Origin of the sequence: Streptomyces lichenis (assembly GCF_023218175.1) — a bacterium.
GTDB lineage: Bacteria > Actinomycetota > Actinomycetes > Streptomycetales > Streptomycetaceae > Streptomyces > Streptomyces lichenis.
Genome location: NZ_JALPTH010000007.1, coordinates 1 through 57,671 on the forward strand (window position 1 = coordinate 1; position 57,671 = coordinate 57,671).

Annotated in this window: 43 protein-coding genes and 1 tRNA gene; 26 read left to right on the forward strand and 18 right to left on the reverse strand. The window is 75.2% G+C overall.

Going from position 1 to position 57,671, the window contains the following annotated elements; all coding sequences use genetic code 11:
• Positions 1–22: 22 nt before the first annotated feature.
• Both M1O15_RS09165 and M1O15_RS09170 read right to left on the reverse strand, forming a co-directional pair.
• Positions 23–769: an anti-sigma factor gene (locus M1O15_RS09165; RefSeq protein ID WP_248632795.1), complete on the reverse strand. Its 747-nt coding sequence runs from the start codon at positions 767–769 to the stop codon at positions 23–25.
• Entirely contained in the window at positions 766–1,350 is a 585-nt protein-coding gene (locus M1O15_RS09170) for a sigma-70 family RNA polymerase sigma factor (RefSeq protein ID WP_248632796.1), read from the reverse strand. Before M1O15_RS09170 ends, M1O15_RS09165 begins: the two co-directional genes overlap by 4 nt.
• Positions 1,351–1,851: 501 nt before the next feature.
• On the opposite strand from M1O15_RS09170, the gene M1O15_RS09175 reads away from it, so the two are divergent.
• The 20 genes from M1O15_RS09175 (at position 1,852) to M1O15_RS09270 (ending at position 30,079) form a co-directional block, all read left to right on the forward strand.
• Entirely contained in the window at positions 1,852–2,502 is a 651-nt protein-coding gene (locus M1O15_RS09175) for a fasciclin domain-containing protein (protein ID WP_248632797.1), read from the forward strand.
• Between the two features lie 78 nt (positions 2,503–2,580).
• Complete coding sequence (locus M1O15_RS09180; RefSeq protein WP_248632798.1) at positions 2,581–3,126, forward strand: ATP-binding protein; 546 nt, start codon at positions 2,581–2,583, stop codon at positions 3,124–3,126.
• A 50-nt stretch (positions 3,127–3,176) separates the two neighbouring features.
• On the forward strand, positions 3,177–4,436 hold the full coding sequence (locus tag M1O15_RS09185; protein ID WP_248632799.1) for an NAD(P)/FAD-dependent oxidoreductase: 1,260 nt from the start codon (positions 3,177–3,179) through the stop codon (positions 4,434–4,436).
• Positions 4,433–5,176 (forward strand): DUF1365 domain-containing protein, encoded by a 744-nt coding sequence (locus tag M1O15_RS09190; protein WP_248632800.1) that lies wholly within the window; start codon positions 4,433–4,435, stop codon positions 5,174–5,176. Before M1O15_RS09185 ends, M1O15_RS09190 begins: the two co-directional genes overlap by 4 nt.
• A complete protein-coding gene (locus M1O15_RS09195; RefSeq protein WP_248632801.1) occupies positions 5,173–6,654 on the forward strand; it encodes a class I SAM-dependent methyltransferase in 1,482 nt (493 codons plus the stop codon). The genes M1O15_RS09190 and M1O15_RS09195 overlap by 4 nt, the downstream gene beginning before the upstream one ends.
• Positions 6,651–7,937, forward strand: coding sequence for a class I SAM-dependent methyltransferase (locus M1O15_RS09200; protein WP_248632802.1), 1,287 nt, complete (start codon positions 6,651–6,653; stop codon positions 7,935–7,937). The genes M1O15_RS09195 and M1O15_RS09200 overlap by 4 nt, the downstream gene beginning before the upstream one ends.
• Positions 7,934–8,755 carry a DUF1295 domain-containing protein gene (locus M1O15_RS09205; protein ID WP_248632803.1) on the forward strand — a complete coding sequence of 274 codons (822 nt, stop codon included), beginning with the start codon at positions 7,934–7,936 and terminating at the stop codon, positions 8,753–8,755. The genes M1O15_RS09200 and M1O15_RS09205 overlap by 4 nt, the downstream gene beginning before the upstream one ends.
• Positions 8,752–9,519 carry an alpha/beta hydrolase gene (locus M1O15_RS09210; RefSeq protein WP_248632804.1) on the forward strand — a complete coding sequence of 256 codons (768 nt, stop codon included), beginning with the start codon at positions 8,752–8,754 and terminating at the stop codon, positions 9,517–9,519. The genes M1O15_RS09205 and M1O15_RS09210 overlap by 4 nt, the downstream gene beginning before the upstream one ends.
• 672 nt (positions 9,520–10,191) lie before the next feature.
• Positions 10,192–12,216: an ATP-binding protein gene (locus M1O15_RS09215; protein ID WP_248632805.1), complete on the forward strand. Its 2,025-nt coding sequence runs from the start codon at positions 10,192–10,194 to the stop codon at positions 12,214–12,216.
• Positions 12,217–12,345: 129 nt separating this feature from the next.
• Positions 12,346–12,717 (forward strand): DoxX family protein, encoded by a 372-nt coding sequence (locus tag M1O15_RS09220; RefSeq protein ID WP_248632806.1) that lies wholly within the window; start codon positions 12,346–12,348, stop codon positions 12,715–12,717.
• A 65-nt stretch (positions 12,718–12,782) separates the two neighbouring features.
• Positions 12,783–12,857, forward strand: a tRNA-Pro gene (locus tag M1O15_RS09225).
• 3 nt (positions 12,858–12,860) lie between these two features.
• Positions 12,861–15,230 carry a hypothetical protein gene (locus tag M1O15_RS09230; protein WP_248632807.1) on the forward strand — a complete coding sequence of 790 codons (2,370 nt, stop codon included), beginning with the start codon at positions 12,861–12,863 and terminating at the stop codon, positions 15,228–15,230.
• An 813-nt stretch (positions 15,231–16,043) separates the two neighbouring features.
• Entirely contained in the window at positions 16,044–23,279 is a 7,236-nt protein-coding gene (locus M1O15_RS09235) for a non-ribosomal peptide synthetase (protein ID WP_248632808.1), read from the forward strand.
• Positions 23,276–23,482, forward strand: a complete 207-nt coding sequence (locus M1O15_RS09240) for an MbtH family protein (protein ID WP_248632809.1) — start codon at positions 23,276–23,278, stop codon at positions 23,480–23,482. Before M1O15_RS09235 ends, M1O15_RS09240 begins: the two co-directional genes overlap by 4 nt.
• Before the next feature lie 156 nt (positions 23,483–23,638).
• Positions 23,639–24,067, forward strand: coding sequence for a cobalamin B12-binding domain-containing protein (locus M1O15_RS09245; RefSeq protein WP_248632810.1), 429 nt, complete (start codon positions 23,639–23,641; stop codon positions 24,065–24,067).
• Complete coding sequence (locus M1O15_RS09250) at positions 24,064–26,367, forward strand: amino acid--tRNA ligase-related protein (RefSeq protein ID WP_248632811.1); 2,304 nt, start codon at positions 24,064–24,066, stop codon at positions 26,365–26,367. The genes M1O15_RS09245 and M1O15_RS09250 overlap by 4 nt, the downstream gene beginning before the upstream one ends.
• Positions 26,364–27,707, forward strand: coding sequence for a glutamate synthase-related protein (locus M1O15_RS09255; protein WP_248632812.1), 1,344 nt, complete (start codon positions 26,364–26,366; stop codon positions 27,705–27,707). Before M1O15_RS09250 ends, M1O15_RS09255 begins: the two co-directional genes overlap by 4 nt.
• On the forward strand, positions 27,704–28,030 hold the full coding sequence (locus tag M1O15_RS09260; RefSeq protein WP_248632813.1) for a hypothetical protein: 327 nt from the start codon (positions 27,704–27,706) through the stop codon (positions 28,028–28,030). The genes M1O15_RS09255 and M1O15_RS09260 overlap by 4 nt, the downstream gene beginning before the upstream one ends.
• A gap of 43 nt (positions 28,031–28,073) precedes the next feature.
• Complete coding sequence (locus M1O15_RS09265) at positions 28,074–29,348, forward strand: MFS transporter (protein ID WP_248632814.1); 1,275 nt, start codon at positions 28,074–28,076, stop codon at positions 29,346–29,348.
• Between the two features lie 11 nt (positions 29,349–29,359).
• Positions 29,360–30,079, forward strand: coding sequence for a 4'-phosphopantetheinyl transferase family protein (locus M1O15_RS09270; protein ID WP_248632815.1), 720 nt, complete (start codon positions 29,360–29,362; stop codon positions 30,077–30,079).
• A gap of 153 nt (positions 30,080–30,232) precedes the next feature.
• Here M1O15_RS09270 and M1O15_RS09275 read toward each other — a convergent pair whose 3' ends face one another.
• On the reverse strand, positions 30,233–30,811 hold the full coding sequence (locus M1O15_RS09275) for a tellurite resistance TerB family protein (protein WP_248632816.1): 579 nt from the start codon (positions 30,809–30,811) through the stop codon (positions 30,233–30,235).
• On the opposite strand from M1O15_RS09275, the gene M1O15_RS09280 reads away from it, so the two are divergent.
• A complete protein-coding gene (locus tag M1O15_RS09280; RefSeq protein ID WP_248632817.1) occupies positions 30,792–31,211 on the forward strand; it encodes a hypothetical protein in 420 nt (139 codons plus the stop codon). The genes M1O15_RS09275 and M1O15_RS09280 overlap by 20 nt on opposite strands.
• A 31-nt stretch (positions 31,212–31,242) precedes the next feature.
• On the opposite strand, the gene M1O15_RS09285 is transcribed toward M1O15_RS09280, so the two are convergent.
• Entirely contained in the window at positions 31,243–33,975 is a 2,733-nt protein-coding gene (locus M1O15_RS09285; RefSeq protein WP_248632818.1) for a LuxR C-terminal-related transcriptional regulator, read from the reverse strand.
• A 688-nt stretch (positions 33,976–34,663) separates the two neighbouring features.
• Between M1O15_RS09285 and M1O15_RS09290 the strand changes: the two genes are divergently transcribed.
• Positions 34,664–35,479, forward strand: coding sequence for a DeoR/GlpR family DNA-binding transcription regulator (locus M1O15_RS09290; protein ID WP_248632819.1), 816 nt, complete (start codon positions 34,664–34,666; stop codon positions 35,477–35,479).
• 220 nt (positions 35,480–35,699) lie between these two features.
• Here M1O15_RS09290 and M1O15_RS31820 read toward each other — a convergent pair whose 3' ends face one another.
• Both M1O15_RS31820 and M1O15_RS31825 read right to left on the reverse strand, forming a co-directional pair.
• Complete coding sequence (locus tag M1O15_RS31820) at positions 35,700–35,933, reverse strand: hypothetical protein (RefSeq protein WP_372499412.1); 234 nt, start codon at positions 35,931–35,933, stop codon at positions 35,700–35,702.
• Positions 35,934–36,035: 102 nt separating this feature from the next.
• On the reverse strand, positions 36,036–36,287 hold the full coding sequence (locus M1O15_RS31825; protein WP_372499413.1) for a DUF1304 family protein: 252 nt from the start codon (positions 36,285–36,287) through the stop codon (positions 36,036–36,038).
• Between M1O15_RS31825 and M1O15_RS09305 the strand changes: the two genes are divergently transcribed.
• A complete protein-coding gene (locus tag M1O15_RS09305; RefSeq protein WP_248632820.1) occupies positions 36,265–37,449 on the forward strand; it encodes a polyamine ABC transporter substrate-binding protein in 1,185 nt (394 codons plus the stop codon). The two genes, M1O15_RS31825 and M1O15_RS09305, sit on opposite strands and share 23 nt — an antisense overlap.
• Before the next feature lie 18 nt (positions 37,450–37,467).
• Here the strand turns inward: M1O15_RS09305 and M1O15_RS09310 are convergent, their stop codons facing one another.
• Genes M1O15_RS09310 through M1O15_RS09320 form a run of 3 tightly spaced genes read right to left on the reverse strand, consistent with a single transcriptional unit; the run spans position 37,468 to position 42,036 of the window.
• Positions 37,468–38,970 carry an APC family permease gene (locus M1O15_RS09310; RefSeq protein ID WP_248632821.1) on the reverse strand — a complete coding sequence of 501 codons (1,503 nt, stop codon included), beginning with the start codon at positions 38,968–38,970 and terminating at the stop codon, positions 37,468–37,470.
• On the reverse strand, positions 38,967–40,541 hold the full coding sequence (locus M1O15_RS09315) for a GMC family oxidoreductase (RefSeq protein WP_248632822.1): 1,575 nt from the start codon (positions 40,539–40,541) through the stop codon (positions 38,967–38,969). Before M1O15_RS09315 ends, M1O15_RS09310 begins: the two co-directional genes overlap by 4 nt.
• Positions 40,542–40,569: 28 nt before the next feature.
• On the reverse strand, positions 40,570–42,036 hold the full coding sequence (locus M1O15_RS09320; protein WP_248632823.1) for an aldehyde dehydrogenase family protein: 1,467 nt from the start codon (positions 42,034–42,036) through the stop codon (positions 40,570–40,572).
• Between the two features lie 264 nt (positions 42,037–42,300).
• Here M1O15_RS09320 and zwf point away from each other — a divergent pair, with 264 nt between their 5' ends.
• On the forward strand, positions 42,301–43,764 hold the full coding sequence (zwf, locus tag M1O15_RS09325) for a glucose-6-phosphate dehydrogenase (protein WP_248632824.1): 1,464 nt from the start codon (positions 42,301–42,303) through the stop codon (positions 43,762–43,764).
• On the forward strand, positions 43,761–45,728 hold the full coding sequence (locus M1O15_RS09330) for a glycoside hydrolase family 15 protein (protein ID WP_248632825.1): 1,968 nt from the start codon (positions 43,761–43,763) through the stop codon (positions 45,726–45,728). The genes zwf and M1O15_RS09330 overlap by 4 nt, the downstream gene beginning before the upstream one ends.
• Positions 45,729–45,750: 22 nt before the next feature.
• Here the strand turns inward: M1O15_RS09330 and M1O15_RS09335 are convergent, their stop codons facing one another.
• Entirely contained in the window at positions 45,751–46,470 is a 720-nt protein-coding gene (locus M1O15_RS09335; protein ID WP_248632826.1) for a siderophore-interacting protein, read from the reverse strand.
• Between the two features lie 197 nt (positions 46,471–46,667).
• Between M1O15_RS09335 and M1O15_RS09340 the strand changes: the two genes are divergently transcribed.
• Positions 46,668–47,114: a response regulator gene (locus M1O15_RS09340; protein ID WP_248632827.1), complete on the forward strand. Its 447-nt coding sequence runs from the start codon at positions 46,668–46,670 to the stop codon at positions 47,112–47,114.
• 97 nt (positions 47,115–47,211) lie between these two features.
• Here M1O15_RS09340 and M1O15_RS09345 read toward each other — a convergent pair whose 3' ends face one another.
• The 8 genes from M1O15_RS09345 to M1O15_RS09380 form a co-directional block, all read right to left on the reverse strand.
• Positions 47,212–49,557 carry an AbfB domain-containing protein gene (locus tag M1O15_RS09345; RefSeq protein WP_248632828.1) on the reverse strand — a complete coding sequence of 782 codons (2,346 nt, stop codon included), beginning with the start codon at positions 49,555–49,557 and terminating at the stop codon, positions 47,212–47,214.
• 113 nt (positions 49,558–49,670) lie between these two features.
• Entirely contained in the window at positions 49,671–50,735 is a 1,065-nt protein-coding gene (locus M1O15_RS09350) for an ABC transporter permease (RefSeq protein WP_248632829.1), read from the reverse strand.
• Positions 50,732–51,694, reverse strand: a complete 963-nt coding sequence (locus M1O15_RS09355; protein ID WP_248632830.1) for an ABC transporter permease — start codon at positions 51,692–51,694, stop codon at positions 50,732–50,734. The genes M1O15_RS09350 and M1O15_RS09355 overlap by 4 nt, the downstream gene beginning before the upstream one ends.
• Positions 51,691–53,310 carry a sugar ABC transporter ATP-binding protein gene (locus M1O15_RS09360; protein WP_248632831.1) on the reverse strand — a complete coding sequence of 540 codons (1,620 nt, stop codon included), beginning with the start codon at positions 53,308–53,310 and terminating at the stop codon, positions 51,691–51,693. Before M1O15_RS09360 ends, M1O15_RS09355 begins: the two co-directional genes overlap by 4 nt.
• Positions 53,311–53,366: 56 nt before the next feature.
• On the reverse strand, positions 53,367–54,473 hold the full coding sequence (locus tag M1O15_RS09365; RefSeq protein ID WP_248632832.1) for an ABC transporter substrate-binding protein: 1,107 nt from the start codon (positions 54,471–54,473) through the stop codon (positions 53,367–53,369).
• A 191-nt stretch (positions 54,474–54,664) separates the two neighbouring features.
• Entirely contained in the window at positions 54,665–55,828 is a 1,164-nt protein-coding gene (locus M1O15_RS09370; protein WP_248632833.1) for an aldose epimerase family protein, read from the reverse strand.
• Between the two features lie 132 nt (positions 55,829–55,960).
• Entirely contained in the window at positions 55,961–57,025 is a 1,065-nt protein-coding gene (locus M1O15_RS09375; RefSeq protein ID WP_248632834.1) for a LacI family DNA-binding transcriptional regulator, read from the reverse strand.
• Positions 57,026–57,214: 189 nt separating this feature from the next.
• On the reverse strand, positions 57,215–57,652 hold the full coding sequence (locus M1O15_RS09380; protein ID WP_248632835.1) for a hypothetical protein: 438 nt from the start codon (positions 57,650–57,652) through the stop codon (positions 57,215–57,217).
• Positions 57,653–57,671 lie beyond the last annotated feature (19 nt).

Consider the following 57,671-nt stretch of genomic DNA (forward strand, 5'->3'; position numbering starts at 1 on the left):
CCGACCTCGCCGCCCCGGCCGCTCAGGCCGGGAAGGACATCACCATCAGCGGCCCGCTGGTCGGCTCGGGGGAGCCGCCCGCCGGTTCGACGGTGACACCGACGCCGCTCGCGCCGTCCACCCCGCCCTGCATCACCGACGCCCCGTCGCGCGCGACCAGACCGGCCGGGCGCATCGTGCCGTGGTCGTCGAACCAGAGCTGGTAGGTCTTGCCGGCCGGCGGCTTCGGCAGCCCGGAGGCCACGAACACCGCGCTGTTGCGCTCCCGGGAGACCACCACGGTCGCCCGCGTGCCGTCCGGGGTGGCGCCGGACACCGTACGGGCGTCCGGCGCGGACAGCACGGCGGTCATCCGGTCCGCCTGCTCCCGGGCCTGGCGGGCCTCCTGGCGGGCGTCGTCGGCCCGCTGGTACTGCCAGGCCGCCACCCCGCCGAAGCCCACCGCCGCCGCGACGCAGGCGGCCAGCACCAGCCGGCCGATCCCCCTGGTGCGGCGGTGGGTGGCGACCGGCGCGGCCCCGTCCGGCGGGACCAGCGGCGGCAGCTGGCGCACGCTGTCGATCCCCGCCAGCACCGCCGCCTTCATCCCGGGCGGCGGCGCCGCCGAGGCGGCCACGCCCAGCCGGGCGGCCGTGGCGGTCAGCTCGCGCACCTCCTGGGCGCACGCCGGGCAGCTGCCCAGATGGCGTTCGAACGCCTCCCGCTCGTCCTCGGGGAGGGCGTCGAGCGCGTAGGCACCCGTGGGGGCGTGCAGGTGTTCCTCGCTCATGCGCTCACTCCCATGCAGTCGCGCAGACGGATCAGCCCGTCCCGCAGACGGGTCTTGACCGTGCCCAGGGGGGCCGACAGCGACGCGGCCACCTCCCGGTAGGTGTAGCCCTGGTAGTACGCCAGTGTCACCGCCTGGCGCTGGAGATCGGTCAGCGACCCCAGGCAGCGGCGCACCTGCTCGCTCTCCAGCCGCACCGCCACCTCCTCACTCACCTCGTCGTAGGCGGGCATCCGCTCCCGCTGGGCGCTGCGCTGCTCGCGGTCGGTGGCGGCCTGCTCGGAGCGGACCCGGTCCACCGCCCGGCGGTGCGCCATGGTCATCACCCAGCTCATGACGGAGCCCCGGTCGGCCTGGTAGCGGGCGGCACCGCGCCACACCTCCACCATCACCTCCTGGGCCACCTCCTCGGACTGCGCCGGGTCCCGCAGCACCCGGAGCACCAGCCCGAACACGGGCCCGGCCAGGGCGTCGTACAGGGTGGAGAAGGCCTCCTTGTCCCCGCCCGCGACCTGGCCCAGGACCTCGGCCAGGTCCGGCTCACGCTGCTGCGCTCCGCCGATGTGCGCGATCTCCCTCACGGTTCACCCACTCCACCAGCGCGGCACGGTGCGTGCGCAGCGGCCATCCGGTCGCCCATGCGGCCCAACCCTCTTCCAGCGTTCGTGCAGGGCGGGGGCCGGGTGGGCGCCGCCTGCGGTCCGGTGCTTCTCGGTACTGCCTGTCGGTACTGCCTGCGTACGGGTACTACGCCAGTCTTTCGTAGCCGCCGGGCTCGCGGATGGGTTCGGCGCCCGCCCGTCTGTGTGACCCGCCTGTCCCCGTTCGGGGGGCATCGGGGGAGCGGATGCCGCCGCGTCCCACCGTTATCGCTCCGTTACCCAACCGGCCAATCCGCCGCGCCGTGCGCCCCGAATGAGCCGTGAGAGGGCAGCCGAGGCTCCCGCCGGCGGACGGAACGCGACCGACGCCGGACCGGACCGGCCCGCCGCCCCCCTTGTCGGGCGCCCCACGGCGCGACGACGCTTTCGCAGCTTTTCCCCGACGCACCACACCCCCGAATCCCCTGAAGGAGAACGACGATGTTCACCACCCGCACCCGCCGTGCCCTGTCCGCCGCCGCCGTGGCCGCGGCCTTCCCGCTGGTCCTCACCGGCTGCGGGATGGACGACAAGGGCGACTCCGGCGCGGGCTCCGACGCCTCTGCCAGCGCCTCCGCCCCGATGGAGGAGTCCTCCAGCGCCGCGATGCCGGCTGACGGGCCGTTCGGCCCGGCCTGTTCCTCCGTACCCAAGGACGGCGCGGGCAGCTTCGACGGCATGGCGAAGGACCCGGTGGCCACCGCCGCCTCCAACAACCCCGCGCTCTCCACCCTGGTGACCGCGGTGAAGAAGGCCGGCCTGGTCGACACCCTCAACAACGCCCAGAACATCACGGTGTTCGCGCCGACCAACGACGCCTTCGCCAAGATCCCGAAGGCCGACCTGGACAAGGTCCTCAACGACAAGGCGATGCTCACCAAGGTCCTCACCTACCACGTGGTGGGCCAGAAGCTGACCCCGCAGCAGCTGGAGAACGGCAGCTTCGACACCCTGGAGAAGAGCAAGCTGACCACCTCCGGCTCGGGCGAGGACTACACCGTCAACGACAACTCCAAGGTCGTCTGCGGCAACGTCCCGACCGCCAACGCCACCGTGTACATCGTCGACACCGTGCTGATGCCGAAGAGCTGACCCCGGCACCGGTCGGCCCGGCGGGGACGGGCGAACCGGCGGGGTCGGGCCACGGCGGCGCGGGAAAGGAGCACCGTCGTGTGCCGACAGGGCTCGGTCGCGGGCCGGAACGGACGGGGGCGCGGTAAGGGTTCGGCCGCGCCCCCGGCCTCCGGCCCGCCCGGGCCCTGCCCCGCGCCGCCTCCACCACCCCGTACCTCCTCGCGTCCCCGGGTCGCCGTCCCGGACCCGCTGCCCGCCGCGGTCGCCGCGATCCTCACCGAACTCCTCGCCAACGCCGTCCGCCACGGCATCCCGCCGCTGCGTGCCACCCTCACCGTCCGCACCCCGGCGGGCGGGCGCCCGGTGCTCCGGGTGGAGGTGGCCGACCGCGGCCCCGGGCCGGATCCCGCCCGGGTGCGGGCCCGTTGGCGCCATCCGTCCTACGACGTCGCCACCGGCGGACGAGGACTGGTCGTCGTGGACGCCCTCGCCGCCGACTGGGGCGTCGTCCCCGGCCCCGCCGGCCACACCGTCTGGGCCGAACTCCCCCTGCCGGACACCGGCCCGGAACCGGCGGATCACGCGTCACGACCCGCGGATCCCGACCAATCCGGGGACGCACCGGCTCCGAACCACCGGTGACAGGCCGCCGGAGCACCCTCCGGCGGTTCGGCCACTGCGGGCGGAGGACTGTGCACCAGCGGAAGATAGCCGTCGTGGGCGGCGGGGTGGCGGGGCTGACCGCCGCCTATGTGCTCGGGCGGGCGCACGACGTCGTGCTCTACGAGGCGGACCCCCGGCTCGGCGGCCACGCCCACACCCACGACCTGCCCGGACCGGGCGGGCGGACGGTCCGGGTGGACTCCGGGTTCATCGTGCACAACGAGCGCACCTACCCCCGGCTGCTGCGGCTCTTCCGCGAACTGGGCGTCACCACCCAGGACTCCGAGATGAGCATGTCGGTGCGGTGCGACGGCTGCGGACTGGAGTACGCGGGCGCCCGCGGCCCGGCCGCGCTGTTCACCGGGCGGGCCGCGCTGCGCCCCCGCTATCTGCGGATGCTCGCCGAGGTGCCGCTCTTCCACCGCTCCGCCCGCCGGCTGCTCGCGGCCGGCGCGCCCACCGGCCACACCCTGGGCCGCTTCCTGCGCGAGGGCCGCTTCTCCGCCTACTTCACCACCCACTTCCTCACCCCCCTCGTCTCGGCGGTCTGGTCCTGCGACGCCCGCACCGCCATGGACTACCCGGCCGCCTACCTCTTCCGCTTCCTGGACCACCACGGGCTGCTGTCCGTCACCGGCTCCCCGCAGTGGAAGACGGTGACCGGCGGCTCCGCCGAGTACGTGCAGCGGGCCGCCAAGCACATCGGCACCGTCCGCACCGGGGCGCCGGTCACCGCGGTCCGGCGGCACGCCGACGGGGCCGAGGTCAGCACCGCGGACGGCGACACCGCCGACTACGCGGCCGTCGTCCTGGCCACCCACCCCGACCAGGCGCTGCGGATGCTGGCCGACCCCACCGCGGACGAGCGGCAGGTGCTCGGCGCGTTCCGCTACTCGCGCAACCCCACCGTGCTGCACACCGACACCTCGCTGCTGCCGCGCTCCCCGGCCGCCCGCGCCTCCTGGAACTACCACCTCCCCGCCTGCGCCGCGCCCCCCGAGGCGGTGCGGGTCAGCTACGACATGAACCGGCTCCAGCGGCTGCCGGCCGGCGCCGATTACGTGGTCACCCTCAACGCCGGGGACCGCGTCGACCCGGCCGCCGTCCGGGCCCGGATGGTGTACGAGCACCCCGTCTACACCCCCGCCTCGGTCGCCGCCCAGCGCCGGCTGCCCGGCCTCGGCACCGCCGTCACCGCCTACGCCGGCGCCTACCACGGCTGGGGCTTCCACGAGGACGGCTGCCGCTCCGGGGTGGAGGCCGCCGCCGCGCTGGGGGTCACCTGGTGACCGCCGCACCGACACCGGCGGCGCTGTACGCGTGCGTGGTCGGCCACGCCCGTACCGCGCCGCTGGTCCACTCCTTCCGCCAGCGCACCTACCTCTGGCTGATCGACCCCGACCACCCGCCGCGCCTCCCGCGCGCCCTGCGCCCGCTGGCCCGCTTCGACCCGCGCGACCACTTCGCCGGCACCGCGCCCACCATCCGCGCCGGACTGGCGGACTACCTGGCGGCGCAGGACATATCCCTGGACCCCGGCGCCCGGGTGCTGATGCTGGCCCACGCCCGGGTCCTCGGACACGTGTTCAACCCCCTCACCCTCTACTGGGTCCGGGCCGCCGACGGCACCCCGCTGTGCACGGTCGCCGAGGTGCACAACACCTACGGCGAACGCCACTGCTACCTGCTGCGGCCCGACGCCGACGGACGGGCCGACGTGGACAAGGACTTCTACGTCTCCCCGTTCTTCCCGGTGGACGGCGGATACCGGATGCGGGTCCCCGAACCGGGCGGGCGGCTCGACCTCACCGTCCAGCTGCGGCGCGGCACCGAGCGGCCGTTCACCGCCACCGTGCGCGGCACCCGCCGCCGGGCCACCCCGCGCGCGCTGCTGGCGGCGGCGCTGCGCCACCCCTGGTCCACCGCCCGGGTGTCGGCCGGCATCCGGCACCACGGCATCCGGCTGTACCTGAAGGGGCTGCCCGTCCAGCCCCGGCCCCCGCACCCGACGCAAGAAGGCATGACGTGACCCTCTCCGCACCGCGGTCCACCGACCAGCCCGCCGCCCCCGGCGCCCCGAGCCCGGACGGCGGCCCCGGCGCTCCCGACCTCCCGTTCGGCGGACCGCACTCCGCCGCGTACGCCCGCCACCCCGCCTCCCGGGCCACCACCGACCCGGACCGCTGGCCGGACGTGGCCCGGCTGCCGGCGCCCGCCCCTCTCCGCGCCGCCATCGCCCGGACGCTGCTGAAGCGGGCCTTCGCCCGGCTGCCGTTGCGGATACGGCTCGGTGACGCACCCGCGGCCGGCACCGGCCCCGCACTGACCGTGCACGACCCGGACGCCTTCTTCCGGCGGATCGGCACCGGCGGGCTCATCGGCTTCGGCGAGTCGTACATGGCGGGCGAGTGGGACAGCGACGACCTGCCCGGTGTGCTCACCGTGCTGGCCGCCCATGTGGACGAGCTGGTGCCCGGACCGCTGCGGACGCTGCGCGGTGCCTGGGTGCGCCGCCGCCCCGCCGCCGACCGCAACAGCGTCAGCGGCGCCCGGCAGAACATCCGGCGCCACTACGACCTGTCCAACGAGCTGTTCGCGGAGTTCCTCGATCCGACGATGACCTACTCCTCGGCGGTCTTCGGCGCGCTGCCGGCCCGCCCCGAGGAGCTGGCCGGGGCCCAGGCCCGCAAGATCGACCGGCTGCTGGACCTGGCCGCCGTCGGCGAGGGCACCCGGCTGCTGGAGATCGGCACCGGCTGGGGCGAACTGGCCCTGCGCGCCGCCGCCCGGGGGGCCGCGGTCACCACCATCACCCTCTCCGCCGAGCAGCGCGACCTCGCCGTCCGCCGGATCGCCGAGGCCGGGTACGCCGACCGGGTCACCGTGCGGCTCTGCGACTACCGCGAGGTGGCGGGCGCCTACGACGCCGTGGTCAGCGTGGAGATGATCGAGGCGGTGGGCGCCGAGTTCTGGCCGGCCTACTTCCGCACCCTGCGCGAGCGGCTCGCCCCCGGCGGCCGGGTCGCGCTCCAGGCCATCACCATGGAGCACCAGCGGATGCTCCACACCAGCCGCACCCACACCTGGATCAGCAAGTACGTCTTCCCCGGCGGGCTCATCCCCTCCCCGGAGGCCGTCACCCGCGAGGCCGCCCGCGCCGGGCTGAAGGTCACCGCCGACCACGGCTACGGCGAGCACTACGCGGAGACCCTGCGGCTGTGGCGGGAGCGCTTCGCCGCACGCGCCGACCGGGTCCGCGAACTGGGCTTCGACACCGTCTTCCAGCGGATGTGGGAGCTGTACCTCGCCTACTCCGAGGCCGGGTTCCGCGCCCGCTACCTCGACGTACGGCAGTTCCGCCTGGCCCCCGCCACCATCCCGGCCCAGCCGGACGCCGGAGGGGAGCGGCCCGCCGCGGTCCCGGCGCAGTCCGCTGCCGAGGAGGCGCGCTCCGGCGCCGCCCCCGGGCCCACCACCGATGACCACCACCAGGGAGTCTGCCGATGACCACCGCCGACCGGCTCACCGACCTGCTCGGCCACTGGTTCTCCGGGCCGCCGCCGGTGCGGCTGCGCGCCTGGGACGGCAGCGAGTCCGGCCCCGCCGGCGCCCCGCTGGTGGCGCTGCGTTCCCCCGCCGCACTGCGCCGGCTGCTGTGGCAGCCCGGCGAACTCGGCCTCGCCGAGGCGTACATCGCCGGTGAACTCGACATCGAGGGCGACCTGTCCGCCGCCCTCAGCCACGTCTGGAGGGCCATGCGCAGCCAGGGCACCGCCAAGCCCGGTCCCCGCGAACTGGCGAGGGCCGCCGCCACCGCCGCCCGGCTCGGCGCGCTCGGGCCCCGGCCGCCCGCCCCCGGCGCCGCCCGCGCCAAGCTCAGCGGACGGCTGCACAGCGCCGCCCGCGACCGCGCCGCGATCAGCCACCACTACGACCTGTCCAACGACTTCTACGCCCTGCTGCTCGACGAGTCCATGGCCTACTCCTGCGGCTACTGGACCCGCCCCGACGACCCCGGCTACACCCTGGCCGACGCGCAGCGGGACAAGCTGGAGCTGATCTGCCGCAAGCTCGGACTGACCGGCGGGGCCCGGCTGCTGGACGTCGGCTGCGGTTGGGGCTCGCTCGCCCTGTACGCCGCCCGCGAGCACAAGGCGCAGGTCACCGCCGTCACCCTGGCCCAGGAGCAACGCGACTTCGTCGCCGCCCGGGTCGCCGAGGAGGGCCTGACCGACCTGGTCGAGGTGCAGCTGCGGCACTGGCGGGACATCGAGGGCGGCGGCTTCGACGCCGTGAGCACCGTGGAGATGGGCGAGCACGTCGGCGACGCCGAGTACCCGGACTTCACTGCCAAGCTGCACGGGCTGCTGCGGCCGCGCGGCCGGCTGCTGGTCCAGCAGATGTCCCGGGGCGCCCACGCCCCCGGCGGCGGGGCGTTCATCGAGAACTACATCGCCCCCGACATGCACATGCGCCCGGTCGGGCGGACCGTCGCCCTCCTGGAGGACGCCGGTCTGGAGGTCCGCTCGGTGCAGGCGCTGCGCGAGCACTACACCCGTACCATCGACGCCTGGAGCGACACCCTGGAAGGACGCTGGGAGGAGTTCACCGCGCTGGTCGGCGAGCCCACCGCCCGGGTCTGGCGGCTCTACCTGGCCGGCAGCGCCCTGGCGTTCGCCGAGCACCGGATGGGCGTCGACCAGGTCCTCGCCGTCCGGCCCACCCTGGAGGGAGACTCGGGAATGCCCGGCACACCCGGATCCTGGTACGCGGGGGAGCTCCGGCCATGACGAACGGCTTCGCCTGGGGCGCCTTCGCGGTCAACCTCGGCGCCGCCGCCGGGACCGCGCTGGCGGTGATGCTGGTGACCTTCGCCCTCGCCGTCAGGCGCGGGCTGCACCGGATCGTGGACATCGCCTGGGGCGCCGCCTTCGCCGCCGTCGCCGTGGTCAGCGCCCTGCTGTCGGCCGGCGGGGCCGACGGCACCACCCGGCTGCTGGTGGCCCTGGCGACCGCGCTGTGGGGGGTGCGGCTGGCCGTGCACATCGCCCGGCGCGGACGCGGCCACGGCGAGGACCCCCGCTACGAGAAGATGCTGGCCCGCGCCCCCGGCAGCCGCGACGCCTACGCGCTGCGCAAGGTCTACCTGCTCCAGGGCGCCCTGGTGTGGCTGGTCTCGCTCCCCGTGCAGGCCGCCATGTACGTCACCTCTCCCGCCCCGGTCTGGCTCGCCGCCGGCCTCGCCGTCTGGGCCGCCGCGCTGGTCTTCGAGGCCGTCGGCGACCAGCAGCTGGCCCGCTTCAAGGCCGACCCCGCCAACAAGGGGAAGATCATGGACCGGGGCCTGTGGTCCTGGACCCGGCACCCCAACTACTTCGGCGACTTCCTGGTCTGGTGGGGGCTGTTCCTGACCGCCTGCGGCAGCTGGCAGTCCGCCGCCGCGACCCTCATCGCCCCGGTCGTGATGTCGCTGCTGCTCACCCAGGGCAGCGGAAAGCGGCTGCTGGAACGGCACATGGCCGAGCGCCCCGGCTTCCGGGAGTACGCCGCCCGCACCAGCGGCTTCTTCCCCCTGCCCCCCAAGCGGACCGAGGAGGCCGCCCGATGACCGCTCCCGAGACCCGTACCGCCCCCGACGGCGGCAGCGCCCTGGTGCTCCGGCACGCCCCCGGCGCCCCGCAGGCCGCGGTGCTGCTGCTGCACGGCGGCCGCGCCGACGGGCTGACCGCCCCGACCTGGCTGAACCTGCCAGGGCGCCGGATGCGGCCGTTCGCCTCCGCCGTCCGGCGGGCCGCCCGGCCGCACCCGCTGCTGGTCGCCGAGGTCCGCTACCGCCACCGGGGCTGGAACGGCCCGCGCGGGGACGCCGCCCGGGACGCCCGCCGCGCCCTGGACGAACTGCGCGACCTCACCGCTCCCGAGTTGCCGGTGGTCCTGGTCGGCCACTCCATGGGCGGCCGGGCCGCCCTGCGGGTGGCCGGCGACCCCCGGGTGGCCGGGGTGGTGGCGCTCGCCCCCTGGATCCCGGCCGGCGAACCGGTCGAGCAACTCGACGGCCGCACCCTGCTGGTGCTCCACGACGAGCGGGACCGGATCACCGAGGCCCGGCGCTCCTGGGCGTACCTGGCCCGGGCCAGGGCGGCCGGGGCGCACGGCGCCGGGATCGTGATGTCGGAGGGACGGCACGCCATGCTCCGCGACGCCGGCGCCTGGCACCGGCTCACCGGACTGGGCGCGGCCGCCGCCCTGGGCTTGGCCGCCCTGCCCGAGCCACTGCGCGCGGCGGCCGACGGCCCCGGCGACGGCCGCACCACGGCGGCCGAGGTGCTGGCCGCCCTCGACCACCCGCACCCCGGACGCACCGGCCCCTGAACCCGTGCCGGGACCGGGGCCCTCGGACGCGCCCCGGCGCCCTGCGCTCCGTTGCGAGGCCGGGGTTCGCGGGCGCGCCGGGGCCCGAACCGGCGTACCCACGCCCGGACTCGCATACCGGCGGGCCGAGCTGCCTCACGCGCGCCCGGGGTCCCGTACTCGTACCGCCGCCCGAGCCCGCGGCGAGCCGGCGCCCGAACTCCCGGACCCGCACCCGGCGTCGCGTACCGGCGCCCGCCGACCACCTCCCGACGCCTGGACTCCGTCGCGGGGCCAGGGCCCACGCCCCGGCGCCCGAACTGCCGTACCCGGCGCCCGGACCTGCGCCCGGGGTCCCGTACTCGTACCGCCGCCCGAGCCCGCAGCGAGCCGGTGCCCGAATTCCCTCATCCGCGCCCGGCGTTCCAGACCCGCGCCCGGGGTCCCGTACTCGTACCGTCGCCCGAGCCCGCAGCGAGCCGGTGCCCGAACTCCCGCACCCGCACCCGACGTTCCGAACCCGCGCCCCAACTCCCTTACCGCCGGCCGCCGACCACCCCCCAACGGCCCCCGGGCGCCCGCCGCCCGGCGCGGGCCGGGCGGCGCGGCGCCATCCGCGTCCCCGGCCCCGGACCACGGCGCAATGCGGACGATCGCCCGCCCCCGGGCGGCGAAAGGCAGCAGACTGATCCCGTGCTGAGGAACATTCCCACGGAACCCCCAGGATTCGTCGGACGGGCGGACGAACCCGCGCTGATCGCCCACGCACTCGCCGCCCGGCGGCTCGTCACCCTGACCGGGCCCGGCGGCGTCGGCAAGTCGAGACTGGCCCTGCGCACCGCCCACCGCACCCCGCCCTCCGGCAGCGACGGGGTGTGCTGGACCGACCTCTGGCCGCTCCGGGACGACCGGCTGCTCACCGCGGCCGTGGCCGACGCCGTGGACCTCGCCGACCACTCCGGAGGCTCCCCCGAGGAGACCCTCACCACCTGGCTGGCCGACCGGCGGCTGCTGCTGGTGCTCGACTCCTGCGAGCACCTGCTCCCCGCCGCCCAGGCCCTGGTCCGGCGGCTCCTCGCGGAGTGCCCCGGACTCACCGTGCTCACCACCAGCAGGCAACCGCTCGGCCTGGACGGCGAGTACGCCTACCAGGTTCGCCCGCTGCCGCCCGACTCCGACGGGTTGGCGCTCTTCGCCGACCGGGCCGCCGCGGCCGGCGCCCCGCTGCTGCTGCCCGGCGACCGGGCCGCCGCCCGCAGCCTGACCCGGCGGCTGGACGGGCTGCCGCTGGCCTTGGAACTGGCCGCCGCCCAGCTGCGCCACCTCCCGGTGGGCCAGGTGGAGCGGGAGTTGGTCCACCGGCTGGACCTGCCCTCCGGGGACCGCGCCACCCGCCCGGCCCGCCACCGGACGCTGCGCACCACGGTCGGCTGGAGCCATGAACTGGCCACCCCCGCCGAGCGGTTGCTCTGGGCCCGGATGTCGGTGCTGTGCGGGCCGGTGGACACCGAGACGGTCGCCGAGGTGTGCGGGGGAGGGGCGGCGCTGCCATCCGGCGCGGTGCCGGGGGTGCTCGCCGCACTCGCCGCAAAGTCCGTCGTCATCCGGGAGCCCGGACCCGACGGCGGGGTGCGCCACCGCATGCTGGACACCGTGCGCGAGTACGGGGCGATGTGGCTCGCCGAGCTCGGGGAGACCCACACCCTCGCCGAACGGCACGCCCGCCACTTCCTCGGCCGGGTCCGGCGCATCCGGCGCGAGTGGTTCGGCCCGGACCAGCTCGACGGCTACCGGACCGTCGAGCGCTCCTACGCCGACCTCTGCGCCGCCCTGGACCATCTGCTGGGCACCCGCCCGCACCAGGCACTGGAACTCGCCGCCGGGCTGGGCTTCCACTGGGCCTGCTGCGGCCATCTGCACGACGCCGGAGCGCACCTGAGCCGCGCCCTGCGGCACGCCCCGGACGACGCGCCCGCCCGCCCGGCCGCGCTGTGGGCGCTCGGTGTGGTCCGCGCGCTCCAGGGCGACCACGAGGCCGCCGAACTGCTGGCCGGCGACTGCGGGCAGGCCGCGGCGGCCGTCGGAGACGCCGACGACCGGCTGCGCACCGCCTATCTGAGGGGCCTGGTCCATCTGCTGTGCGGCCGCCCGTCTGCCGCCCGCGCCGAGGCCGAGCGCGCGCTGTGCCGGCCGGGCGGCGGCCTCGGCCCCCGGATGATGTGCCGGCTGGTGCGGATCTTCGCGCTGACCGGACTCGGCCTGCTGGACCAGGCCCGGGCCGAGGCCGGGCGGCTGCTGGTGGTCTGCGGACGGCACGGCGAGTTCTGGACCCGCTCCTACCTGGACTACCAACTCGCCCTGATCGCCCTCCTCCAGGGCCGGCCGGCGGACGCGGCCGGGCACGCCCGCGCGATGCTGGGCGCCAAGCAGCGGATCGGCGACAGCTTCGGGACAGCGCTCGGCCTCGACCTGCTGGCCGCCTCGCTCGCCGCGCACGGCGAGGGACTGCGGGCGGCGCGGGTGTACGGGGCGGGGCTGACGTACTGGCGCGCGGTGGGCCACCCCCAGCGCGGCACCCCCGAACTGGGCCCGGTCCGGGAGCGGTGCGAGCGCACCACCCGCGAGCTGGTCGGCGACGAGCTCTACGAGAAGACGGTCGCCGGCGCCGCCGACGGCGAGCCCGCCGTCCTGCTCGCGGAGGCCCTGGAGCCCGGCTGACCGCCCTCGGCGCGGGGCGGCCGTACAGGCGTCGCAGGCCAGCCCGGTGGCCCCACTACTTACTCCCAGGTAACCTCACGGAGCCCACCCTCCGCACCACCGCGTCCCGAGGAACCCGAGGAGCCCCCGATGAAACGATCCTCCCGTTCGCCCCTGCTGCTGGCCGCCTTGCTCGCCGGGGCCGGAGTGGCCCACTTCACCCGGCCGAAGAACTTCGACACCATCGTCCCGCGCGTGCTGCCCGGCAGCGCCCGCACCTGGACCCGGGCCAGCGGAGCCGCCGAATTCGCCCTCGCGGCCGCCGTCGCCGCGCCCCGCACCCGGCGGGCCGGTGCCCGGGCCACCGCGCTGTTCTTCGCCGGGATCTTCCCCGCCCACCTCCAGATGGCGTACGACTGGCGCGACCGCTCCACCGCCGCCCGGGCCGTCGCCTACGGCCGGATGCCGCTCCAGCTGCCGCTCATCCTCTGGGCCCGCAAGGTGGCCCGCGACGCGGGCTGAGCGGTCCGGCCCGTCGCGGAAATCCGTTGCCCCCGGCGGCGCGGGCCGCCTACCGTCCCGATCATCGGCGTGTAGCTCAGCCAAGTCAGAGCACCGGGCTCGGGACCCGGAGGGCGCGGGGGCGGATCCCGCCACGCCGGCTTATGGACGCACACGCTGACCAGCAGCCCCCGACCGCATCCACCGCCTACGCCCGCGCCGAGCTGGCCCGGGCCTTCACCACCGCGCTCGGCCACCGCGATCCGGACACCCGGGCCCGGGCGGAGACCCGGGTCGAGCGCTGGCGCTCGGTGCTGTCCGGCATGGCGGACGGGCGGCTGCGGATCGGCAGCCGCACCCCCGTTGCCGGACTGCCCGCCTGGGTGACCCCGGAGGTCGTCCGCGGAGGCTTCGCCACCGGTGAGCCCGCCGCCGGCGGCCCCCTGCTCCCGTACGAGCGGGAGGCGGCCCGCCGGGCCGGCATCCCCGACGACCGGCTCGACCGGCTCGCCCTCTTCGACCACCATCTCACCGAACCCGGCCTCACCGAGCTGTGGGAGCTGCTGGACACCGGCCGCTACCAGGTGGCGCTGCCCGAGGAGGCCGTGCTGCCCACCGTTGCCTGGCTGGTCCGGGCGGGCGAGGTCGCCGCGGCGCTGGCCCTGGTGGAGGAGGTGCGCCCGTACGCCGACCGGCTGCGGTTCCTGCCGCGCCCCAGCGAGACCCCGGTGCCCGACGCCCGCGCCGTGCACCGGATCACCGCCGACGACGCCGGCACCGCCCTGTCCGGGCGCGGCCCCAACGACCGGATCGAGGCCCAGCGGGAGTCGCTGACGGTCTGGCAGCCCTTCACCGACGAACTCCTGGCCCACTGGCTCCGGGTCCGGAAGCCCGACGGCACCGCCCGCACGGACGGCCCCACCATCGAGGACCCGGCCTGGCGCGAGCACGGGGCGGCCCTGCTGCGCCGCTACCGCGACCTGGCCGAGCAGCACACCCGCTGCACCAAGCACCGCCGCCCCCGGGAGAACCCCGCCCTGCTGCGGGCCGCGCTGGAGGAGGCCGTGGCGGGCCGCCCCCTGGACGCCCGGCGGGCCGGACTGCTGCGGCACGCCATCGCGTCCATGGTCCGCAAGCGCGGGGTGCCCGGCTCGGCCGGCCACACCGCCCTGCGCGCCGCCCAGGCCCGGCAGGCCGCCCTGCCCGCCCACCACCGGCTGGCCCGGCTGGTGGCCGCCCGGCTGTCCGTCCTGCCCCAGGGCAGCGGCATACCGGACACCGCCCCGCTGGTCGCCCCGGTGACCGAGGCCGAGGCCGCCTCCACCGGGCTGCCGGCCGGCGCGGAGATCCCGCCCGCGGTCCGCGCCACCGTCGATTCCGCGCTCAGCGCGCCGCTCGCCGTGCTGGTGGACCGCCGGGTGGTGCCCTCCGCGGAGGTGCTCGCCGAACTGGTCCCCCAACTCGTCGCCGCCACCACCGCGGAGGCCTACCGGGACGAGTCGCTGCGCACCCTGATGGCCGCCGCCTACCGGGCGTTCCGCAGCCGCCGCTCCCTGCTGCTGCTCAACCTGGAGCGGCAGGTGCGGATGGACGAACTGCCCTGGGTACGGGCGGTGGCCGGGCAGCGCGGGGACGGCGACGCCACCCGGGAGGCGGCCCGGGCCGCCCTGCGGGAGCTGGCCGAGCTGGCGGTCACCGCCTTCCCGGCGACGATCCTGCCCAATCCGCTGGTCCGCGAACTCTCCGTACTGGCCCGGCAGTCCGCTCTCGGCGCCCCACTCACCGAGGAGCTGGCGGCCGACATCTTCATGGGCGAGTTCAGCCCCAAGTTCCCGGCCGCGGCCGCCGTCGCGGGGGAACTGCTCCAGGGCACCCTCTACGAGCGGTACTACGGCATCGACTACGCCGCCGTCCGCGACCTGGCGGCCGTCGAGGCCGCCCCGGCTCCGAGCCCGGACCGGGACGCCCGCCGCTCCCGTCGTCCACGCACCGCACCCGCCTTCGCCCGGCTGTGCGCCGAGCGGTCCGGCTCCACCCCGTCCACCTCGGTCGCCGCCAACGGCACGGTCATCGAGCAGGCGCAGATCCTCACCACGCACAACCTCGCCACCCTGGTCGCCCGGGTGGGCATCGCCCCCGAGCCCGGCTTCGACGCCCTCGCCGAACGCTGCTTCGACGAAGTGTGCCGACTGGTCTCCCGGGCCCGCGGCATGGACCGCCCGCTAGCCACCCTCAAGGACGCCGCCTACGCCTGGCGGCAGCTGGTGTTCCACCTCTCCCTGTGCACCGACACCCGCCAAGCCGCCCTGATAGCCGCCCTCCCCGAGCGGGCGGCCCGCCACCCCGCCGAGGTCGCGGCCCGCCTCACACCGGCCCTGGCCGGCCTGCGCCTGGTCGCCGCCGGAGGCACCTTCGGCCCCGACGGCACCGCCGACGACGGCCGCGCCCGCCGCCTCCTCGGCTGGACCACCGCCCCCCACTGGCTGCGGGACGCCCCCAAGGGCACCGACGGCCCGCACCGCACCGGGTCCTGAGCCCGCCGCGGGGACGCGGGGGACCGGCGGCCGCGTCGGGTCTGAGCCCGGCCTGGGGGGCGGATGGACCGAGCCCGGGTGCCGCCGTCCGGAGGGCTGCCTGAGGTTGGGGAGCCCGTTGCCGGTGCCGCTCGTCCTCCTGCCCGCGCTGCGGGCCGTGACGTGGGGCGAGTACCCGTCCCTGAAGCGGCCCGGCGGCGCCTGGCCGGGCGCGCGGGCCGGAGTCGCCCTCCCGAGCTGGGCGAACGCAGGACCGGCGGTCGCCACGCGGGCTGTGTCCAGGGATGCGGTACAGGGACGGCGCCTCGGGCGGGAGGTACGCGGAGCCTTCGGCCGCCCTGCGGCGTGAGCCCGGTCCGGGACGCGGCCCGTGAATCGCCCTCCCGGGTGCGGCCGACGGCAGGGGAGCCCGTAGCCGGGGTCGCTCATCCTCCGCGTCGCGCGGAGGGCCGTGACATGGCGACTACCCGCCACCGAAGCGGCGCGGCGGGGCATTCGCGGCAGGTGTGCCTTCCCGGCGGGCGTTGAGCCCGCACCGCGGCGCATGCCCTCCTCCGAGGCGAGGCTGTCCAAGGTGTGCGGGACGAGAGGCTGAGCGGCCGGGGCCGGACCGGTGCAGGCCGGCGGACCCGGCCCGGAAGCCAGGCCGCCGGCGGCAGTTGGCGGCGGCAGTGGGGGGTGGGGGAGCTGCCGGAGGGACTGCCCGCCGGGGCGGGTGGGCGCTCCTAGCGTGGTGGGCGGATCAGGGGCGAGGAGCGAAGCGGCCCCCGGTCCCGCCCTCTGCCACCGCCTGCCCGCCCTGGAGGCCATGCGATGCCCTCGACCGCCCCCACCGCCTCCGCCGTGCTGGACGGCGGGCCGGCAGACCACCCGGCGCCCCGGGCCCTGGCCCGGATCGACGCCCGGACCGCCGAGAGCGCCGGGCGGACCGCACTGGTGCACGGTGAACGGCGGGTGACCTACGGCCAGCTCGCCCTCGCCGTGGCCCTGCGCGCCGACGAACTGGCCGCCCAGGGCGCCGGGCCCGGGCGGCTGGTCGCCCTCCACCGCCCCCGCTCCGTCGAGGCGGTCGTCGGCATGCTCGCCGCCCTGCGCACCGGCGCCGCCTGCCTCCCGCTCGACCCCGCCGCCCCGGCCGCCCGCAACGCCGCCATCCTCGCCGACTGCACCGGCCGGGAACTGGCGCCGACGGACGGCGAGACCGTGCTGCCCGGACCGGGCGTCCCCGAGGACACCGCGTACGTCCTCTACACCTCCGGCTCCACCGGCACCCCCAACGGCGTGGTCGTCGGGCAGCCGGCACTCGCCCAGTTCCTGGCGGGCGCCACCACCGCCTACCGCATCGGGCCCGAGGACCGGGTCCTGCAGTTCGCCCCGCTGCACTTCGACGCCAGCGTGGAGGAGGTGTTCTGCACCCTCGGCGCGGGCGCCACCCTCGTTCTGCGCGAGGACGAGATGCTGGACGTACCGGGCCTGCTGGCCGGCTGCGCGGAGCACGGGGTGACCGTGCTGGACCTGCCCACCGCCTACTGGCACGAGCTGGCGCACGCCCTGGCCGGCGGGCTCGCCGAACTGCCGCCGGCCGTGCGCACGGTCATCATCGGCGGCGAGGCCGCCCTGCCGGAACGGCTCGCCCAGTGGCGGCGGGCCGTGGATGGCGACCGCGTGCGGCTGCTCAACACCTACGGGCCCACCGAGGCCACCGTGGTCGCCACCGTGGCCGACCTCTCCCACCACTCCGGCGGCCCGGTGCCCATCGGGCGGCCGCTGCCCGGGGTGCGGGCCGCCGTGGTCGACGGCGAGCTGTGGCTGCTCGGCGGCGGCCTGGCCCACGGCTATCTGGGCCGCCCCGCACTGGACGAGCGCCGCTTCACCCGGCTGGACGGCGCCCGCGCCTACCGCACCGGGGACCTGGTGGAGGTCCTGCCGGACGGGCAACTCGCCTTCTGGGGCCGCGCCGACGACGAGGTCAAGATCAACGGCCATCGGGTGGACCCGGCCTCCGTGGAGGGCGTGCTCACCGGCTGCCCGGGGGTCCGCGAGGCCGCCGTCATCGCCCGGCGCGGCCCGGACGGAGCCAAGCACCTGGTGGCCTTCATCGTCCCGGAGGGGGCGGAGGGGGCGGACAGGGGCGGGGCGGTCAGGGCCGGGGGGGACGGGGCGGATCCCGAGGGGGCGGTTCCGGTTTCCGGCGGGTGGGCGGGTGAGCTGCGGCAGGCGGTACGGGACCGGCTTCCGGCCGCCGCCGTGCCCGCCGCGTTCCTGCTGGCCGGCGCCCTGCCCCGTACGTCCTCCGGCAAGATCGACCGCAAGCGGCTGCGCGCCGTGTCCGAGCGGCCCGGCGGGACCGAGGGGCGGGATGACGGGCACGGCGACGGGGCGGTCTTCGACGGGGCCGTGCTGCCGCCCGCCGAGCGCGTACCGCTCTCCTACGCCCAGCGGCGGCTGTGGTTCCTGGACGGCCTCGAAGGACCCTCGGCCACCTACAACCTGCCCGTGGTGCTCCGGCTGGACGGCGTGCCCGACCGGGAGGCCCTGGCCGCCGCGCTCAGCGATGTCATCGCCCGGCACGAGGTGCTGCGCACCGTCTACCCGCTGGCGGACGGCGAGCCGTACCAGCATGTGCTGGACCCTTTCCCCGTACCGCTGCCGGTGGTGGAGTGCGCCCCGGGGGAGACGGCGGAGCGGGTCGCCCGCTTCACCGGCTCCACCTTCGACCTGGCAGGGCAACCGCCCCTGCGCGCCCGGCTGTTCCTGCCCGGTGACGGCACCTCCGTGCTCGCCCTGCTCACCCACCACATCGCCACCGACGGCTGGTCGCTGGGCCCGCTGCTGCGCGATCTGCGCGAGGCCTACACCGCCCGGCTGGCCGGAGGCGCGGCGCCGGAGTGGGAGCCGCTGCCGGTGAGTTACGCCGACTACACCCTCTGGCAGCGGGAACTGCTGGAGGATTCGGAGGCCTCGGCGGAGTCCACGGAGCACTGGCGGACCGCGCTGGCCGGGATGCCGACCATGCTGGACCTGCCCGCCGACCGGCCCCGGCCCGCCGAGCCCACCGGACGCGGCGCCACCCTCCGCGCCGCCCTGGAACCGGCCGCCCACCGGCGGCTCATCGCCCTCGCGGCCGAGCACGGCGCCAGCACGCTGATGGTGCTCCAGCCCGCGCTGGCCCTGGCGCTGCGGGCCGTCGGCGCCGGGTCGGATCTGGCCCTCGGCACCCCGGTCGCCGGGCGCGCCGACGAGGCGCTGGACGAGCTGGTCGGCCTCTTCGTCAACACCCTGGTGCTGCGCACCGATGTCTCCGGTGACCGGCTCACCCCCGGCGGACTGGTCGCCCGGGCCCGGGACTCGGCCCTGGCCGCCTATGCCCACCAGGAGCTGCCCTTCGACCTGCTGGTGGACCGGCTGCGCCCGGCCCGCGACCTCTCCGCCAATCCGTTCTTCCAGGTCATGCTGGCCACCCAGGCCCAGGAGGGGGAGGAGGCGAGGGAGTTCGGCGGTGGGCTCAGCGCGGCCTTCGCCGATCCGGGCGTGGCGCAGGCCAAGTTCGATCTGGACGTCAGCTGTGTGGAGCACCCCGGTGGCGGTGGTCTGGAGGTCTGGTGGAACTACGCCGAGGACCTGTTCGACGCCCCGACCGCCCGGCTGCTGCTGGATGTCTTCCTGCGCTCACTGGAGTGGTTCGCGGGCGGCCGCCCGGGATGTGCCGAGGACCTGGTCACCGAAAAGGAGCGGCGCTCCTTCGAGGAGCGGCGGGCCCGGCTCGCCGCCGCCCGGGCCCGGGCCGCCGACCGGCCCCCCGCCCCGGCCGCGCCCGCCTCCGCCGTACGCACCCTGCGCGGGCTCTTCGCCGAGGTGATCGGACTGGCGGGCGGCCTGGACGCGGTCGGCCCGGAGGACGACTTCTTCACCGTCGGCGGCAACTCCATGACCGGGGTCCGGCTGGTCAACCGGGTCCGCGCCACCCTGGGCCTGCCCGCCCGGGTCCGGGATCTGCTGCTCGCCCCCACCCCGGCCCGGCTCGCCGCCCGGCTCACCGACCCGGACCGGGGTACGGGCCGGGAGCCCGCCCGGCCCGGACCCGTACCGGTCGCCGCCGCCGACCGGCCCGAGCGGGTCCCCCTCTCGTACGCCCAGCGGCGGCTGTGGTTCATCGACCAGCTCCAGGGGCCGAGCGGCTCCTACAACATCCCCTTCGCCTCCCGGCTGGACCACCCCGTGGACCCGGCCGTCCTGGCCGAGGCGCTGGCCGACACCGCGGCCCGGCATGAGGTGCTGCGCACCGTCTACCCGGCGGTGGACGGGGAGCCGTACCAGCGGGTGCCGGCCGGCACCCGGCCGGTGCTGGAGCGGGTCACGGTGCCGGCGGAGGAGCTGGACGCGGCGATCGCGGCGGCCACCGCCCGCCCCTTCGACCTGGCGAACGAACTGCCGTTCCGCGCCTGGCTGCTGGACACTCCGGACGGTGGTCACGCCGGCGGCCAGGTGCTGGTGCTGCTGGTGCACCACATCGCCGCCGACGGCTGGTCCACCGGGCCGCTGCTCGCCGATCTGAGCCGCGCCTACCGGGCCCGTGCCGACGGGCACGCCCCGCGTTTCACCCCGCTGCCGGTGAGTTACGCCGACTACACCCTCTGGGAGCGGGAGTCGCTGGCCGGTCCGGAGGTCGAGAGGCATCTCGGCTGGTGGGAAAGGCAGTTGGCCGGGGCGCCGGCCGTGGTGGCGCCGGTCGCCGCCCGCCCCCGGCCGGCCGAGGCCTCGCACCGGGGCGCCGCCGTCCCGCTCACCCTGGACGCCGCCGTCCACGCCCGGCTGGCCGCGCTGGCCCGGCGCCATGGAGCCACCCCGCTGATGGTCGCCCAGGCCGCGCTGGCCGCCGTGCTCACCCGGCACGGCGCCGGCACCGACCTGCCGCTCGGCACGGTGGTGGCCGGACGCGAGGACCAGGCCCTGGACGACCTGGTCGGCTTCTTCGTCAACACCCTGGTGCTGCGCACCGACACCTCCGGCGACCCGCGCTTCGGTGAACTGCTCGACCGGGTCCGCGACACCGATCAGGCCGCCTTCGCCCATGGGGAGGTCCCCTTCGACCTGGTGGTGGAGCGGCTCAACCCGGCCCGCTCCACCGCCCACCACCCGCTGACCCAGATCATGGTGCAGGTGCAGCCCGCCGAGGACGGCCCGCCGCCCGGATCCCCGCTCAGCGGTACGCCGGTGGGGCCCGGCCCCGGCTCCACCAAGTTCGATCTGACGCTCGCGCTGCGCGAGCGGCGGGACGCGGCCGGGGCACCGGACGGGCTGGACGGTGTGCTGGAGTACGCCACCGACCTCTACGACCCGGCCACCGCCCGGGTACTGGCCGCCCATCTGGCCCGCACCCTGCGGGCGGTGGCCGAGGACCCGGCCCTGCGGATCACCGAACTGCCGCTGCTGGCCGAGGAGGAACGGGAGCGGCTGCTCGGGGCGGGGCGCACCGACGCCCCGGAACGCCCGGAGGGGGCGCGGCTGCTGCATCGGCGGTTCACCGAACTGGTGCGCCGCGCCCCGGGTGAGACCGCCGTCGCGTACCGGGAGGAGCGGATCGGGCGTGCCGCGCTGGACGCCCGGGCCAACGCCCTCGCCCATCGGCTGATCGAGGCCGGGGTGCGCCCGCACCAGGCCGTCGGGGTGCTGCTCGACCGCACCCCGCACCTGCTGGTCGCCTACCTGGCCGTACTCAAGTGCGGGGCCGCCTATGTGCCCGTGGACCCCCGGCTGCCGGAGGCCCGGGTCGCCATGATCATGGAGGACACCGGGGCCCGGGTGCTGCTCACCGAGGAGGCGCAGGCCGGCTCCGCCCCGGTGGCCCGGCAGGTCGCCGCCGGGGTGCGCGCCCTGGCCGTGGACACCCCGGTCACCGGATATCCGCGCACCGACCCCGGGGTGGAGGTCGGCGAGGACGCCCTCGCCTACGTCATGTTCACCTCCGGATCCACCGGCCGCCCCAAGGGCGTGGGCGTCACCCACCGCAATGTGCTGGCGCTGGCCGGGGACCGCTGCTTCGGCCGCCGCGCCCACCGCCGGACCCTGGTGCACTCGGCGATCGGCTTCGACGCCTCCACCTACGAGCTGTGGGTGCCGCTGCTCGGCGGCGGGCGGCTGGTCATCGCCCCCGGCGACGGCACCGACCTCGCCGAGCTCGACCACACCATCCGCGAACACGACGTGACCTGCGCCTACTTCACCATGGGGTTGTTCCATGTGCTCGCCGACGAGGGGCTGGACACCCTCAAACTGCTGGAGGAGGTGTGGACCGGCGGCGACACCGCCTCAGCGGCCGCCCTGCAACGGGTCTTGACCCACTGCCCGGACACCGTGCTGGTGCACTCCTACGGCCCCACCGAGACCACCTTCGCCTCCCACCAGCAGCGTCTGGACCTCACCACCCGCACCCTGCCCGGGGTGTACCTCGGCCGCCCGCTGGACGGCGTCCGCGCCTACGTCCTGGACGAGCGGCTGCGCCCCGCCCCGCTCGGCGTCCCCGGTGAGCTGTACCTCGCCGGCACCCAGACCGCCCGCGGCTACCTGGGCCGCCCCGGGCTCACCGCCGAGCGCTTCCTGCCCGACCCGTTCACCGCCGACGGCGGCCGGATGTACCGCACCGGCGACCTGGTCCACCTCACCGGCGAGGGCGAACTGCGCTTCCTGGGACGGGCCGACGGCCAGGTCAAGCTGCGCGGCTTCCGGATCGAGCCCGGCGAGATCGAGGAGACCCTGGCCCGCCACCCCGGCGTGGGCCGGAGCGCGGTGGCCGTCCTCGACGACGGGCCGGCCGGCAAGCGGCTGGTGGCCTACGCCGTCCCGCGCGCCGGGCACCGGCTCACCGGCGAGGAGCTGCTGCGCTGGGCGGCCGGCGAACTCCCCGCCCATATGGTGCCGTCCGCCGCCGTACTGCTCGACGCCATCCCGCTCACCGTCAACGGCAAGCCCGACCGGGCCGCCCTGCCCGCCCCGGCGCCCACCGCCGCCCCCAGCACCGGCCGGGCGCCCCGCAACCCGCGCGAGGAGATCCTCTGCCGGCTGTTCGCCGAGGTGCTGGGCGTGGACAAGGTATCCGTCGACGACGGCTTCTTCGCCCTGGGCGGCCACTCGCTGCTCGGCGTCCGCCTGGTCAGCCGGATGCGCACCGTCCTCGGCCTGGAACGCGGCGTCCGGGACCTGTTCCGCACCCCGACCGTCGCCGGGCTGCTCGGCGACGAGCCCACCGGCTTCGACCCGATGGGCGTGCTGCTGCCACTCCAGACCAAGGGCTCCCGGCCCCCGCTGTTCTGCCTGCACCCCGGTACCGGCGTCGGCTGGCCCTACGCCGGCCTCGCCCGGCACCTCGGCCCCGACCAGCCGCTCTACGCCCTCCAGGCCCGGGCGCTGGCCGAACCGGGCCACTCACCACAGAGCGTCGAGCAGATGGCCGAGGACTACCTGGCCCGCATCCGCGAGGTGCAGCCGCAGGGCCCGTACCGCTTCCTCGGCTGGTCCTTCGGCGGCACCCTGGCCCACGCTCTCGCCGTCCGCCTCGCCGAACTCGGCGAAAACACCGACCTGCTGGCCATGATGGACGTCCATCTGCTGCCCACCGAGCCGGTACGCCGCCGGATGACCCCCGCGCAGAAGCGCGACATGCTCGTCGGCGACGCCACCGCCGAATCCGAGGACGCCCCCTTCGACGCGGACGTCCTGATCGCCCTGGTCCGGCTGAAGGACCCGGTGCTGGGCGCCCTCACCGACCAGGAGATCCGCTCGGTGATCGGCGCCTCCATCGACCACGCCGAAATCATGAACCTCTACGCCCCGCGCCCGGTCCGCACCGAACTGCTCTTCTTCGCCGCCCTGGAGGACGGGCAGACGGAGGACGGGGAGACGGAGACCGTACTCATCCGGAACTGGATTCCGTATGTCGACGGGGGAGCCGAGAACCATGTCATCGGAGTTCCGCACACCAGAATGGGCGAGCCGGAACCACTCGCCAAAATAGGCCGCATCCTTTCCGAGAAACTGAGGAGCCTGTCATGACCAACCCCTTCGACGACGCCGACGGCACCTTCCATGTGGTGGTCAACCACGAGGGGCAGCATGCCCTGTGGCCCGCCTTCGCCGACATCCCCGCAGGCTGGGAGGCGGTCTGGGGCGAGGGAAGCCGCGCGGAAGCGCTCGCCTACGTGGAGGAGAACTGGACCGACATCCGCCCCAAGAGCCTGCTCGACCGCCTCGGCTGACGCCTCGTAGCGCAATTTCCGGCGGAAGGCCGCACCCCATTTCCCGGGGTGCGGCCTTCCGTCGTTCCGCCCTATTTCATGGAGTGTCCGCACTGCCGCCGTACTTCCCCCTCCAACTGCCGCCCGGAGGCCATTCCGCTTTCTATTGTTCTCTCCATGCGACGACGGAGTCTCGATATTCTGCTGGCGGGCACCGCCTCGGATTCCCACACCTGGAACCTGGTCTACCTCCAGCTGTTCCTGGAGGAGCGGGGCCACCGGGTCGGCAACCTCGGCCCCTGCGTCCCCGACCCGCTGCTCGTCCGCGAGTGCGCCGCGCGCCGGCCCCAGTTGCTGGTCCTGGCCAGCGTCAACGGCCACGGCTACCGCGACGGCCTCGGCGCCGTACGGGCCCTGCGCCGCGCCGGACACACCCTGCCGGTCGTCATCGGTGGCAAGCTCGGCACCGCCGGCGAGGCCGACCCCGCCCAGCGCGCCCTGCTGCTGGAGGCCGGCTGCGACCGGGTCTTCGACGACGGCGACACCCACGCCCTCGGCGCCTATCTGGACACCCTCGCGGCCGTCGAGACCCGAGCCGCGGCATGACCGCGGCCGCCGCCCTCGCGCCCTCGCCCCCGGCGACCGGAGGGCCCGACCCGCGACCGGGCTCCTTCGGGGCGTTCGTGGCCCGCTGCGCCGCCGCCGGGCAGCTGGTGGTCCAGCCCCGGATGGGCTTCGCCGACCCGGAGCGGATGCGGGACGGGCTGCGGCGCACCAAGGCGGCGGCGGCCACCGCCGCGGGCACCCTCACCATCGACAGCTACACCCGGGTCGGCGACCGGGCCGCCGCCCGGGCCGCGCTCGCCGAGGGCGCGCCGCTCAACGGCTACCCCATCGCCGCCCACCCGGCCGCCCGCACCCGGGCGCTGCTCGCGGGCGTCGCCGACGCCGGCTTCCCGGTGCAGGTGCGGCACGGCTCGGCCCGCCCGGAGGCGATCATCCGGGCGCTGACCGCCGCCGGGCTGGACGCCACCGAGGGCGGCCCGGTCTCCTACTGCCTGCCCTACGACCGTACCCCGCTCGCCGAGTCCGTCGCCCACTGGGCCCGCGGCTGCGAACTGCTGGCCACCCTGGCCCCCGCGCCGAGGACCGCCCATCTGGAGACCTTCGGCGGCTGCATGCTGGGCCAACTCGCCCCGCCCGGGCTGCTGGTGGCGCTCAGCCTGCTGGAAGGGCTGTTCTTCGTCCGGCACGGCATCCGCAGCGTCTCGCTCAGCTACGCCCAGCAGACCCACCCCGGGCAGGACGCCGAGGCGCTGCGGGCGCTGCGCCGGCTGGCCGAGGAGTTCCTGCCCGCCGGGGTGGACCGGCACCTTGTCCTCTACACCTACATGGGCGTCTATCCACGCACCGCCCACGGCGCCACCCGCCTGCTGGAGGACTCCGCCCGCCTCGCGGTACGCGCCGGGGCCGAGCGGCTCATCGTCAAGACGGCCGCCGAGGCGCACCGCATCCCCACCGTCCAGGAGAACGTCCGCGCCCTGGAGACCGCCGCCGCTGCCGCCGCCCGTACCACACCGGAGCAGGCGGATGGCGGCGACAGCGAGGTCTACCAGGAGGCCCGCCGCTTCGTGGAGGCCGTGCTCGACCTCGGCGACGACCTCGGCCGGGCCCTGCGCACCGCGTTCGCCCGGGGCCTGCTGGACGTCCCGTACTGCCTGCATCCGGACAACGCCGGGCGCTCCCGCAGCTTCCTCGACCCCGGCGGGCGGCTGCGCTGGTCCGACACCGGCGCCATGCCGGTGGCCCCGTACGCCACTTCCTCCCGCCGCACCCCGCTGACCGCCGACGGGCTGCTCGGCGCCCTCCTCACCACCTCCTCCCGCTACGACTCCGACCCGCCCGCACCCGAGGGAGCAGACATGGAACACACCCCGCCGCCGCTCGGCACCCACCTCGCCTCGCCCACCCTGCGCTCGGCGATGCTGGTGCAGCAGGAAGCCCTGTACGCCGTACGGGAGTTCCTGCGCGGCCAGGGCTTCACCGAGCTGCTGCCGCCCCTGGTCGGCCCGGTCACCGACCCGGGCGGGCGCGGCGCCAAGGCGCTCGACGTGGACTACTACGGACAGCCCTACAAGCTGATGACCAGCGCCATCCTCTACAAGCAGGCCTCCCTGCGCGGCTTCCCGAAGCTGTTCTACATCGCCCCCAACGTCCGGGTGGAGCCGCCGGAGACGGCCGGCACCGGCCGCCATCTGGTGGAGTTCCACCAGATCGACGTGGAGCTGGCCGGCGCCTCCCGGGAGGACGCCCAGGCGGTCGCCGCCGGACTGCTGACCCATGTGGTCGAGCACGTCTGGAGCGCGGTGCCCGAGGTGCTGCGCGAACTGGGCCGCGAGGAGATGGACTTCGCCGAGCTGCTCTCCGGCGGGAAGTTCGACTCCTGCACCCATGCCGAGGCGGTCGCCCGGCTCGCGGGCCACGGCCACACCCAGTCCCCGGACGCCGAGATCGACTGGGCCGGGGAGAAGGTACTCTCGCTCGCCGCCGACCGGCCCTTCTTCATCGACGACTACCCCAAGGGCTCCCGGGGCTTCTACGACCGGGAGGACCCCGAACGGCCGGGTGTGCTGCGGAACTTCGACCTGATCGCGCACGGCGGCTACGGGGAGCTGGCCAGCGGCAGCGAGCGCGAGGCCGACTACGCCGCCCTGGTCACCCGGATGCGGGAGAGCGGCGAGAACCCGGCCAAGTACGCCTGGTACCTGGAGCTGGCCCGCGAGGGCATCGCCTCCAGCGCCGGCTTCGGCATGGGGCTCCAGCGCCTGGTCCGCTTCCTCACCGGGCTGGACGCGCTCTGGCAGGTCAGCGCCTACCCCAAGCTGCCCGGAGTGATCGCCCCATGAGCACCGAGCGCGCACTGACGGCGGCTGGTTTCCCCGAAGAGGCGGTACGGGCCAGGGCCCGGCGCGGCGCCGCCGAGGCCTTCCCGCCGGTGGGGGAGTACGGCAGCCGGCTGTACGGGGCCGGGGCGGCGGCGGGGTACGCGGCCGGGGACCCGCCCGGGGCCGCCGCGCCCTCCACCGGCGTACCGGACGGGCCGGACGAGCTGGACCGGATCCGCCTCGTCCCGCCGATCTTCATGCCCCGCCGGCTGGAGAAGCTGATCGACCTCGGCCGCGAGCCCACCCACGAGGACGTGGAGCTGACCACCGCCGTCGGCGGCTTCGCCGCCCCGCTGCCGCTGTACCTCTCGGCCGTCGGCTCCACCCGGGCCGGCGGCGGTGGCCTCGGCCCCGCCCTGACCCGGCAGGCGGCCCGGCTCGGCATCCCCCTGGTCATCGGCGAGAACATGGTCCCGGTGCACGGCTACCGCACCGCGCTGCTCGCCCGGGTCGCCGCGTACGCCGAGGCGGTCCCGGACGGCCTCGGCGGGGTCGTCGTCCAGCAGTCCACCGAGGACGCCGACTGCGAGGTGTGGAACCTCCTCTACAGCGACCCCGGCACCCGGGCGCTGCGCGACTCCGGCCGCCTGGGCTTCGAACTGAAGGCCGGCCAGGGCGCCAAGCCCGGTCTCGGCGGGATGACCGTGGTCGACGCGGCCGAGGCCGAGGCCCTGCGCGGCCGCTTCACCCTCGGCGAGCCGCTGGAGGAGGGTCCGGACGGGCGGCGGCTGCGCTGCGCCACCCCGGGCACCTTCACCCGGGAGATCGTCCGCCAGCAGCTCCGCTTCATGCGGAACAACTTCCCCGAGGCCCGTACCTGGGTGAAGTTCCACCCCGGCCGGGACATCGCCGAGGCCGCCGCCACCGCCTGGGCGGCCGGCGCGGACGCGGTCACCGTGGACGGCGCCGAGGGCGGCACCGGCTGGGCGCCGCGCGCCTTCCTGGACCAGGTCGGGCTGCCGCTCGCCGAGTGCCTGCGCCGGATCGGCCCGGTCCGGCCCGAGGGCGGCTGCCTGCTCGCCTCCGGCCGGATGTGGGAGGGCGCCCGCGCGGTCCGCGCGCTGGCCCTCGGCGCCCGCGCGGTGGGCCTCGGCCGGGCGGCGCTGCTCGCGGTGGACGAGGACCCGGAGGCGGGACTGGTACGGCTGGTGGAGGCGCTCGCCCTGGAGGCCCGGCTGCTCACCAGCGCGCTCGGCAAGTACCGCACCGCCGACCTGGCCCCCGAGGACCTCTGGCCCCGTCCCTGTGCTGACCCGGTCCCTGCCCCGCCCCCGCCCGTCCACTCCGGCGGCCCGCGGTGAGCGCCGCCCCGCCGCCGGGACCGCGCCCGGCTCATCGCGGGCCCGGGCGGTGGTCCGCTGCCGCCGACGGCGCGGTACGCGGTCGGTTCACCCTCACCGAGCTGCCGGGCGTCACCGTGGCGGGCGGCCCCGGGCGCGGCGCGCGCCGCCGGAACCGTACGGCCGCCGCGGCCGCCGCCCGCACCCTGGCCCGGGCCGGCCGGGGCCAGTACGGCGGGCGGCTGGAGCTGCGGGTGACCGGTCCGCCGCCCCGCCCCGCCGCGGTGGTACGGGCCGCCCGGCGCGCGGTCACCGCCGCCCTGCGCCGCCCACCCGCCCCCTGACCTCACCCTCCCCCGTCCTCCGACCTCCCCGAGAAGGTGCACTGTGAACAGCTCCCCGCCACCCGGCACCGAAGGCTCCCCGCCGCCCGTCCAGTGGGGCCGGGTCGGCTCACTGGTCGGCGGCCAGGCCGCCGTGCAGCTCGGCAGCTTCGCCCTGCTCATCGCCATGAACTGGACCGCCGTCCAGCTCGGCGGCACCGCCGCGGTCACCGTGCTGATGCTCGCCGCCACCGTGCCCCGCGCCCTGATGCTGGTCTTCGGCGGTGCCGTCGCCGACACCCTGGGGCCGCGCTTCGTGCTGCTGCGCACCACCACCGCCCGGGTGCTGCTGCTGGCCGGCGGCGCCCTGGTCACCGCCACCACCCACCAGCTGTGGCCGCTGGTCGCCATCGCGCTGGTCGAGGGGGTGCTGCTGGGCCTGGCCGGGCCGGCCTCCGGGGTGCTGCTGCCGATGTTCGCCCGCGGCGACGACCTGGCCCGCGCCAACTCCCTGTACGCCATGGTGCTCCGGGTCGCCCCCATCCTCGGCGCCCCCGCCGGGGCCTGGTTGATCACCGTCGGGGACCTGTGGCTGGCGATGGCCGTCGGCGCGGTGACGGGTGCGGTCTGGCTGGGCTGCCTGCTGCACCTCACCCATGGCTTCACCCGTCCCGAGGCCGAACCGGGCACCTCGCTGGTCCGGCGGTCCGGCGACGGCTTCCGGCTGCTGGCCCGCCACCCCCGGCTGCGCTGGATGTTCGTCGCCTCGCTCTGCCTGGACATGGCCTTCAGCTGGCCCGCCGAGGTAGCGCTGCCGCTGCTGGTCTCCGAACGGGGCTGGGGCGTCGGCGCGGTGGGACTGGTGCTGGCCGCGTTCAGCGCCGGGGCGCTCGGCTCCAGCGCGCTGGGCGCCGTACTGGCCCACCGCATCCCGGTGTTCGTCCGGCTGGTGGTCACCGGGGCCGGGCTGGCCGCCGGCATCCTCGTCATGGCGCTGATGCCCTCCACGGCCTCGCTCACCGCCGTCGCCGCCGCCGTGGGACTGCTCTCCGGGCTCAACGGGCCCGCCATCGTGACCCTCTACCAGCAGGCCGCGCCGGAGAACCGGATGGGCGCCGCGATGTCCACGCTCGCCCTGGCCGGCATCGGCACCGCGCCCATCTCCCTCGCCGTCTTCAGCTCCCTCTCCCTCCTCCTCGGCGTGCAGACCACCTGGCTGGTGTGCGGGGCGATCGCCTTCGTCTCACCGGTCGCCGCCGTGCTCGCCCTGCGCCACCCGGCCCGGGCCGCCGAGGAGCCCGCCCCCGCGGCCGAGACCCCCGTCCCGGCCGCCGTCTGAGGAGGACGCCCATGACGCTCACCACCGGCCGCCTCCTCGTACCGGAGCGGCTGTCCGACCCCGGACCGGCCCGGGCGACCGTGACGGCGGCGGCCCCCGGGCTCTGGCTGGTCGACACCACCGCGTACCGGGCGCACGCCCACCGGCACGCCCCCGGCACCCTGGACGCCCAGGAGCTGGCCCGGGCCGCCGAGTTCGTCCGGGCCGCGGACCGGGACAGCTATGTGTGCGCCCATGTGGCGCTACGGCGGTTGCTCGGCGCGTACCTCGGGATGCCCCCGCGCCGGGTGACCGTGGAGCGGGCCCCCTGCGCCCACTGCCGCGAGCCGCACGGCCGCCCCGTACTGCCGGGCGGCGCCCTGCACTTCTCGCTCTCGCACTGCACCGGGATCAGCCTGCTGGCCTTCGCCACCGCCCCGGTCGGGGTGGACGTCGAGGAGCTGGTGGCCCCCGCCGCCATCGCCGAGACCGCCGAGGTGCTCCACCCCACCGAGGCCGCCGAGTTGGCCCTCCTCCCCGCCACTGAGCGCCCGCTCGCCTTCACCCGGGTGTGGACCCGCAAGGAGGCCTACCTCAAGGGCCTCGGAGTGGGGCTCTCCGACGACCCCTCCACCGACTACGTGGGCGCCGGCCCCGATCCGGCCCAGCCGCCCGGCTGGTCCCTGCGCGACGTCCTGGTCCCCGAGGGCCACTGGGCAGCCCTCGCCGTCCGCGACGCCCCGCCCACCTGACGGGGACGCCGGGGGAGGGGCACGGTAGAGGGATCCGGCCGGGCCCGCCGGAGCCGGTGCTCCGGCCGGGACCACGGCCGCGGTCAAGGCTCCGGACGGGCCCGTCGGCCGCCCGGCCCGGGCCCTACCGCCCGCAGCCGGCTCTCCACCGCCTCACAACTGGAACTCCGCCGGGGACAGCCCCAGTTCCGCGCAGACCTCGCGCAGGACCTGCTCCTCGGCGGGCGCCACATAGCCGTCGGCCCCGGCGATCACGATGCCGATCTGGACCACCGCCCGGGCCTCGGTCGGCTTCTTGGCGGCCTTGGCCACCTCCCGCAGCACTTCCGCCCGGCCACGGGCGAAGTCGGCGGTCAGCAGGTCGACGTTCCGGCCGAAGCGCTCGCGCAGCTGCTCGGGCGGGAAGTTGCGCAGCACCTCGTCGGAGAGGACGAGCGACTCGACATGCTGGCGCTCGGCCGGGTCGACATGCCCGTCCGCCGCCGCGACCAGCGCGCACACCGCCATGCTGGCGTCCCGGAACGCGCCGCTCTTCAGCTCCGCCTTGAGCGAGCCGAGCTGCGACTTGAGCAGCCCGACGAGCTGGGCCTTGGAGCCCGAACCGGAGCCGGAGCCAGTGCCGTGGCCGGAGGAACCGGCTCCGGGGCGCCCGTACGCGCCCTGGCCGCCGGTCCCTCTGCCCTGCTGCTGAAGGTTCTTGGCCTGGTCCTTGATGCGGTCCCACATCGCCACTGCTGCCACCTCGGCTTCTCGTCCCGGTGTCGGTTCCGTCGCCACCCGGGCATGTGCGGGTGGCCGTCGTCCTGGCAACGAGCCCACCCGGCCCCGGGTTCCCACGGCCCCGGCCGCCGGGGAGCTGGCCGACGAGAAGCGGCTGAACTCCTTCAGCCGGGAGTTCGCCGCCTTCCTCGCGGCCTCGAAGGCCCGCGACACCGCCTCCTTCGACGACGGGCCGCCGCCCGGCCGCCTCGACAGCGGCCGGGTCGGCGGGACCGGGGCCGACGCGGCCGTCCTGTGCCGGTGGAGTGACGCCTCCACCTCCGGGGACGTCCTGCGGGCCAGGGAGGAGGAGCCGGAACGGGGGGCGCGTACCGCGCGGGCCTTCCGCGCCGCCGTCGACCGCCGCGACTGACGGACGACCGGGAGGCGGCCCGGAGGCCCGCTCACCCCTGCTCCCGCTGCACCAGGTCCCGCAGCCGGCGCCGCCCGTCGATGCCGAGGCGGGCGTAGACGTTGCCCAGGTGGTACTCCACCGTCTTGGCGCTCAGGAACAGCTCATGGGCGATCTCCCGGTTGGTCCAGCCCCGGGCGACCAGCTCCGCGATGTCCCGCTCCCGCTCCGACAGGCTCCGCCACACCTCCGCCACCGGCCCGGCGGCGCCCGCGGCCGGTGCCGTCCCGTCGCCCAGCCGCGCCCGGCAGCGCGCGGCGAACGGCACGGCGCCCATCGCCGTGAACGCCGCCTCCGCCTCGCCCAGCACCGCCCGGCCCGCCCCGGTCTCACCCCGCTCCAGCAGCAGGGTGCCGAGGTCGAGGCGGACCAGGGAGCGGACCGGCAGCGGGTCGCCCCCGTCCCGGGGCGCCGACAGGGCCGTACGGTAGGCGCGCACCGCCGACTCGCCGTCACCCCGGGCGGCCGCCACCGCCCCCCGGACCCAGCCCAGCGAGAGCGAGGCCAGCGTCCCGTACCCCTCCGCGCCCTCCAGTAGCCGCAGCACCTCCTCGGCGCGCTCCGCCTCCCCGGTACGGGCGTACGCCACGCCCAGCAGCGGCAGATGGCGCGGTCCGTACACCCGGGCCCGCCCCTGGTGCACCGCCTCCCGGTAAGCCCCGCCCAGCAGGGCCACCACCCGTTCGTCGTCCCCGGCGCAGAACTCCCGTACCGCCCGGGACGCCGCCAGGTGGAAGGAGGGGCCTGCCATGTCCGCCGACAGCGCCAGCTCCGCCGCCTCGTGCAGATCGGCCGCCGCCTCCTCCGCCCGCCCGGAGAAGGAGTGCAGCATGGCGCCCAGGCAGTGCAGGGCGAAGAAGTCCACCGAACGGCCCGCGGTCCGGGCCACATCGAAGGCCACCGACACGGTACGGGCCGCCTCGCGCCACTCGCCGAGCAGGAAGTGGCACCAGACCGCGTACAGCAGAGGTGCCGTCACACTGATCCGGGACATGCCCAGATGGCGTCTGCGGGCGGCCGCCGACAGATCGCCGAGCGCCCCCGTGAGGTCGCCGGCGAGCATCCGCAGCGTCCCCCGGTGGGTCAGCGCGTCGGTCTCCGCGTCCGGCACCGCCCCGGTGTCCGCCGGCAGACACCCCAGCCGCCGCAGCCCGGCGGCCGGGCCGCCGCGCAGGGCCTCGGCGTACGCCGCGTTGGCATGCGCCATCCCGCGCACCACTTCCGAGTGGGTGTGCCGCAGCGCGAAGGCGGCGGACTCCAGCGCCTCGTCCGCCAGCCCCAGCGAGCAGGCGGCCACCCCGAACTCCGCCGCCGCACCCGCCCCCTCCGCGAGCGCACCGCGCTCCGCATAGCCGTCCCACGCCTCCCGCAGCCGCAGCCGCGCGGCCGTGTCCCGGCCGTCCGCGAACTCCAGCAGCCCCAGCACCTCGGTCCGCGGCGGCCCGGCCGCCGTACGCGCCACCGCCTCCCGGTGCTCCAGCGCCGCCCCGTACCGCCCGGTGACCACCAGCAGCCGCACCGCCCGCAGCAGCGCCTCCCGCCGGCCCCGGTCGTCCGGGTCGATCTGCGCGGCCGCCAGCCCGTACTCCGCGGCCAGCGCCGACTGGCCCACCGCCTCCTCCTGCCGGGCCGCCGCCCGCAACCCGGCGGCCAGCCCGCCGTCGTAGACCTCCGCGCCCGCCACCCGGTGGCGCCAGCTCGCCGGTGGCTGGAGCACCTCGGCGATCCGGCGGTGCGTCCGGGCCCGCTCCGCCTGCGGGATCGCCGCGTACAGCGCCTGCCGCTGGGCGGCGTGCAGCAGCCGCAGCGCCGGCGGGCCGCCTTCCCGCACCCACACCGCCGCGCCCCGCTGCACCAGCGGCTCGGCGTCCGCCGCCACCGCCCGCGAGTCCAGCAGCCGGCCGAGCAGCGGCACCGGGGCCGGGGCGTCCAGCACCGCCAGCAGATCCAGCACCGCCCGGCTCGCCGGAGCGAAGGTGCGTGCCCACTCGGCCACCACCTCGCCCAGCGTCGCCGGCACCCGCAGCGCGCGTGGATCGTCCGGCAGCCCACCGGGCAGCGCGCCCAGCGCCGCCTCCAGGTAGAGCGGGTTGCCCTGGCTCCACTCCACCAGGGTCCGCACCCGCGACTCCGACGGCGCCCGGCCCAGCCGCAGCCGGGCGTAGGCCCGCGCCTCGGAGACGGTCAGCCCGCCCAGCGGCAGCTGCTCCACCCCCGCGCCGCGCCCGCCCAGCCCCATCTCCGCGAGGGTCCGGGCCGGCCGGTCGGTGGTGACGACGGTGAGCACCCGGTCCCCGCGCATCCGCAGCAGCGCGAAACCGCAGGCCTGGAGCGACCCGGCGTCGATCTGCGCGGCGTCCTCCAGCCGCAGCAGCACCGGGGCGGCCGCCTGCGCCCGGTCCAGCGCCTCGATCAGCCGGCCACCCACCTCCAGGACCGAGCCGCCGCCCATCTCCGGCACGGAAGGACCGCCGCGCCCCAGCAGCCGCCCGGCGGCCGCGAACGGCAGGTCCGCCTCCCGGGGGCTGCCCTCCGCGCGGAGCACCCCGAAGGTGCCGCCCACCTCGTCGGCGAACCGCTCGACCAGCGCCGTCTTGCCGACCCCCGACGGGCCGGAGACCACCACCACGACCGGGCGGCCCGCCGCCGCGTCCCGGGCCGCACGCCGCAGCCGGTCCAGCTCAGCGGCCCGGCCGACGAACGGGCGCGGCTCACCTCCGCCCATGCCACCACCTCGCCGCACTCACTCTCCGCCGGCCCGCGCTCCGCGCCGGTGATCCCTCCATTCTCCCGCGCGCGGCCTCGGCCGGACGCGCCCGGATCGCAGACGACGGCCACCGGCACCGCGGGCGACTAGGGAGACTCCCTGATCCCCCGGGGACGGAAACCGGCCAGGCTGGAGGCGTCGACCCGATGACGGGTCCGAGCGGATTTCCCGGCATCGCGCGGCGGAACACGGCGAATGCTCAGCCGCCATGACCACTTCACGGAAAGGGTACGGCCGTGTGAGAGGACCGACCTACAGTGACTGCGGTGATCGCCCCCTTCCGCACGGTGCTGGTTCCGGCGTGCGGGAATCCCGGCGGTCGGCGTCGGCGCAACGCGCGTAGCGCGGGCGCCCGGCAGACGGGAACCGCCTCCCGTGCATTTCTTCGCCTTTCCCGGTGGAACGCACAGGAATCATCCGGACTCCGGGTCACCGCTCTGACCGCACGGCCTTTTCTGATTTCACGGCGGGGAAATCCGCCGGTACAGCCACACGGAAATTCCATGACCTCGGGTAACGAAATGGGACGGCCGGTCCGTCCGGGCACCTCGGGCCGCGCGGCAGCCCCCCGCCGCCACACCGGCGGCGCCCCCGCGAGGGCGGGCGCACGCCCGTCCACCACCTCCCTGCGGCGGCGGGGCGGCCGGTGAGCGACCGCAAGCGCGACGAGCGGGTGTCGGTCATCCTCAACCTGCTGGCCCAGCACCGCGAGATCAAGGTCCGCACCCTGCCCGAGCTGCTCCGGGTGTCCGGCGCCACGGTCCGCCGCGACCTCGCGGCGATGGAGGCCGAGGGCCTGGTGCACCGCTCCTACGGCAAGATCACCGCCGCTCGGCGGGGGAGCGAGCTGCCGGTCAGCCTGCGCCACTCGCAGAACGCCGAGGCCAAGCGGAGGATCGGCGCCCTCGCCTCCTCGCTCATACCGGGCCGCCCGCTGACCGTGGCCCTGGGCGGCGGCAGCACCGTCGGCTGCGTGGCACGCAGCCTCTCCGGCCGCTCCGGGCTGACCGTGGTCACCAACGGCCTGGACACCGCCACCTCCCTGGTGACTCGGCAGCAGGTGCATGTGGTCGTCACCGGCGGCTCCGTGCGGTCGCTCTCCAACGACCTGGTCGGGAAGGCCGCGGAGAAGGCGCTGCGCTCCTACCGCTTCGACTTCGCCGTGGTCGGCGTGGACGGCCTCAGCCTGGACGGCGGACTGACCCGCCACAGCGTCAAGGGCGCGGAGATCGACCGGATCATGCTGGAGCAGGCGGAGCACCGGATCGTGGTCGCCGACAGCTCCAAGATGGGCCGCTCGCACCGCGCGAAGATCGCCGACCTCTCCGCCGTGCACACCGTGGTGACCGACTCCCACGCCAACGCGGCCATGGTCGCCCTGCTGCGCAGGATGGGTGTGCGCACCACCCTGGTCCTGATGCCCCCGCAGCCCCCCGCCCGCCGCCCGGGCACCCCCCACTGACCCGCCGCCTCCCCGCAGCCGACGGGCTCCGGGGCCCGCGGTACGGGGACGGGTCGCTCAGCCCTGGTCAGGCGGGGCAGCCTGTCCGGCTGCGAGTTCGCGCTCCCGGCGGCTGCGGGCCCGCGGCTCCCGGTGCAGCCGGTCGCCGAGGGGCCGCCGCCCTCGCGCAGCAGCCCGCGATGGAGCTCGGCGTGTTCGCCGAGCTGCCGGAAGAACGCCGTCAGCGGTTCGGGCGGCGCGCCGGACTCGGTACGCCCCGCCAGGCGCGCAGCGCCTCCACGGCCTCGCTCACCACCTCCGCGCAGGCGTCCACGGCCAGCGCCTCAAGGTCGGGGCAGTGCAGAGAGAAGGCGGCCCGGCCGACCTCGGCGCGGCGCACCACTGCCGCGACGCTGGTCTCCGCCGGTGACCGCCCCGTCCACTCCGTCCGCGGCGCCGCGAAGGTGGCGGCCACCGCCGAGGCGACCAGGTCGGGCGCCGGGCACCGGCCAGTTCCGCCACCGCCCCGCCCACTCCGTCCGCAGCCGCGCCCGGGTGCGTCCCGCCCGCCGGTCGCTCACCCCGCCGGCCCGCCGTGGACACCCGCCACCACCACGCAGACCGGGAGGAACACCCGTACCGGGAAGCGGACCGGATCGTCCGCGAGGAGCCCCCGGACCAGCCCGGCGGCCAGGAAGCCGTGGTGCAGGCCCTGGTCTTCCGGTCGACAGCCTGTCGCGCCCCGGCGGCAGCGCTCGACGCAACGCCGATTGCCGGTGCGCCGCGGGCGGCGCCATCCTGCGGAGGTGACGGCGACCAGCGACCCCATCCCCTCCCGCCGGTCCCTGCTGCGCGCCCTCGGCGCGGGCGGGGCCGGGCTCGCCCTGGCCGGCTGCGGTGTGCCGCCGGCCCGGGTCTCCCCGGCGGACCGGACCCGCCCGGACCTCTCCCGGGGCGAGCGGCGGGTGGACTTCGCCAACTGGCCGCTCTACATCGACACCGACGAGGACACCTCCCGCCGCCCCACCCTCGACGCCTTCACCCGGCGCACCGGGATCTCGGTGCGCTACCGGGAGGAGATCAACGACAACGACGAGTTCTTCGGCAAGATCAGCCCCTCGCTGATCAACCACCAGGAGACCGGCCGGGACCTGATCGTGGTCAGCGACTGGATGGCCGCCCGCTTCGTCCGGCTCGGCTGGGTCCAGGAGATGGACCGCGACCGCCAGCCGCAGGTGGAGCGCCAGCTGGACCCGCTGCTGCGCACCCCCGCGTTCGACGAGGGGCGCCGGTTCACCGTGCCGTGGCAGAGCGGCATCACCGGGATCGCCTACGACCGCCGGCGGCTGGGCCGGGAGATCCGCTCCACCAACGACCTCTGGGCCGACGACCTGCGCGGCAAGGTGACCCTGCTGTCCGGTCTGGACGAGGCGTTCGCGCTGCTGATGCAGGGCGACGGGGTGGACGTCACCCGCTGGCGGGCGGACGACTTCCACCGGATGTGCGACCGGGTGGAGCGGCTGGTGCGCGACCGGCACATCCGCCGCTTCACCGGCAACGACTACATCAAGGACCTCTCCACGGGCGATGTGCTGGCCTGCCAGGCGTACTCCGGCGATGTCATCCAGCTCCAGGCCGACAACCCGAACATCGCGTTCGTGGTGCCCGAGGAGGGCGGCGAACTGTGGGCCGAGAGCCTGATGATCCCCAACCAAGCCCGGCACAAGGCCAACGCCGAGGCCCTGATCGACCACTACTACCAGCCGGAGGTCGCCGCCGAGCTGGCCGCCTGGGTCAACTACGTCTGCCCGGTGCCCGCCGCCCGGGACGTCCTCGCCTCCTCCGGCGACGAGGAGACCGCCGCCCTCGCCGAGGACCCGCTGATCTTCCCGGACGACGCCATGCGCTCCCGCCTCGCCATCGCCCGCGACATCACCGGCGACGAGCGCACCGAGTTCGCCCGCCGCTGGAACGCCCTCGCGGGACTGTGAGCACCGGGCCGCGCGGGCTCACGCCTTCCCGGTCGCCTTCCGTTCCGGGTCCCGCTCCGGGATCGCGTCCCCGGCCGGGGCCTCGCCGCGGCCGTAGTGGTGGGTGGTGACCATGTAGAGCACCCCGGAGCCCACCACGACCGCGCCGCACAGCAGTACGATCCAGTTCTCGTACCAGGGCACGTCCGGGGTGCGGGGCCAGCAGATGTTGACGATGGCGAAGATCCCGTACGCGAGGGCCGCGGCGTTCACCGCCAGGCCCCAGCGGCCCAGGGTGTACTCACCGCTGGGGCGCCAGCCCTTGAGGCGGGCGCGCAGGGCGGCCAGCACCACCATCTGGAACGCCCCGTAGATCCCGAGGATCGCGAAGGACACGATCTTGGTGAGGGCGTCCTCGGAGATCAGCGAGCCGAAGGCGATCAGGCCGGGGACGACGGCCGACACCAGCAGCGCGTAGCCGGGCACCGCCCGGGCGTGCGAGAAGCGGCGCAGCAGCCGGTGGCCGGCGATCATCTCGTCGCGGGCGTAGGAGTAGATCAGCCGCCCGGCCGCCGCCTGGAGGCTGATGGTGCAGGACAGGAACGAGATCAGCACCACCGCCATCACCAGCCGGGCCCCCACCTCGCCCATCGCGTCGAAGAGCAGGTTGACGACCGGGTCGGGGTCGCGGCCGTCGATGATCGCCTGGTAGTCGGCGACCGACAGCAGCAGCGACAGGCAGGTGAAGGTGGCCGCCGCCCCGCCGACGTAGATGGTGCGCCGCATCGCCTTGGGGATGACCTGGCCGGGGCGGTCCACCTCCTCCGCGGTGTCCCCGCACGCCTCGAAGCCGTAGTACTGGTAGAAGCCGATGATCGCGGCGGCCAGGAACACCGGCGCGTAGCTGCCGCCGCCCTGGGTGCCGTAGGTGTCCACGATCACCCCGATACCGTGGAAGCGGTGGGTGACCAGGAGGTAGACGCCCACCACCAGCGCCCCGACCAGCTCGGCGCCGAAGCCGATCACCGCCGCCCAGGACAGCACCTTGGTGCCGCAGTAGTTGATCAGCACCGCCACGATGATCAGGATGACGGTGCAGACGACCGTGGTGTGCACGGACGGGCTGAAGCCGAACAGGATGGCGACGAAGGGCCCGGCCCCGTACGCCACCGAGGTGATCGTCACCAGCAGCGCCCACATGTAGACCCAGCCGGTCAGCCAGGCCCACCGCCTGCCCCACAGCCGCCGCGCCCACGGGTAGACCCCGCCCGCGATCGGGTACTGCGCCACCACCTCGCCGAAGACCAGCGCCACCAGGAACTGCCCCAGCCCGGCCAGCAGGAACGCCCAGATCATCGGCGGGCCGCCGGTCGCCAGCGCCGTACTGAAGAGGGTGTACGTGGAGACCACCGGCGAGAGGTAGGTGAAGCCGAGTGCGAAGTTGGCCCAGGGGCCCATCTCCTTGCGGAACTCCGACCCGGGTGCGCCCGCCCCGCCGTTCCCGGGACCGCCCGCGGCCGAGGGGGCCGCCGGGGCGCTCACCGCTCCACCCGCGCGTCCCGGCCGCGCACCAGGTCGGCCGCGCGCTCCGCCACCAGCAGCACCGTCACCATCGGGTTGATGGTCGGCATGGTCGGGAAGACCGAGGCGTCCACGATCCGCAGCCCGTCCGTGCCCCGCAGCCGCAGCTCCGGGTCGACCACCGCCGCCGGGTCGTCCGCCGCGCCCATCCGGCAGGTGCCCGCCGGGTGGTAGACGGTGTGCGCGGCCCTGCGCCCGTACTCCGAGAGGTCCGCGTCGGAGACCACCGACGGGCCCGGCGCCACCTCGCGGCGCAGCCAGCCCCGCAGCGGATCGGTCGCCGCCACCTCACGGGCGATCTTCAGCCCCTCCACGACCGTCCGCTCGTCATGGCCCTCCGGATCGGTGAAGTACCGGAAGTCCAGGGCGGGATGAACGGTGGGGTCGGCGCTGGTCAACCACATCCGGCCGATCGAGCGGGCCCGCGGCACGTTCGGGGTCATGCACACCCCGTGCTCCACCGCCGGATAGCCCAGCCGCTCGGTGTTGACGGTGAACGGCACCTGGTAGAAGTGGAACATGAGGTCCGGGCGGGGCGCCGAGGCGTCCCGGCGCAGGAAGAGCCCCGCGTCCGAGTCCATCGCCGACTCCGGCGGCAGCGGCCCGCCGGTCTCCCAGACGATCACCGACTCCGGGTGGTCCAGCAGGTTCTCGCCCACCCCGGGCAGGTCCAGCACCGGTTCGATGCCCAGCGACCGCAGCTCGTCGGCCGGCCCGATGCCGGAGAGCATCAGCAGCCGCGGGGTGTCGATCGCCCCGGCGCAGAGCAGCAGTTCGCGCTCCGCCCGCAGCACCGCCTCGGTGCCGTCCGCGCCCCGCACCCGCACCCGGGTCAGCGCCCCGGCCTCGTCGGCCTCCACCCGGTGCGCCCAGGTCTCCAGCCGCAGGGTCAGGTTGGGGCGGTGCAGCACCGGGTGGAGGTAGGCCACCGACGCCGAGGAGCGCAGATTGCCCTCCGGGTGGTAGGCCAGCGAGAAGAAGCCGACCCCCTCCAGGAACGGCTCGGCGTTGAAGTCCTCCACCACCGGCACGCCCAGCGCCCGCCGGGCCGCCGTCACGAAGTCCCGGGCGATCGGGTTGCGGTCCTGCTCGGCCACCGGCACGATCTCGTTCTTCAGCCGCGCCCGGTACGGCAGCACCGTCTCTGGGCCCCAGCCGGCGCAGCCCGCCGCCACCCACTCGTCCAGGTCCTCGGGTAGCGGGAGGAAGCTGATCAGGGTGTTGTGCGAGGAGCAGCCGCCCAGCACCCGGGCCCGCGAGTGCAGGATGTGGGAGTTGCCGCGCGGCTGCTCGGTGGTGGTGTAGCCGTAGTCCAGCTCGGAACCGAGCAGGTTGATCCAGTTGCGGAGCTTCAGCACCCGCTCGTCGCCCACATCGCTGGGCCCGCCCTCGACCACGCAGACCCGCACCCCGGGGTCCTCGGTCAGCCGGTCGGCCAGCACACAGCCGGCCGTCCCCCCGCCGACGATCACATAGTCGTACACCTCGTCGGCCCGGTCACCGGACCCGCTCATCCCGTCTGCCTGCGCCATCTGCGCCTCCCTCGTCCGTTCCGCCCGCTCAGCCCTTGAACCAGCCGGAGACCGCCGGCCGCAGGTTCTGGTACACGTGCTTGGCCTCCTGGTACTCCCGCAGCCCGGTCGGTCCCAGCTCCCGGCCGACCCCGGACAGCCCGAAGCCGCCCCACTCGGCCTGCGGCACATAGGGGTGGAAGTCGTTGATCCACACCGTGCCGTGCCGCAGCCGGCCCGCCACCCGCTGGGCGCGGCTCGCGTCGGAGGTCCACACCGCGCCCGCCAGCCCGTAGCGGGTGTCGTTGGCCAGCCGGACGGCCTCCTCCTCGTCCCGGAACCGCTCCACCGTCACCACCGGGCCGAACACCTCCTCCTGGACGATCCGCATCGAGCGGTCGCAGTCGGCGAAGACGGTGGGTTCCAGGAAGAAGCCCCGGGCCAGCGCCGGGTCGTCCGGCCGCTTCCCGCCGCACACCACCCGAGCCCCCTCCGAGCGGCCGATCTCCAGGTACCTCTCGACCTTCTCCCGGTGCTCCGCGGAGCTCAGCGGTCCGCTCTCGGTCCGTTCGTCGGTGCCGTCGCCCAGCCGGATCCGCGCCGCCCGCTCGGCCAGCCGCGCCACGAACCGGTCGTGCAGCGTGTCCTGGACCAGCAGCCGCGAGCCGGCCGAGCAGACCTGCCCCGAGTGCAGGAAGGAGGCGTTCAGCGCGTTGTCCACGGCCGCCTCGAAGTCGCAGTCCGCGAAGACGACGTTCGGGTTCTTGCCGCCCAGCTCCAGGGCGATGTTCTTCGGCCCCTCGGCGGCCGCCGCCATGATCCGCCGCCCGGTGGACAGCCCGCCGGTGAACGACACCAGGTCCACCTCCGGGTGCTCCGTCATCGCCGCGCCCACCGTGGCGCCCGAGCCGAGCACCAGGTTGGCCACCCCGGGCGGGGCGCCGGCCTCCTCGATCAGCCGGAGCATGTGGATGGTGCTCAGCGGGGTGGTCTCGCTGGGCTTCAGCACGAAGGTGTTCCCGGCCGCCAGCGCCGGCGCCACCTTCCAGGAGGCCTGGAGCAGCGGGTAGTTCCACGGCGCGATCAGCGCGCACACCCCGATCGGCGCGTACACCACCCGGCTCAGCACGTCCGGGCCGACGTCCACCACCCGGCCGCCGTCCTTGCCGGCGATCTCCGCGAAGTAGCGGAAGGCGTTGGAGACGTCCTCCACGTCGATCCGCGCCTCGGTGAGCGTCTTGCCGGTGTCGGCGGTCTCGATCCGGGCGATCTCCTCCTGGTCCCGCAGCAGCAGCCGGCTCACCTCCAGCAGCAGGTCGGAGCGGCGCCGCACCGGCGCCGAGGCCCACTCCTCCTCCTCGAACGCCCGCCGGGCCGCCCGCACCGCCCGGTCCACGTCCTTGGCCCCGGCCTCGTCGACCGTGGTCACCACCGAGGCGTCGAACGGGTTGACCACCTCCCGCCGCTCCCCGCCGGCTGCGCCGACCCAGGCCCCGTCGATGTACAGGTCGCCCATCCCGCTCCTCCATCCTCCCGTCGGCGCCACCGGCGCGCCGGACCGCTCCACATGGTTCAGCGCCGGCCGGCCCGAGGGCCCGGCCACACCGCCGGGGCGCCGGACCCGGGGGGAGAATTGACCTGGGTGGGTCAATCGGGGGGCCCCGCGACCGGGCCGCGCGGTGCGGCGTACGGGGGAGGGCCCGGCGGGGCGGGTTTGCCCTCGACCGGGCTGAGCACACGATGACGGTCGCTGCATCCGGTACGAGAGTGGGCACCCCGCATGGCATCCGACACGGCACCCCGTACGGCCCCCGGCCAGGCCGTATCCCCTTCCGCCGACGACCGGCCGCTGCTGCTGGTGATCTTCGGGGCCACCGGCGACCTGGCGCGCCGCAAGCTCTACCCGGGGCTGCACCGGCTGCTGGCCACCGGCTCGCTCCCCGGCGGCCTGGCCGTCGTCGGCACCGGGCGCCATGAGCCGGACGGCCCGTACGGCGAGCTGGTCGCCGACGCCGTGCGCGAGTTCGGCGCCGAGGACCCGGACGGGAAGGCGCTGGCCGCCCTGCGGGAGGCGGCACGCTTCCGCACCTCCTCCGCCGAGGACGGGACCGGGCTCGCCGAGGCGGTCCGGGAGGCCCGTGCCGCGCTCGGCGGCGACTGCCGCACCCTGCTCTACCTCTCCGTACCGCCCGCCACCATGGAGGGGCTGCTGCGGATGATCGGGGACACCGGGCTCGCCGAGGACGCCTCGCTGATCCTGGAGAAGCCGTTCGGCGAGGACACCGCCAGCGCCCGGTCGCTCAACGCCGTCCTGCACCAGGTGGTCCCCGAGGACCGGGTCTTCCGCATCGACCACTTCCTCGGCAAGGAGGCCGTGCAGAACGTCCTGGTGCTGCGCTTCGCCAACGAGTGGCTCGCCGCCCTCTGGAACCGCGAGCACATCGCCTCGGTTCAGATCGACGTGCCGGAGGAGATCGGCATCGAGGGCCGGGCCTCCTTCATGGAGTCCACCGGCACCTTCCGCGACATGGTCTCCACCCACCTCAGCCAGATCCTCGGCTTCGTCGCCCTGGAACCGCCCGCCACCCTCGACGCCGCCTCGCTGCGCGCCGCCAAGCTGGAGCTGTACCGCTGCCTGCGGCCCTTCGACCCGGCCGACACCGTCTTCGGGCAGTACGAGGGCTACCGGGAGGAGGAGGGCGTGGCCGCCGACTCCCGCTCCGAGACCTTCGTCGCGCTGCGCGCCTTCGTCGACAACGACCGCTGGCGGGACGTGCCCTTCCTGCTGCGCACCGGCAAGGCCATGGGCTCCGGCGCCCGCACCGTCACCCTCACCCTGCGGGACTGCCGCAAGGGGCCCTTCGCCGGCCTCGGCGACCGGGACGGCGAGGGCCCGCCCGCGCTGGTGCTTGAGCTGTCCGACGAGCCCTCGGTACGCCTGGAGGTACGGGCCAAGGTGCCCGGCCGGGGCCTTGAGGTCGGCCGCGCGGCACTCGACCTCCGCTTCGACGAGGCCTTCGGCGGCGCCCGGCCGCTGGAGGCGTACGAGCGGCTGCTGCTGGACGCGCTGCACGGGGACGCCACCCTGTTCACCGGCGCCGAGGAGGTCGAACGGCTCTGGGAGGTCTGCGCCCCGGTGCTTCAGGACCCGCCCGAGCCGGAGCCCTACGCCCGCGGCTCCTACGGGCCGAAGGCCGCGCTGGACCTGGCCGGACCGGACGGATGGCGGGTGCGCGGGGCATGACCCACACCGAGCGGGACGCCACCCGGCACGCCGGACCGGACACCGGACCGGACACCGCCCCCGGCTCCGACCGCGCGGACGAAGCCGGGGCCGGGCACGCCGCGGCGGCCCCCGGGGCCGAGCAGCCGGCCGCCTATCTGCCGATCGCCGAGCACGGGCTGATCGGTGACCTGCGCACCGCCGCCCTGGTCGGCACGGACGGGCGGATCGACTGGTTCTGCGCCCCGCGCTTCGACTCGCCGAGCGTCTTCGGGGCCCTGCTGGACGCCGCGGAGGGCGGCTGCTGGCGGATGGACCCGGTCTGCGCGGTCGCCTCCCGCCAGCAGTTCTACTTCCCCGACACCAACATCCTGGTCACCCGCATGCTCACCGAGGAGGGCATGGTCGAGGTGCAGGACTTCATGCCCGTCCTGCGCAGCCATGACCCGGACCACCGCCAGCGGCTGGTCCGCCGGGTCGGCGCGGTCCGCGGCCGGATGCGGCTCCGGACGGTGATCGCCCCCCGGATGAACTACGGCCGCGACCGGCACGAGCTGGACGTGCGCCCGGAGGCCGCCGTGTTCACCACCGGCGCGCTGATGGTCACCGTGCACTCCGACGTCCCGCTCACCGCGAGCGGCGAGGACGGCCGGGACGCCGAGGCGGAGTTCGAGCTCCAGGAGGGCGACAGCGTCCTGTTCGTGCTGGAGACCAGCGACCCGGCCACCGGCTGCCCCGGCGAGGAGGTCTCCCGGGAAGCCGCCGAGCAGCTGTTCCGCTCCACCGTCTCCTTCTGGCGGGGCTGGCTCAGCCGCTCCTCCTACACCGGCCGCTGGCGGGAGACCGTGCACCGCTCGGCGCTCACCCTGAAGCTGCTCACCCATGAACCGTCCGGCGCGGTGGTGGCCGCGCCCACCTGCGCGCTGCCCGAGGAGCTGGGCGGCGGCCGCAACTGGGACTACCGCTATGTGTGGATCCGGGACGCCGCCTTCTCGCTGTACGCGCTGCTGCGGCTGGGCTTCACCGAGGAGGCCGGGGCGTTCGTCGGCTGGCTGGCCCGCTGCCTGCGCGAGCAGCGCGGGGACGGGGAGCTGGGCCCGCTGCGGGTGATGTACTCCATCGACGGCCACGCCGACCTCCCGGAGGAGGTGCTGGACCACCTGGAGGGCTACTGCGGCTCGGCCCCGGTCCGGATCGGCAACCGCGCCGCCGACCAGCTCCAGCTGGACGTCTACGGCGAACTGGTCGACTCCATCTACCTGTTCAACAAGTACGGGGACGGCATCTCCTGGGACACCTGGTCGGACCTGGTGGACGTGGTCGACTGGCTGCTGGACCACTGGGACAGCGCCGACGAGTCGATCTGGGAGACCCGGGCGGGACGGCAGCGGCACACCTACTCGCGGGTGATGTGCTGGGTCGCGGTGGAGCGCATGGTGCGGATGGCCCGCCAGCGCGGGCTGCCCGCCGACCTGGCCCGCTGGATGTCGGTCCGGGACGCCATCTACCGCCAGGTGATGGAGGAGGGCTGGCACCCGGGGCTGGGCAGCTTCGTGCAGCGGCTCGGCAAGGACGGCGAGCCGCCGGCCGAGATCCTGGACGCCTCGCTGCTGGTGATGCCGATGGTCAAGTTCCTCTCCCCGCAGGACGAGCGGTTCCGCTCGACGCTGCGGGCCATCGGCTCCGGACTGGTCGCCGACTCCCTGGTGTTCCGCTACGACGCCACCGTCTCCGGGGACGGACTGGACGGCACCGAGGGCACCTTCTCCATCTGCTCGTTCTGGTGGGTGGAGGCGCTGACCCGGACCCGGCAGATCGAGGACGCCCGGCTGGCGCTGGAGAAGATGTTCACCTTCGCCAACCATGTCGGCCTGTACGCCGAGCAGATCGGGGTCACCGGTGAGCAACTGGGCAACTTCCCGCAGGCGTTCACCCATCTCGCGCTGATCAGCGCCGCGGTCAACCTGGACCGGGCGATGGGCTGACCCCCGGCCCCGTACCGACCGGTCAGGCGGCCCGCCAGTAACCGAGGGCGTGCAGGCGGTCCCTGGGCACCCCGAGCTCCTTGCGGGCGAAGCCGGCCAGCGTCCGGGTGGTGGCGGTGTCGCAGGCGATCCACAGATAGGCGTTCTCGTCCCACCGCGGGGGCAGCGCCTCGCGGACCGTCTCCACCAGCTGGGCGCCGCCCTCCCGGCGCTCCACCCGGATCACCTCGCGGGCCGCGGAGCCCCCCTGCGGGGGGTGGTCGGTGTCGGCGGTGTGCGCGGTCTCGTACCAGACCGTGGCCGGGGTCGCCGGCAGGGCGGCGAGCAGCGAGTCGATGGCGGGCCGGGAGGCGGGGTCACCGACCACCAGCAGCCGGGACGGCGGCGGCGCCGGCACGGTGAACGCGGAGCCCTGGACGGTGGCCTCGATGGTGTCGCCGACTCGGGCGGCCCTGGCCCAGTCGCTGGCCACCCCCTCGTGCAGGATGAAGTCCATGGTGAAGGTCCCCGCCGAGGCGTCCGGGTCCACCAGGGTGTAGGCGCGCTGGTGGGGCTTGCCGCCGTGGGGGAACCACAGCCGCACCCACATGGTCGGGTGGACACCGGTGGCCGTGAGCATCCCGCCGTCGGTGAAGGAGAGGCGGTGCAGCCGCTCCGAGACCCGCTCCACCGAGCGCACGGTGAAGGTGAAGTCCTTGCCGCGCATCAGCTTCAGCACGGTGCCCTGCCAGCCGTGTCCCATCACGCCACTCCCTGTCGTTCAGTTAGGTGAGCCTAACCCAACTTCTTCCCTCCGGACGGCGGGCTCCGTGGCCGCCCCGACCGCCGCGGTACGGGCCGGCGCGCGGACCGGCGTCCGGGCCCGCTACCGTGGACCCGGTCCATCCGCGCCCGACCGGGCGGGCGATGGCGGAGCCGAAACACGTTCTGGAGCGCCCTGTGTCGAGTCCCCTGGAGCCGATCACCGTCCTGCTGGTGGAGGACGACCCCGGCGACGAGCTGATGACCCGGGAGGCGTTCGAGGACAACAAGATCCAGAACGACCTGCATGTGGTGCGGGACGGCGAGGAGGCGCTGGACTTCCTCTTCCGCCGGGGCCCGCACACCGAGGCCCCCCGCCCCGACCTGATCCTGCTCGACCTCAACCTGCCCAAGTACGACGGCAGGCAGGTGCTGGAGCAGATCAAGTCCGACGAGGAGCTGGCGCTGATCCCGGTCGTCGTCCTCACCACCTCCTCGGCGGAGGAGGACATCCTGCGCAGCTACGAGCTGCACGCCAACGCCTATGTGACCAAGCCGGTGGACCTCAACCAGTTCATCGCGGCGGTCCGCCGGATCGACGACTTCTTCGTCAGCGTGGTCCGCCTGCCCCGCCGCCGCTACTGACGCCCGCCTTCACCCAGGGTCCGGCGGGGCGCTGTCAGTGGCACCTGGCAGCATCGAACGCATGATCAGCGGCAGCCGGGTCGCCCCGCCGCGGTACCTAGGGCGCCCAGGGGTTCTCGATCGCCCAGGTGGTGTCCTCGGTGAACAGCGCCGGGTCGTCGTAGGGCCGCGGCCCGCCCGGGGTGGCGAGCCACAGCTGCGCGTCGTGGTGGCGCAGCAGCTGGTCCGGGAAGTCGTACGAGGCCAGCCGCACCCCGCCGGGCGCCGCCACCGCGCACCAGGTGGCGTCCGCGCGGAACAGGGCGTCGCCGCCGCCCTCCCGGCGGACGCGGAACTCGCGGTGGCGCAGATACTCCCCCGGGTAGTTGCGGGACTCGAAGGAGTAGCAGCGGTCGTCGGCGAGGCCCGGGACGATCCGCCAGGTGGCGTCGTTCTTCAGCAGGGCGCTGCCGGCGCCGTTCACCACCTCGGTGAAGCCCAAGCCGTTTTGGTGGCGGGCGTAGCGGTCGGTGTGGCCGGGGGTGGTGACCCGCAGCGACCTGTTGCCGGTGGGCAGGGCGGCCACCGAGGGGGCGGTGCGGGAGGCGTCGATCAGCGCCCGGTTGGCGTTCCGTACCCGGGCCTCGTCCGTCTTGACCACCTGGCGGTCGTAGGTCAGCAGCCCGTTGACCTCGTTCTCCACATCGGTGATCTCGGTGTGGACCGAGGCGGACAGGCCCAGCGGCATCCGGGTCCGGCGGATGCCGTCGATCAGCCCGACGAACCGGTTGTCCAGCGCCGCCAGGCTCGCCTGGTTCTCGTAGCTGAACCCACCGCCCGGGTACCACTCATGGCCGGGCACCCGGATGCCGAGCCCGCCGAACTCGCCGAGGACCGCCGCCCGGGTCGCGGTCGGGTCGGTGACCCCGGGGCCGACGTAGACATGGTGGTCGATGACGTCCCCGTTGCCGCCGTCCACCGAGCCGCAGCAGTTGACCCCGCTCATGTTGTCGACCAGCCGGGACGGGTCGTAGGCCTTGACCTCGTTCGCGATCCGGGCCTGGTCGTACTGGCCCCAGCCCTCGTTCTGATCGACCCACATCACCAGCGAGGGGGAGGAGCGGTGCTGGTCGATGATCCGGTCGTACTCGGCCTCCCACTGGACCCGGGCCGGTCCGTCGGGGGTGCGCGGGTCCATCGAGGGCATGTCCTGCCACACCAGCAGCCCCAGCCGGTCGGCGTGGTGGAACCAGCGCTGCGGCTCCACCTTGATGTGCTTGCGGACCATGTTGAAGCCCATGTCCTTGTGCTTCTGCAGGTCGAAGCGGAGGGCCGCGTCGCTCGGCGCGGTGTACAGCCCGTCCGGCCAGTAGCCCTGGTCCAGGGTGCCGCTCTGGAAGACGAACCGGCCGTTGAGCAGGATCCGCTGCACGCCGTTGACCCGGCCGACGGAGATGGAGCGCATTCCGGCGTAGGAGCCGACGGTGTCCACGGCCTGCCCGCCGGAGAGCAGTTCGACCCGCACGTCGTAGAGGAAGGGATCCTCCGGGGTCCACAGCCGGGGGTTCGGCACGGGCACCGCGAACTCCGCGCCCACCGGGCCGGTGGCCCGCCCGACCGGGGCGCCGCCGGCGGAGACGGTCACCCGGGCCTGGTGGCCGGAGCCGGTGCCGTCGCCGCGGACGGTGACCTTCAGGGTGCTGTTCGCCAGGTCCGGCACCAGGTCGAGCCGGCCGATGTGCGCGGGCGCGGTGGGCTCCAGCCAGACGGTCTGCCAGATCCCGGAGGAGGCGGTGTAGAAGATGCCGCCGCCCGGTTGCGGGTCCACGCCGCGGATGCGCTGCTTGCCGACCGCCTGGCCGCCGGTCTCGGTCGGGTCCCACACCGACACCACCAGGGTGTGGGAGCCGCTGGTGAGCAGCGGGGTGATGTCGTACGAGAAGGCGTCGAAGCCGCCGTCGTGCACGGCCCCGGCCTGGCGGCCGTTCACCCACACCGTGGTCCGCCAGTCGCTGGCGCCGAAGTGCAGCCGGACCTGCCGCCCGCTCCAGTCCGACGGCACGGTGACGGCGCGCTTGTACCAGAGCCTGTCGTTCTGGGTGACCCGCCGCTTGATGCCGGAGAGCGCCGACTCGACGGGGAACGGCACTCGGATCTGCTCCGGGAAGGCGCCCGGCTGCCCGGCGTCCCGGCCGGTGACCGCGAAGTCCCAGATACCGTTGAGGTTCAGCCAGTCGGAGCGGGTGAGCTGCGGGCGCGGGTACTCGGGCAGCGGGTTGCCGACCGGGACCCGGTCGGTCCACGGGGTGGTCATCGGGGACGGCTTGGGCGACCAGGCGGCCGTCCTGGCCTGGGCGGTGCCGCCGGTGGCGGCCAGTCCGGCGAGCAGCAGCGCGCAGCCGGTGAGGGCGGCCACCAGGGCCTGCCATCGGCCGCGGTGCCCGGGGGTTGGCGAGGTGCGCATCGATCCTCCTTCGACGACGGGGAGGTGCGGGGTCGCGGGGACGGGTGGAACCGTCCCCGTGGGTCTCGCCGACCGGCGGCGGCCGGTGGGCTCCGAAGAAAAGAGGGACGGGGCTAGAGCACTCGGCGCCGGCGGCCCAGCCAGGTCTGCGCCACCACCACGACCGCCAGGAACGCCCCGCTGACGACCTGCTGGTACGCCGAGTCCAGTGAACCGATCTGGTTGATGACGTTCTGGATCACCTTCAGCAGCAGCACCCCGACCAGGGAGCCGCTGACGAAGCCCAGCCCGCCGGTGAGCAGGGTGCCCCCGATGACGACCGCCGCGATGGCCTCCAGCTCCATGCCGGCGCCCAGGATCGTCACCCCGGAGGCGAGCCAGGCCGCGTTGAGCGCCCCGGCCAGCCCCGCGAGCAGTCCGGACACCGCGTACACCGTGATCTTGGTACGGGCCACCGGGGCGCCCATCAACGCCGCCGCGTCCTCGTTGCCGCCGATCGCGTACACCCGCTGCCCGAACCGGGTGCGGCGCAGCACCACCGCCCCGGCCGCGAACAGCGCCACCGTGATCCACACCGGGTGGGCCACGCCCAGGGTGCTGCCCTGGCCCAGCTCCGCCAGGAACGAGCCCTCGGCGACCAGATAGGTCTCGGCGCCCTCGTCGGTGAGGGTCAGCAGCAGTCCGCGGGCCGCCAGCATCGCGGCCAGGGTGACGATGAACGGCGCCAGCCGGGCGCGGGCGATCAGCAACCCGTTCACCAGCCCGATCGTGCCGCAGACGGCCAGCGGCAACAGCAGCGCCACCACCGTCCCGTACCGGGAGCCCCAGGCGGCCAGCACCCCGCCGAGCGCGAACAGCGAACCCACCGACAGATCGATGCCCCCGGTGATGATCACGAAGGTCATCCCCAGCGCCACGATCGCCAGGAACGCCGAGGAGACCGCCATGTTGGAGAAGTTGTCGCCGGTGGCGAAGGAGTCGAAGCCGAGGGACGCCGCCGCGGTGAGCACCACCAGCACGGCCAGCGCACCGTGCTGCTGGGCCAGCGCGCTCAGCCGCTCGCCCCGCCCGGTGCCGGGCGCCCGCGCCTCCGCGGCCGCCCCGCCCGGGGCGTCCCCGAGCAGCTCCTCGGGCGCCGGGGGCGGCGCCCCCTTCGATGTGCCGTGGATGGTCGTCATCGCCTTCCCCGTCCGCGTGCCGCGTAGACCGCGAGCACGATCACCGCCGCCTGGGCCATCTGCGTCCACGAGGGCGGCAGATCGTGCTTGATGAGTGTGGCGGTGAGCAGCTGGATCAGCACCGCGCCCGCCACCGTGCCGGCGATCCGCACCTGGCCGCCGCTGAGCGGGGTGCCGCCGACCACCACCGCGGTGATCGCCGACAGCTCCATCAGATTGCCCAGCGAGGTCGGGTCGCTGGCCTGGAGCCGGGCCGTGGCCAGCACCCCCGCCACCGCGGCGAGCAGCGCGGAGCACACGTACACCACCATCAGCACCCGCTTCACCGGCAGTCCGGCCAGCTGGGCGGCCGTCCGGTTGTCGCCGATCGCCAGCAGCTGCCGGCCGAAGGTGGTGCGCCGCACCGCGAACGCCACCAGCAGCACCAGCCCCGCGGCGATCAGGATCAGATACGGCACACCCAGCAGATCGCCCGAACCCAGCGAGGCCATCGCCGGGTTGCGGATGTCCTCCAGCTGCGGCAGCAGCACCTGCGCCAGGCCCCGGCCGCCGACCATCAGCGCCAGCGTGGCCACGATCGGCTGCACCCCGACCAGCGCCACCAGCGCCCCGTTGGCCAGTCCGACGGCGGCCGCGAACAGCGCCACCACCAGCAGGGCGCCGGGCAGGCCGTAGCCCAGGTAGAGGGCGGTGACCGAGGCGGACAGCGCCATCACCGCGCCCACCGACAGGTCCACCCCCTCGGTGCCGATGGCCAGCGCCATGCCGAGCGCCACGATCAGCACCGGGGCCACCTGCACCGCCTGGGTGCGGAAGTTCTCCACCGAGAGGAAGTGCGGGGTGAGGGCGGTGTTCACCACCAGCAGCAGCCCCACCCCGGCGTAGACCCCGTACCGCTGGAGCCAGTGCCCGATCCGGGCCCGGTCCGGGGCCGCCGGGCGCACCGCGATCCCGGTCATCGGCCCGCCACCTCCCCGCCGGGGGCGGTGCCGCCCGGCAACGCCGGTTCGGCGCCGCCCGCGATGGTGCGCATCAGCAGGTCCTCCGTGACCTCGTCACCGGTCAACTCCCCGACCACCGCACCGTCCTTGAGCACGACCACCCGGTCGGACCCCTCGATGAGCTCCTCCAGGTCGGAGGAGATGAGCAGGACGCCGAGACCGTCCTCGGCCAATTCGTCGACCAGCTTCTGCACCTCGGCCTTGGCACCGACGTCGATGCCCCGGGTCGGCTCGTCGAGCAGCAGCACCTTGGGGTTCATCGCCAGCCAGCGGGCCAGCAGCACCTTCTGCTGGTTGCCGCCGGAGAGTTCGCCGACCTTCTGGTGCGGGTCGGAGGCCTTGATCCGCAGCCGCCGCATGAACGTCTCCACCACGGAGTCGATCCGCGCCTCGGAGACCAGTCCCAGCCGGGACAGCCGGGGCAGCGCGGCCAGTGCGATGTTCTCGCGCACCGACAGGCCCGGCACGATCCCCTCGCTCTTGCGGTCCTCCGGCAGCAGGCTGATCCCGGCCCGGATGGCGGCCGGTGTGGAGCCGGTACGCAGCGGGACGCCGGCCACCGCCACCGTGCCCGAGCCCGGCGCCAGCGCGCCCGCCACCGCCTTCGCGGTCTCGGTGCGGCCCGAGCCCAGCAGCCCGCCGAGGCCGACCACCTCACCCGGCCGGATCGACAGCGACACCCCGTGCAGCTTGTGCGGCACCGTCAAATCCTCGGCCTTCAGCACCGGTTCGCCCTCGGCCGCCTGGTGGGAGCCGCTGAACTCGGTGGTGCCCTTGCGCCGCACCTCGCCCAGCTCCCGGCCGAGCATGGCGGCCACCAGTGACAGCCGGTCCAGCCCGGCCAGCGGCCCGTCGTGCACCAGCCGGCCGTCGCGCAGCACGGTGACGGTGTCGCACAACTCGTAGAGCTCGTCCAGCCGGTGGCTGACGTAGACCACCGCGATACCCCGCTCGCGCAACCCCCGGACCACCCCGAACAGGGTCTCCACCTCGCGGGGTTCGAGGGAGGAGGTGGGCTCGTCCATCACGACCACCCGGGCGTCCACCGACACCGCGCGGGCCAGCGCCACCATCTGCTGGGCGCCCACCCCCAGGCTGCGCAGCGGACGGCGGACGTCCGCCCGCACCCCGTAGCCGCTCAGCGTCCCGGCCGCCTCCCGGTGCATCCGGCCGAAGTCGATCAGACCGAGGCGGTTACGCGGTTCGCGGCCCAGGAAGAGGTTGCGGGCCACGCTCATCAGCGGGATGAGGTTGACCTCCTGGTAGATGGTGGAGATCCCGGCGTGCTGCGCCTCCAGCGGGGTGCCGAAGCGGACCGGCTCGCCGTGCAGCTCGATGCTCCCCGCGTCCGGCCGGTACACGCCGGTGAGCACCTTGATCAGGGTGGACTTGCCGGCGCCGTTCTCGCCGACCAGCGCCCGCACCTCGCCCGCGCGCAGGGAGAGCGAGACCCCGTCCAGGGCGCGCACCCCGGGGAAGGTCCTGGTCAGCCCGCGCAGGGCGAGGACCTCGGCGGGCGGGGTGTCCCCGGCGGAGGGTGCCGGGCAGGGTTCACGGGCGGGGGGAGCGGCCACCGGATGCCTCCAGGGGGCGAGGTGGGAGAGGGGGTGAGGGGTCCGCGGCGGGGCGTTCAGTACGCCCGGCCGAGGTCCTGCTCGGCGTTGTCCGCGTCATAGGCCCCGTCCTCGATGACGATCTCCTGGGGCACCTCCTCGCCCCGGGTGAAGGCGTCCAGGGTCCGGAAGGCGAGCGGGCCGAAGCGCGGGTTGGACTCGATCACGCCCTGGATCCAGCCGTCCACCACGCCCTGGACCGCGTTGCGGGTGCCGTCGATGGTGATGATCTTGACGTCGCCGGGCTTCTTGCCGGCGCCCTTGAGCGCGCCCACCGCGCCGAGGCCCATCTCGTCGTTCTCGGCGTAGACGCCGTTGATGCCCGGCTGCGACTGGATCAGCTGCTCGGTGACCTGCTGGCCCTTCTCCCGGGCGAAGTCGCCGGTCTGCTCGAAGACGATCTCCAGCTCGGGGGCCTTCTCGGCGATCCGGTCCTTGAAGCCCTTGGTCCGCTCGGTGGTGACGTTGTTCCCGGCCGCGCCGAGCAGGATGGCCACCTTGCCCTTGCCGCCGGTCGCCTCGATCATCTGGTCCGCCGCGCGCTTGCCCTGCTCCACGAAGTCCGAGGCGATGAAGCTGACATAGTCCTTGCAGGGGTCGGCGTTGATCTGCCGGTCGATGGTGACGATCGGCACCTTACGCGCCGCCGCCGCGCGCAGCACCGGCTCCCAGCCGTCGGAGTTGAGCGGCGCGATGACCAGCACGTCGGCGCCCTTGGCCAGCAGGTCCTGGACATCGCTGATCTGCTTGGAGAACTGCGACTGGGCGTTGGCCGTCAGCAGCTTGACGCCCCGTTTGGCCGCCTCGTCCTTGATGGACCGCGTCTCGGCGATACGGAACGGGTTGGCCTCCTTCTCGGACTGCGAGAAGCCGACCGTCGCGCCCTTCAGGTCCAGCGTGTCCCCGCCGTACGCCGCCAGGGTGCAGCCCTTGCCGCCGGGCTTGGGGGCGGCCACCTTCTGGCCGGCGTCGGCGTCGGCGCCGGTGGCCGACGGCTTGGCCGCACCGTCCGCGTCGTCCTCGGACTTGGCGCAGCCGGCGGCGGTGAGCGCCACCGCCAGCGCCAGTGAGGCGGCGGCCGCCGGTCGGGCGAGCGGGTGGCGGCGGTGGGAGGTGAAGTTCATGGCTGACCCCGATCCGGTGGCGCGACGGCAGGCATGGGACAGGTGAGGCGGCGGGGGAGAGCGCCGGGCCCGGGCCCACTCGGGGCCGGGCCGGAGTGCCGCTCAGGACGTCATCCGCAGGAGGTTTTTACATCGTTGGAAGACCGCTGTAAACCCCCTGTGCGACAGCTGATCGCGCGGACGTCCCGCCGTCACGGCCCCGTACGCGGCGCCAGATGCGGGAAGTCGAGCTCGGTGCGGCTGCGCAGCACCTCGCCCGGCCGCAGCACGGCGGAGGGGTAGTCCGGGCGGTTCGGCGCGTCGGGGAACGCCTGCGTCTCCAGGCACACCCCCGCGTGACGGCCGTGGGGGCCGCCCCCGGCCAACTGGTTGCCGCTGTACACCTGGAGCCCCGGCTCCCCGGTCCACACCTCCATCACCCGCCCGCTGCCCGGGTCCTCCAGCCGCGCCGCCCGCCGCAGCACCTGCCCCCGCCCGGCCGCCCGGCCGCGCAGCGCCCAGCAGTGGTCGTAGCCGCCCGCCGTGCTCAGCTGGGGGTCGGCCGCGGCGATCCGCTCCCCGATGGGGTGCGGCGCGGTGAAGTCGAACGGCGTCCCCGCGACCGGCACCGGCGGCCCGGCCAGCGGCACCCCGCCGTCGTCCACCGGGAGGTAGCCGTCCGCGTCCACGGTGAGCAGATGGTCCAGCACCCGGCTCCCCGGCCGGCCGGAGAGGTTGAAGTAGGCGTGCTGGGTCAGCGCCGCCACGGTGGGCCGGTCGGTGGTCGCCCGGTAGTCGACGGCCAGGGTGCCGTCCCGGTCCAGCCGGTACTCCACCGCCACCGACAGCGCGCCCGGGAAGCCCTGGTCGCCGTCCGGACTGACCAGGCTCAGCCGCACGGCCGCCGCCCCGTCCGGCCGCCGCACCGGCTCCGCCGCCCACACCCGCCGGTCGAAGCCCTCCGGGCCGCCGTGCAGCGCGTTGCCCCGGTCGTTGACCGGTATCCGGTGCACCGTCCCGTCCAGGGTGAACGCCCCGCCCCGGATGCGGTTGGCGTACCGGCCCACCACCGCGCCCAGGTAGTCGCCCTGCCCCGCGTACGCCGGGACGTCCGGCAGCCCGAGCACCACCTCGGCCGCACCGCCTCCGCCCGGGCCCGGCACCCGCAGCGACTGGAGCACCGCCCCGTAGCTGAGCACGGCGGCGCTCACCCCGCTCGGGGAGGTGAGCACGAAGCGCTCGACCGGCACGCCGTCCGGGGTGCGGCCGAAGTCCTCCCGCCGGACGGCGCACCCCGGGGCAAAGGCCGTGGCCCCGACGGGGGAGGGGGACGGCTGGGGTACGGGCGCGGCGGGTGGGACGGCGGATGCGGACATGGGTCTCCTCGGAGCGGCGGTGGCGGCGACGGACCGGACGCCGCGACGTTACAACGATGTAAGAGGGTCCCGTAAGACGAACGAGGCACGTACGCGTTCGCTGTCGGGCGCCGGCCGCCCGGGAGGGGTGCCCTAACGCCCGGGCGTGCTCGCCCGCCCGAGGGTGCTCTCCCGCTCGATGAGCGAGAAACCCGCGGTGAGCCGGCGCGGGGGCTGCTGCTCGCCGCCCGGTTCGCCCCCCGGACGGCCGCCCGGCCGGGGCTCGCCGCCGAGCCGGGACAGCACCGACTCCACCGCCATCCGCGCGATGGCCGCCTTGTCGGGGGAGACGGAGGTCAGCGTCACCGCGCCGTACCGGCCCTCCACCACGTCGTCGAAGCCGGCCACCGCCACGTCCTCGGGGACCCGCAGCCCTCGCTCGGAGAGCACCCGCATCGCGCCGATGGCGACCAGGTCGTTGTAGGCGAAGACCGCGTCCGGCCGCCGCCCCGCGTCCAGCAGCCGCGCCATCGCCCGGGCCCCGTCCTCGTGCCCCCAGCCGTCGGTCGCGCCCACCAGCCCCTCGTCGGCGGGCAGCCCGGCCGCGGCCAGCTCCTCGCGCCAGCCGCGTACCCGCAGTTCGGCGGGCTGGTTGCGGCGCGGGCGCGAGCCGAGGAACGCCACCTCCCGGCGGCCGAGGTCCAGCAGATGGCGCACCGCCGCGCGGGCCGCGGCCACGTTGTCGATGGCGATGTGGTCGTACGGCAGGTCGTAGTGGCGCTCGCCGAGCAGCACCAGCGGCACCGGCTCGGTGCGGCCCTCCAGGTCCTCGGTCTGGAGCTCCAGCGGGCTGAGGATCAGCCCGTCGATCACCCGGGCCCGGAAGCCCTGGCTCACCAGCAGCTCCTGTTCGCGCCGGCCGCCGGTGTGGTCCAGCAGCACGATGTAGTCGTGCTCGGCCGCCGCGTCGATCACCGCGGCCGCCAGCTCCGCGAAGTAGGGGTTGCCCAGCTCCGGCAGCGCCAGCGCGATGATCCCGGTGCGGCCCTTGCGCAGATGGCGGGCGGTCATGTTGGGCCGGTAGCCCAGCTCGTCGATGGCCTGCTGCACCCGGGCCCGCATCGCCGGGGTGACGTGCTGGTAGTTGTTCACCACGTTGGAGACGGTCTTGATCGACACGCCCGCGCGGAGCGCGACGTCCTTGAGACTGACCCGCACGGCGTTCCCTCCGGTCGAAGGCCGGGCGCGGCCGGCCCGGCACCTGCCCGCGGGAAGGGCCGCGAAAGGGCTCGGAGCGGGCTTGCAACGTTATACGGTTCCGGCCGGGACGCCGCAAGGGAGGATGCGCCGGGGTCCGTACCGCGGCCCCGGCGCACCGCTTCGGGCCGCTCAGGCGGCTCGGGCCGCTCAGGCCGTGAACTGCTGAGGCGGCTGGTCCTGGCCGTCGAAGGTGAGGAAGACGGAGGTGTAGCCCGAGTGCACGTCCGGGTTCGGGTAGCTGGTCACCTGCCAGGGCGCGTCCACGACACCCGGTCCGCAGGGCAGGACGCCGGAGCCCGAGGGTATGGCCATCGGCAGGATCTGCAGGGCGTTGAAGGTGACGGTCACGCTGGTGCCGGTCGGCTCGGTACAGGTGTACACGCCGCCCACGGTCAGGGTGCCGCTGTTGAACGGCGGGTTGGCGGGCTGGGCGTCGGCCCACTGGAGCTGTACGGATGTGACCCCCTGCGCGGTGGCGGGGGCGGCCGCCGCGGTGGGGGCCGTGGTGAGCGCCGCCGCGGCGGTCAGGCAGATCAGGGCGGCTGCGGCGGTGCGGGCGCGGACCGGGGACGCGGACGAGGGCATGGCGGGCTCCAGTGGTCAG

Coding starts and splice junctions, on each gene's coding strand:
- M1O15_RS09165 (WP_248632795.1), bottom strand. CDS start 769: ATGAGCGAGGAACACCTGCACGCCCCCACGGGTGCCTACGCGCTCGAC.
- M1O15_RS09175 (WP_248632797.1), top strand. CDS start 1,852: ATGTTCACCACCCGCACCCGCCGTGCCCTGTCCGCCGCCGCCGTGGCC.
- M1O15_RS09200 (WP_248632802.1), top strand. CDS start 6,651: ATGACCACCGCCGACCGGCTCACCGACCTGCTCGGCCACTGGTTCTCC.
- M1O15_RS09205 (WP_248632803.1), top strand. CDS start 7,934: ATGACGAACGGCTTCGCCTGGGGCGCCTTCGCGGTCAACCTCGGCGCC.
- M1O15_RS09210 (WP_248632804.1), top strand. CDS start 8,752: ATGACCGCTCCCGAGACCCGTACCGCCCCCGACGGCGGCAGCGCCCTG.
- M1O15_RS09220 (WP_248632806.1), top strand. CDS start 12,346: ATGAAACGATCCTCCCGTTCGCCCCTGCTGCTGGCCGCCTTGCTCGCC.
- M1O15_RS09230 (WP_248632807.1), top strand. CDS start 12,861: ATGGACGCACACGCTGACCAGCAGCCCCCGACCGCATCCACCGCCTAC.
- M1O15_RS09235 (WP_248632808.1), top strand. CDS start 16,044: ATGCCCTCGACCGCCCCCACCGCCTCCGCCGTGCTGGACGGCGGGCCG.
- M1O15_RS09240 (WP_248632809.1), top strand. CDS start 23,276: ATGACCAACCCCTTCGACGACGCCGACGGCACCTTCCATGTGGTGGTC.
- M1O15_RS09245 (WP_248632810.1), top strand. CDS start 23,639: ATGCGACGACGGAGTCTCGATATTCTGCTGGCGGGCACCGCCTCGGAT.
- M1O15_RS09250 (WP_248632811.1), top strand. CDS start 24,064: ATGACCGCGGCCGCCGCCCTCGCGCCCTCGCCCCCGGCGACCGGAGGG.
- M1O15_RS09255 (WP_248632812.1), top strand. CDS start 26,364: ATGAGCACCGAGCGCGCACTGACGGCGGCTGGTTTCCCCGAAGAGGCG.
- M1O15_RS09270 (WP_248632815.1), top strand. CDS start 29,360: ATGACGCTCACCACCGGCCGCCTCCTCGTACCGGAGCGGCTGTCCGAC.
- M1O15_RS09280 (WP_248632817.1), top strand. CDS start 30,792: ATGCGGTCCCACATCGCCACTGCTGCCACCTCGGCTTCTCGTCCCGGT.
- M1O15_RS09285 (WP_248632818.1), bottom strand. CDS start 33,975: ATGGGCGGAGGTGAGCCGCGCCCGTTCGTCGGCCGGGCCGCTGAGCTG.
- M1O15_RS31825 (WP_372499413.1), bottom strand. CDS start 36,287: ATGGGGTCGCTGGTCGCCGTCACCTCCGCAGGATGGCGCCGCCCGCGG.
- M1O15_RS09315 (WP_248632822.1), bottom strand. CDS start 40,541: ATGGCGCAGGCAGACGGGATGAGCGGGTCCGGTGACCGGGCCGACGAG.
- M1O15_RS09320 (WP_248632823.1), bottom strand. CDS start 42,036: ATGGGCGACCTGTACATCGACGGGGCCTGGGTCGGCGCAGCCGGCGGG.
- zwf (WP_248632824.1), top strand. CDS start 42,301: ATGGCATCCGACACGGCACCCCGTACGGCCCCCGGCCAGGCCGTATCC.
- M1O15_RS09330 (WP_248632825.1), top strand. CDS start 43,761: ATGACCCACACCGAGCGGGACGCCACCCGGCACGCCGGACCGGACACC.
- M1O15_RS09335 (WP_248632826.1), bottom strand. CDS start 46,470: ATGGGACACGGCTGGCAGGGCACCGTGCTGAAGCTGATGCGCGGCAAG.
- M1O15_RS09345 (WP_248632828.1), bottom strand. CDS start 49,557: ATGCGCACCTCGCCAACCCCCGGGCACCGCGGCCGATGGCAGGCCCTG.
- M1O15_RS09350 (WP_248632829.1), bottom strand. CDS start 50,735: ATGACGACCATCCACGGCACATCGAAGGGGGCGCCGCCCCCGGCGCCC.
- M1O15_RS09355 (WP_248632830.1), bottom strand. CDS start 51,694: ATGACCGGGATCGCGGTGCGCCCGGCGGCCCCGGACCGGGCCCGGATC.
- M1O15_RS09365 (WP_248632832.1), bottom strand. CDS start 54,473: ATGAACTTCACCTCCCACCGCCGCCACCCGCTCGCCCGACCGGCGGCC.
- M1O15_RS09370 (WP_248632833.1), bottom strand. CDS start 55,828: ATGTCCGCATCCGCCGTCCCACCCGCCGCGCCCGTACCCCAGCCGTCC.
- M1O15_RS09380 (WP_248632835.1), bottom strand. CDS start 57,652: ATGCCCTCGTCCGCGTCCCCGGTCCGCGCCCGCACCGCCGCAGCCGCC.